This is a genomic window from Desulfovibrio oxyclinae DSM 11498, assembly GCF_000375485.1.
In the GTDB taxonomy this organism is placed as follows: domain Bacteria; phylum Desulfobacterota; class Desulfovibrionia; order Desulfovibrionales; family Desulfovibrionaceae; genus Pseudodesulfovibrio; species Pseudodesulfovibrio oxyclinae.
This window is the reverse complement of record NZ_AQXE01000009.1, coordinates 56,390-113,171: the sequence shown is the minus strand read 5'-3', so window position 1 is coordinate 113,171 and position 56,782 is coordinate 56,390. Positions and strand designations below refer to the sequence as shown.

55 protein-coding genes, 3 tRNA genes, 1 other RNA gene and 1 pseudogene (2 of these 60 cut by a window edge) are annotated in these 56,782 nt (G+C 57.1%); 37 read left to right on the top strand and 23 right to left on the bottom strand.

The genetic code is table 11. The features are described from left to right. The 5 genes and pseudogenes from B149_RS0111130 to B149_RS0111120 all read right to left on the bottom strand — a co-directional run. Window positions 1–1,203, bottom strand: partial view of a site-specific integrase gene (locus B149_RS0111130; RefSeq protein WP_018125236.1) — the 5' portion only. It extends 402 nt beyond the left edge of the window; 1,203 of the gene's 1,605 nt are visible here — the first part of the coding sequence; its start codon is at window positions 1,201–1,203; the stop codon falls past the left edge of the window. Between the two features lie 57 nt (window positions 1,204–1,260). Continuing rightward, window positions 1,261–1,467: pseudogene (locus B149_RS18985) on the bottom strand (DUF6538 domain-containing protein); the annotation flags it as partial. Between the two features lie 128 nt (window positions 1,468–1,595). Beyond that, window positions 1,596–1,979: a transfer-messenger RNA gene (gene ssrA, locus B149_RS18345) on the bottom strand. Between the two features lie 123 nt (window positions 1,980–2,102). Then, window positions 2,103–2,179, bottom strand: a tRNA-Met gene (locus B149_RS0111125). Window positions 2,180–2,261: 82 nt separating this feature from the next. Beyond that, window positions 2,262–3,059 (bottom strand): undecaprenyl-diphosphate phosphatase, encoded by a 798-nt coding sequence (locus tag B149_RS0111120; protein WP_018125235.1) that lies wholly within the window; start codon window positions 3,057–3,059, stop codon window positions 2,262–2,264. 147 nt (window positions 3,060–3,206) lie between these two features. Between B149_RS0111120 and B149_RS0111115 the strand changes: the two genes are divergently transcribed. From B149_RS0111115 to B149_RS0111105, 3 genes are read left to right on the top strand one after another with little or no spacing between them, the layout of a single operon-like run. Beyond that, entirely contained in the window at window positions 3,207–3,386 is a 180-nt protein-coding gene (locus tag B149_RS0111115) for a hypothetical protein (RefSeq protein ID WP_018125234.1), read from the top strand. Window positions 3,387–3,395: 9 nt separating this feature from the next. Then, window positions 3,396–4,559, top strand: coding sequence for an LPS export ABC transporter permease LptF (gene lptF / locus B149_RS0111110; protein ID WP_018125233.1), 1,164 nt, complete (start codon window positions 3,396–3,398; stop codon window positions 4,557–4,559). Then, window positions 4,556–5,692: an LptF/LptG family permease gene (locus tag B149_RS0111105; protein ID WP_018125232.1), complete on the top strand. Its 1,137-nt coding sequence runs from the start codon at window positions 4,556–4,558 to the stop codon at window positions 5,690–5,692. Before lptF ends, B149_RS0111105 begins: the two co-directional genes overlap by 4 nt. Here B149_RS0111105 and yihA read toward each other — a convergent pair. Continuing rightward, a complete protein-coding gene (yihA, locus tag B149_RS0111100; RefSeq protein ID WP_018125231.1) occupies window positions 5,689–6,270 on the bottom strand; it encodes a ribosome biogenesis GTP-binding protein YihA/YsxC in 582 nt (193 codons plus the stop codon). The two genes, B149_RS0111105 and yihA, sit on opposite strands and share 4 nt — an antisense overlap. Window positions 6,271–6,357: 87 nt before the next feature. Here yihA and B149_RS0111095 point away from each other — a divergent pair, with 87 nt between their 5' ends. The 4 genes from B149_RS0111095 to lolA all read left to right on the top strand — a co-directional run bounded on the left by B149_RS0111095 (window position 6,358) and on the right by lolA (window position 10,501). Beyond that, window positions 6,358–6,825, top strand: coding sequence for a type II 3-dehydroquinate dehydratase (locus B149_RS0111095; RefSeq protein ID WP_018125230.1), 468 nt, complete (start codon window positions 6,358–6,360; stop codon window positions 6,823–6,825). Between the two features lie 47 nt (window positions 6,826–6,872). Next, window positions 6,873–7,430: an elongation factor P gene (gene efp, locus B149_RS0111090; protein WP_018125229.1), complete on the top strand. Its 558-nt coding sequence runs from the start codon at window positions 6,873–6,875 to the stop codon at window positions 7,428–7,430. Window positions 7,431–7,523: 93 nt separating this feature from the next. Continuing rightward, window positions 7,524–9,794 carry a DNA translocase FtsK gene (locus tag B149_RS0111085; protein WP_018125228.1) on the top strand — a complete coding sequence of 757 codons (2,271 nt, stop codon included), beginning with the start codon at window positions 7,524–7,526 and terminating at the stop codon, window positions 9,792–9,794. Window positions 9,795–9,805: 11 nt separating this feature from the next. Beyond that, window positions 9,806–10,501 (top strand): outer membrane lipoprotein periplasmic chaperone LolA, encoded by a 696-nt coding sequence (gene lolA, locus B149_RS0111080; RefSeq protein ID WP_040372667.1) that lies wholly within the window; start codon window positions 9,806–9,808, stop codon window positions 10,499–10,501. Between the two features lie 10 nt (window positions 10,502–10,511). Here the strand turns inward: lolA and B149_RS0111075 are convergent, their stop codons facing one another. Further along, window positions 10,512–11,267 (bottom strand): pseudouridine synthase, encoded by a 756-nt coding sequence (locus tag B149_RS0111075; RefSeq protein ID WP_018125226.1) that lies wholly within the window; start codon window positions 11,265–11,267, stop codon window positions 10,512–10,514. Between the two features lie 105 nt (window positions 11,268–11,372). Continuing rightward, window positions 11,373–11,993 (bottom strand): sulfurtransferase-like selenium metabolism protein YedF, encoded by a 621-nt coding sequence (gene yedF, locus B149_RS0111070; protein ID WP_018125225.1) that lies wholly within the window; start codon window positions 11,991–11,993, stop codon window positions 11,373–11,375. Window positions 11,994–12,150: 157 nt separating this feature from the next. Between yedF and B149_RS0111065 the strand changes: the two genes are divergently transcribed. From B149_RS0111065 to B149_RS0111040, 6 genes are all read left to right on the top strand, one after another. Further along, window positions 12,151–12,789 carry a lysophospholipid acyltransferase family protein gene (locus tag B149_RS0111065; protein ID WP_018125224.1) on the top strand — a complete coding sequence of 213 codons (639 nt, stop codon included), beginning with the start codon at window positions 12,151–12,153 and terminating at the stop codon, window positions 12,787–12,789. Between the two features lie 187 nt (window positions 12,790–12,976). Beyond that, on the top strand, window positions 12,977–13,483 hold the full coding sequence (locus B149_RS0111060) for a ferritin (RefSeq protein WP_018125223.1): 507 nt from the start codon (window positions 12,977–12,979) through the stop codon (window positions 13,481–13,483). Window positions 13,484–13,508: 25 nt separating this feature from the next. Continuing rightward, a complete protein-coding gene (locus B149_RS0111055) occupies window positions 13,509–14,018 on the top strand; it encodes a ferritin family protein (protein ID WP_018125222.1) in 510 nt (169 codons plus the stop codon). A 17-nt stretch (window positions 14,019–14,035) separates the two neighbouring features. After that, the gene (locus B149_RS0111050) at window positions 14,036–15,724 is read left to right on the top strand and encodes a 2-oxoacid:acceptor oxidoreductase subunit alpha (RefSeq protein WP_018125221.1); all 1,689 of its coding nucleotides are present in this window, start codon (window positions 14,036–14,038) and stop codon (window positions 15,722–15,724) included. A gap of 15 nt (window positions 15,725–15,739) precedes the next feature. After that, window positions 15,740–16,588: a 2-oxoacid:ferredoxin oxidoreductase subunit beta gene (locus tag B149_RS0111045; protein ID WP_018125220.1), complete on the top strand. Its 849-nt coding sequence runs from the start codon at window positions 15,740–15,742 to the stop codon at window positions 16,586–16,588. Window positions 16,589–16,631: 43 nt separating this feature from the next. After that, window positions 16,632–16,979, top strand: a complete 348-nt coding sequence (locus B149_RS0111040; RefSeq protein ID WP_018125219.1) for a hypothetical protein — start codon at window positions 16,632–16,634, stop codon at window positions 16,977–16,979. Between the two features lie 66 nt (window positions 16,980–17,045). Here the strand turns inward: B149_RS0111040 and B149_RS0111035 are convergent, their stop codons facing one another. The 4 genes from B149_RS0111035 to B149_RS0111015 form a co-directional block, all read right to left on the bottom strand. Next, entirely contained in the window at window positions 17,046–17,726 is a 681-nt protein-coding gene (locus B149_RS0111035) for a DUF6901 family protein (protein WP_018125218.1), read from the bottom strand. A 104-nt stretch (window positions 17,727–17,830) separates the two neighbouring features. Continuing rightward, window positions 17,831–19,510, bottom strand: coding sequence for an energy-dependent translational throttle protein EttA (ettA, locus tag B149_RS0111030; RefSeq protein WP_018125217.1), 1,680 nt, complete (start codon window positions 19,508–19,510; stop codon window positions 17,831–17,833). Between the two features lie 154 nt (window positions 19,511–19,664). Continuing rightward, window positions 19,665–20,750, bottom strand: a complete 1,086-nt coding sequence (gene gcvT, locus B149_RS0111020; protein ID WP_018125215.1) for a glycine cleavage system aminomethyltransferase GcvT — start codon at window positions 20,748–20,750, stop codon at window positions 19,665–19,667. Between the two features lie 24 nt (window positions 20,751–20,774). Next, entirely contained in the window at window positions 20,775–22,523 is a 1,749-nt protein-coding gene (locus B149_RS0111015) for a hypothetical protein (protein WP_018125214.1), read from the bottom strand. Window positions 22,524–22,750: 227 nt separating this feature from the next. Here B149_RS0111015 and B149_RS18720 point away from each other — a divergent pair, with 227 nt between their 5' ends. Beyond that, a complete protein-coding gene (locus B149_RS18720; RefSeq protein WP_083909214.1) occupies window positions 22,751–22,960 on the top strand; it encodes a hypothetical protein in 210 nt (69 codons plus the stop codon). 66 nt (window positions 22,961–23,026) lie between these two features. After that, window positions 23,027–23,806 carry an inositol monophosphatase family protein gene (locus B149_RS0111010; protein WP_018125213.1) on the top strand — a complete coding sequence of 260 codons (780 nt, stop codon included), beginning with the start codon at window positions 23,027–23,029 and terminating at the stop codon, window positions 23,804–23,806. On the opposite strand, the gene B149_RS0111005 is transcribed toward B149_RS0111010, so the two are convergent. Next, window positions 23,803–24,336: an NUDIX hydrolase gene (locus B149_RS0111005; RefSeq protein WP_018125212.1), complete on the bottom strand. Its 534-nt coding sequence runs from the start codon at window positions 24,334–24,336 to the stop codon at window positions 23,803–23,805. The two genes, B149_RS0111010 and B149_RS0111005, sit on opposite strands and share 4 nt — an antisense overlap. Window positions 24,337–24,437: 101 nt before the next feature. On the opposite strand from B149_RS0111005, the gene rimI reads away from it, so the two are divergent. From rimI to B149_RS0110975, 6 genes are all read left to right on the top strand, one after another. Continuing rightward, entirely contained in the window at window positions 24,438–24,914 is a 477-nt protein-coding gene (gene rimI / locus B149_RS0111000; RefSeq protein WP_040372680.1) for a ribosomal protein S18-alanine N-acetyltransferase, read from the top strand. A gap of 2 nt (window positions 24,915–24,916) precedes the next feature. Beyond that, entirely contained in the window at window positions 24,917–26,119 is a 1,203-nt protein-coding gene (locus B149_RS0110995; RefSeq protein WP_018125210.1) for a phosphoglycerate kinase, read from the top strand. Next, complete coding sequence (tpiA, locus tag B149_RS0110990; RefSeq protein WP_018125209.1) at window positions 26,116–26,871, top strand: triose-phosphate isomerase; 756 nt, start codon at window positions 26,116–26,118, stop codon at window positions 26,869–26,871. Before B149_RS0110995 ends, tpiA begins: the two co-directional genes overlap by 4 nt. 42 nt (window positions 26,872–26,913) lie before the next feature. Continuing rightward, window positions 26,914–27,264, top strand: a complete 351-nt coding sequence (gene secG / locus B149_RS0110985; protein WP_018125208.1) for a preprotein translocase subunit SecG — start codon at window positions 26,914–26,916, stop codon at window positions 27,262–27,264. Window positions 27,265–27,279: 15 nt separating this feature from the next. Next, a tRNA-Leu gene (locus B149_RS0110980) sits at window positions 27,280–27,366 on the top strand. A 366-nt stretch (window positions 27,367–27,732) separates the two neighbouring features. After that, window positions 27,733–27,819: transfer RNA gene (locus B149_RS0110975), tRNA-Leu, on the top strand. 44 nt (window positions 27,820–27,863) lie between these two features. Here the strand turns inward: B149_RS0110975 and B149_RS0110970 are convergent. The 6 genes from B149_RS0110970 to B149_RS0110945 all read right to left on the bottom strand — a co-directional run bounded on the left by B149_RS0110970 (window position 27,864) and on the right by B149_RS0110945 (window position 36,377). Beyond that, window positions 27,864–29,645: an SLC13 family permease gene (locus B149_RS0110970; RefSeq protein ID WP_018125207.1), complete on the bottom strand. Its 1,782-nt coding sequence runs from the start codon at window positions 29,643–29,645 to the stop codon at window positions 27,864–27,866. 12 nt (window positions 29,646–29,657) lie between these two features. Beyond that, entirely contained in the window at window positions 29,658–31,187 is a 1,530-nt protein-coding gene (locus B149_RS0110965; protein ID WP_018125206.1) for a bifunctional GNAT family N-acetyltransferase/carbon-nitrogen hydrolase family protein, read from the bottom strand. Window positions 31,188–31,331: 144 nt separating this feature from the next. Further along, window positions 31,332–33,410: a tetratricopeptide repeat protein gene (locus B149_RS0110960; protein ID WP_018125205.1), complete on the bottom strand. Its 2,079-nt coding sequence runs from the start codon at window positions 33,408–33,410 to the stop codon at window positions 31,332–31,334. A 973-nt stretch (window positions 33,411–34,383) separates the two neighbouring features. Then, on the bottom strand, window positions 34,384–34,689 hold the full coding sequence (locus tag B149_RS0110955) for a hypothetical protein (protein WP_018125204.1): 306 nt from the start codon (window positions 34,687–34,689) through the stop codon (window positions 34,384–34,386). Between the two features lie 27 nt (window positions 34,690–34,716). Beyond that, window positions 34,717–35,202, bottom strand: coding sequence for a 2-amino-4-hydroxy-6-hydroxymethyldihydropteridine diphosphokinase (gene folK, locus B149_RS17045; RefSeq protein ID WP_018125203.1), 486 nt, complete (start codon window positions 35,200–35,202; stop codon window positions 34,717–34,719). Between the two features lie 8 nt (window positions 35,203–35,210). Next, the gene (locus B149_RS0110945; protein ID WP_018125202.1) at window positions 35,211–36,377 is read right to left on the bottom strand and encodes an LL-diaminopimelate aminotransferase; all 1,167 of its coding nucleotides are present in this window, start codon (window positions 36,375–36,377) and stop codon (window positions 35,211–35,213) included. 188 nt (window positions 36,378–36,565) lie between these two features. Between B149_RS0110945 and xerD the strand changes: the two genes are divergently transcribed. The 11 genes from xerD to B149_RS0110890 all read left to right on the top strand — a co-directional run bounded on the left by xerD (window position 36,566) and on the right by B149_RS0110890 (window position 49,137). Further along, on the top strand, window positions 36,566–37,483 hold the full coding sequence (gene xerD / locus B149_RS0110940) for a site-specific tyrosine recombinase XerD (protein ID WP_026167574.1): 918 nt from the start codon (window positions 36,566–36,568) through the stop codon (window positions 37,481–37,483). 45 nt (window positions 37,484–37,528) lie between these two features. Continuing rightward, window positions 37,529–40,207, top strand: coding sequence for a CBS domain-containing protein (locus B149_RS0110935; protein ID WP_018125200.1), 2,679 nt, complete (start codon window positions 37,529–37,531; stop codon window positions 40,205–40,207). Between the two features lie 71 nt (window positions 40,208–40,278). Continuing rightward, complete coding sequence (locus B149_RS0110930; RefSeq protein ID WP_018125163.1) at window positions 40,279–40,758, top strand: SLOG cluster 4 domain-containing protein; 480 nt, start codon at window positions 40,279–40,281, stop codon at window positions 40,756–40,758. A gap of 3 nt (window positions 40,759–40,761) precedes the next feature. Next, window positions 40,762–41,250 (top strand): HIT family protein, encoded by a 489-nt coding sequence (locus tag B149_RS0110925; RefSeq protein WP_018125164.1) that lies wholly within the window; start codon window positions 40,762–40,764, stop codon window positions 41,248–41,250. 12 nt (window positions 41,251–41,262) lie between these two features. Next, window positions 41,263–41,616 carry a LapA family protein gene (locus tag B149_RS0110920; RefSeq protein ID WP_018125165.1) on the top strand — a complete coding sequence of 118 codons (354 nt, stop codon included), beginning with the start codon at window positions 41,263–41,265 and terminating at the stop codon, window positions 41,614–41,616. A 10-nt stretch (window positions 41,617–41,626) separates the two neighbouring features. Beyond that, window positions 41,627–42,760, top strand: coding sequence for a tetratricopeptide repeat protein (locus tag B149_RS0110915; RefSeq protein WP_018125166.1), 1,134 nt, complete (start codon window positions 41,627–41,629; stop codon window positions 42,758–42,760). A gap of 39 nt (window positions 42,761–42,799) precedes the next feature. Then, the gene (mutS, locus tag B149_RS0110910) at window positions 42,800–45,397 is read left to right on the top strand and encodes a DNA mismatch repair protein MutS (protein ID WP_083909219.1); all 2,598 of its coding nucleotides are present in this window, start codon (window positions 42,800–42,802) and stop codon (window positions 45,395–45,397) included. 11 nt (window positions 45,398–45,408) lie between these two features. Further along, on the top strand, window positions 45,409–45,864 hold the full coding sequence (locus B149_RS0110905) for a hypothetical protein (RefSeq protein ID WP_018125168.1): 456 nt from the start codon (window positions 45,409–45,411) through the stop codon (window positions 45,862–45,864). Window positions 45,865–45,896: 32 nt separating this feature from the next. Then, the gene (gene lysA / locus B149_RS0110900; RefSeq protein ID WP_018125169.1) at window positions 45,897–47,135 is read left to right on the top strand and encodes a diaminopimelate decarboxylase; all 1,239 of its coding nucleotides are present in this window, start codon (window positions 45,897–45,899) and stop codon (window positions 47,133–47,135) included. 44 nt (window positions 47,136–47,179) lie between these two features. Further along, window positions 47,180–47,911 (top strand): RsmE family RNA methyltransferase, encoded by a 732-nt coding sequence (locus B149_RS0110895; RefSeq protein WP_026167570.1) that lies wholly within the window; start codon window positions 47,180–47,182, stop codon window positions 47,909–47,911. Next, entirely contained in the window at window positions 47,911–49,137 is a 1,227-nt protein-coding gene (locus B149_RS0110890; protein ID WP_026167571.1) for a replication-associated recombination protein A, read from the top strand. Before B149_RS0110895 ends, B149_RS0110890 begins: the two co-directional genes overlap by 1 nt. Here B149_RS0110890 and B149_RS0110885 read toward each other — a convergent pair. The 4 genes from B149_RS0110885 to B149_RS0110870 form a co-directional block, all read right to left on the bottom strand. Continuing rightward, window positions 49,127–49,651, bottom strand: coding sequence for an AAA family ATPase (locus B149_RS0110885; RefSeq protein WP_018125172.1), 525 nt, complete (start codon window positions 49,649–49,651; stop codon window positions 49,127–49,129). The two genes, B149_RS0110890 and B149_RS0110885, sit on opposite strands and share 11 nt — an antisense overlap. Next, window positions 49,648–50,283 (bottom strand): nicotinamide riboside transporter PnuC, encoded by a 636-nt coding sequence (pnuC, locus tag B149_RS17040; RefSeq protein ID WP_018125173.1) that lies wholly within the window; start codon window positions 50,281–50,283, stop codon window positions 49,648–49,650. The genes B149_RS0110885 and pnuC overlap by 4 nt, the downstream gene beginning before the upstream one ends. A 33-nt stretch (window positions 50,284–50,316) precedes the next feature. Further along, window positions 50,317–51,582 carry a CgeB family protein gene (locus B149_RS0110875; protein ID WP_026167572.1) on the bottom strand — a complete coding sequence of 422 codons (1,266 nt, stop codon included), beginning with the start codon at window positions 51,580–51,582 and terminating at the stop codon, window positions 50,317–50,319. A 63-nt stretch (window positions 51,583–51,645) separates the two neighbouring features. Then, window positions 51,646–52,887, bottom strand: coding sequence for a glycosyltransferase family 9 protein (locus B149_RS0110870; RefSeq protein WP_018125175.1), 1,242 nt, complete (start codon window positions 52,885–52,887; stop codon window positions 51,646–51,648). Window positions 52,888–52,992: 105 nt separating this feature from the next. Between B149_RS0110870 and B149_RS0110865 the strand changes: the two genes are divergently transcribed. The 5 genes in view from B149_RS0110865 to tilS are tightly spaced (at most 3 nt apart) and all read left to right on the top strand, a layout consistent with a single transcriptional unit that may run on beyond the window. Further along, window positions 52,993–53,670: a precorrin-2 dehydrogenase/sirohydrochlorin ferrochelatase family protein gene (locus B149_RS0110865; protein WP_018125176.1), complete on the top strand. Its 678-nt coding sequence runs from the start codon at window positions 52,993–52,995 to the stop codon at window positions 53,668–53,670. Beyond that, the gene (gene ccsA, locus B149_RS0110860; RefSeq protein WP_018125177.1) at window positions 53,657–54,469 is read left to right on the top strand and encodes a cytochrome c biogenesis protein CcsA; all 813 of its coding nucleotides are present in this window, start codon (window positions 53,657–53,659) and stop codon (window positions 54,467–54,469) included. The genes B149_RS0110865 and ccsA overlap by 14 nt, the downstream gene beginning before the upstream one ends. 3 nt (window positions 54,470–54,472) lie before the next feature. After that, the gene (hemA, locus tag B149_RS0110855; protein WP_018125178.1) at window positions 54,473–55,852 is read left to right on the top strand and encodes a glutamyl-tRNA reductase; all 1,380 of its coding nucleotides are present in this window, start codon (window positions 54,473–54,475) and stop codon (window positions 55,850–55,852) included. Between the two features lie 2 nt (window positions 55,853–55,854). Further along, entirely contained in the window at window positions 55,855–56,202 is a 348-nt protein-coding gene (locus tag B149_RS0110850; RefSeq protein ID WP_018125179.1) for a hypothetical protein, read from the top strand. Between the two features lie 2 nt (window positions 56,203–56,204). Then, on the top strand, window positions 56,205–56,782 hold the 5' portion of the coding sequence (tilS, locus tag B149_RS0110845) for a tRNA lysidine(34) synthetase TilS (protein WP_018125180.1). Its footprint extends 430 nt past the window's final position; only the first 578 of its 1,008 coding nucleotides appear in the window; it begins with the start codon at window positions 56,205–56,207; its stop codon lies beyond the right edge, outside the window.

The following is a 56,782-nucleotide window of genomic DNA, read 5'->3' as shown; positions in this document are numbered from 1 at the left end:
GTACTCGGGTAGCCGAAGGTCAACAGCGAGGAATGAATGGATAGGTATCAGGCGTTTCGCATTAACCGTTTTCAGCTTCTTGTCTGGTCCATTCGCGTTGATATCGAAGACCCAGATACCATCCTGTTGGCGTATGTCCTCAAGGTGAAGCTGTGCGATCTCGTTCTGCCTCATACCCGTGAATAGAGCTATTAGGGGAGTCCAGAACTGGTATGGGTATTTGTGCTGGTCCTCGGCATACTCTGGTGAATGGAAGAGTCTGTGAAGGTCGCTTTCATCAAAGACTGCTCTCAGTTCATCGTCCCTACGCTTCTGAGGAAGTTCCATACCTTCAGCCGGATTCATGTTCATCCAACCGTTCTTTACGGCGTACTTGAACAGGGTAGCTAGACGATTCAAATACTTGTTGATCGTGTTTGTACTCATGGGCTTTTCAATGTCCATCTGAAGTAGCTCATGAATACCTTTGTCCCTGTACTTTGGGGACTTTTTCATGTTGGCAGGGAGTTTTTGGAGAGCGGTTTTGTACTCCCTGATGCGAGGGTAGGTGATGCGGTCAACGGTTATGTCGTTCCCTGCGAAGTCTAGGAACAGCTGATAGCAGGAGAGGTTTTCAGCTTCGGACTTTGGGGACCATCTTTCAGCTTTGACTTGTTCTTGTCTGAACTCTTCTATGACCTTGGAAAGAGGGGTAGACTTACCTTCGTCTGAGGCGGGAGTAGTGGCGAGAATGCTTTTATCTACTTGCCCTTGTTCATCTTTGGCCGCATGAGCCTGATGGTGGGAGTGGGGTGATGATTGCTGTGGTTGCGTGGTCAGCTCTTGTTCAAGCTCGTCTGCCTGATCGTATCTACCTCTCTCTTTGAGCCTGATTACATCAAGAGCGCGAAGCTGCGTCCTGAGCATTTCACGGCAAAGTAGATTGTAGGTCGCTGAACCTTTCTCAATGTCGGTAATGGAGTGCTCTTCAAGGTAGTAGTCTACGAGTTTGACTGCCCGATCGTACTTCCCTTCTTCAAGCTCACGAATATGAAGCTCGTAAGCCTCAATGATTCCGGGGTTGTCATACTCATAGTTCCCCGTGGCGGGATCGATTGGCCTACGCCTTAAGCCTGAAGCTCTGTCTACCTCGTCCTCCAGAAGTATTTCCTTCAGGTGCGCTTGCATCATCCTCTGAAGGTCGGTGCGAGTGTATTTGCTCATATCCTTTCTATCTCCGTTGCCATTGCCACAGTCGCTACAGCAAGCCCGAAGGCTCTGGAATAGGTGACTGGTTGCTTTGCCCATGCGGGTAGCCAAGCTCCGGGCAGCGTGTCTTTGAGTCGTGCGAAGAGAGTACCTTATTTCCTTCAAGCCAAGTCGTTGGCGAAGGTCTTTGGGCACCATTCTTCTGAAACAATATGAATAAGGATTACGGACAAGATAGGTTCCACCACACTCGGCAGCTGCGACACCGACAGTACCCATAAGACTTGCCCACCTTTAACCACACGTACATGGAGTGTGTAAGAAGTGTGTAAGTGTTGGATACGCGAAAAGAGCAGGATTGCTCCTGCTCTGATAACGCTCTGAAATGGTGGTAGGAAGTGTCCTTCTGGTGGAGGCGGGGGGAGTCGAACCCCCGTCCGAGAATGCTCCACTCAAGGCGTCTACAGGTTTAGGATCGGAATCAGTATTCGCCCGTCGGGTTGCACCGACCCATGCGGCCGACGGACTAGCCTTCCTAAGTGTTTCACATCAAAGGCGAAAGGCGAACGTTTGATGCTAGCCCCATGAATTGACGATTCAGCCTGCTTATGAGGCGTCAGCAAGTGAATCGTGACTGTCTAATGCAGTCAGTTGCAACTCTGCCTAAGCAGCCATTGCGTATTCGTAGTCATTGTTGGCACTTGTGTGCTTGGCCGTTTTTTACGAGGCCACGGCCAACCTCGACCTGCAACCTTGGCTTCAACCATCCCCGTCGAAACCAGAGCGCCCCCATTTCAAAGAACCTTTCGGATTACTCAATGATATAATCACACTTCATCCTTTGGCAAGGGAAGAAGCCAGAAATATCTTGAAATAAAGAAAAAGGCCCGCCTGAGCGGGCCTGAATCTTCATGTGGTAGCGGGGAGAGGACTTGAACCTCCGACTCTGCGGATATGAGCCGCATGCTCTGACCAACTGAGCTACCCCGCCACATCTGTGCGCCGAAGCGGGTGACTGTTTATCGCTTCTACACTGCCTTGGCAAGGGAAAAGTTGAGGTTTTCTCAATTTTTTTATGAACCCAGGTACAAAAGCACCAGTCCGGCAAGCACAAGTCGGTAGATTGCAAAAGGTCTCAATGTCATGCGGCCCAGAAGGAATATGAAGCTCTTGACCGCTAGCCATGCCGAAACGAATGACACCCCGAATCCGATGCTAAGAAAGAGCAGGTCGTCCACGCTGAACAGGTGCATGTTTTTCAGAAAGTCATATCCGGTTGCGGCAAACATGATGGGCACCGCCGCAATGAAGGAGTATTCCGCAGCAGTCTTGCGCTCGGCACCGAGGATCATGCCGCCCATGATGGTTGCCGCGGAACGGGAAAAACCCGGCCAGAGGGCCAGACACTGGAAGAAGCCGATGCCGAGGGCGAGGGTGGGGGTGATGGCGTCCAGCCCCGTGACCTTGTTCCGCTTGGGAAGCTGCTCCACAAGGAAGATCAGAATTGCGCCAACGCCAAGCGCCCACGCCACGGTTTGAGGTCCGAAGAGGTAGGTCTTGATCGCACTGTGTGCCGCCAGTCCCAGCAGTGACGCCGGTATGGATGTAAGGATCAACAACTTGATGCCCCGCATGCCGGAAAACGCGTGTGCCGGGTCGTGCCGGAGCAGGCCCGTGAACTTGGACCAGTAGAGCTGCACCACCGCGAGAATGGCGCCGAGCTGGATCACGATGTCGAACGTCTCGGCCTTGGGGCCGGTGAAGTCGAGCAGGTGACCGGCGATGATCAGGTGGCCGGTGCTGGATACGGGAAGAAATTCCGTAAGACCTTCAACGATGCCGAGAATTACCGCTACATACCATTCTGCCATGAACAGTCCGCTGTTGGATGATTATCAGGAGGGGGCAAAACCAGTCTTTGTGGGACTATACCATGGTGTGGGTTCTTGCAAGCCCATGGCAGGTGGTGTACTCCTTCCTCAAACCGCGTGTGCGGAACACCCGGAGGTGTATTGAACATGTCGACCATCATGCCCAAAAGCGAACTGGCTCGTAAGGCCGTCAAATGGATCTGCGAACAGATGGAGCAGTCTGAAAAGCCTCTGCCTCAGCTGATCGAGGATGCCGCCATGCGCTACAACCTCGGACCGGTCGATGTGGAATTCCTGCTCCGGTTTTTCAAGGATAAAAAGGACTGATCCGAAACGGTGAAGCTCGCCCATCGTCTTATCTTCAAGGAACTCGCGGTCACGTTTACCCTGAGCGTTTCAACGCTTCTGGGAGTCCTGCTCATGGGCAGGATGATCCAGTTGCGTGAACTGCTCATGGGACACGACCTCGGTTTTCTGGACCTCATGAAGCTGTTTTTCTTCATGAGCCCGTACTTCATGCTGCTCATTGCGCCGATCGCCTGTATGCTATCGGTGTTTCTGACGTTTTTACGGATGAGTTCCGATAATGAGCTTACCGCGCTCAAGGCCGGGGGCGTCAGCCTGTACCGCTTGGCGCCGCCTGTGATTTTTTTCTGCATTGCGTGCACCGCCGCCACCTATTTCATCTCGTTTCACGGAATATCCTGGGGCATGAACAACTTCCGCAGCTCTGTTGTGGAGTTTGCGCGCACCAAATCGCGTTTCGCCATTCAGCCGGGCGTATTCAACCGCGACTTCCCCAACCTGACCTTTTACGCCAAGAATACCAACCCGGAAACGGGCGAACTCATGGATCTTTTCGTTCGCGACTCCACTGTCGAGGACGCTCCGGTCATCATCATGGCGCCGTACGGCAAGATCACCACCAAGCCGGATGAGGGCATCATGGAGGTCGCCTTCCGCAACGGCCGGATATTCCGCCGCGGCAAAGGGGAACTCAATGTCCTGAGTTTCCGAAATTATACGGTGCGGGTGCCCATCGCCATGCTCATCGGCGGCAAGTTTTTCGACTCTTCACGCATCAGTGAACAGTCCGTGGCGACGTTGCAGCGGATGAAGAATAATCCGAGCGAAAAACTGCTCCGCGACGAGAACCGCTGGAGAAAGGTTCATAACGAGCTGGCCAAGCGCTACAGTCTGCCGTTCGGGTGCTTCGTGCTCGGCCTCTTTGCCATGCCCGTGGCCTGCGTTTTTCGCGGTTTGAACCAACAGTACGGCCTGTCGCTGTCGTTGGGGCTGTTTCTGGTCTATTACACGCTCTTTTCCATAGGTTCGAGCCTTGGCGAATCCGGCGTTGCGCCACCCACAGTGCTGCAATGGATTCCAAACGTGCTCTTCCTCGTCATCGGTCTTGTTCTGCTGCGCTACACGAATCTGGAGCGCGTGCCGTCGGTGCTTGAACGCATCATGCATATCAAGGCAAGGCGGGCGGAGTCATGAGGCCGCGTTTTGGAGTTCTTGCCGGTTACATGGTCAAGCAGAACCTGTTCCTGCTGTTCATGTGTCTTGCCGTGGGCATCGGCATCTATCTCCTGATCGATACCTTCGACCGGCTTGACGACTTTCTCGAAGCCGGACTGGGTGCGGAGACGATCCTCTATTACTTTGCGGTGAAGCTGCCGGTGATCGTTTCCCAGATTCTGCCTGCGGTGTTCCTGCTGTCTGTCGTGGTGCAGTTGTGCATAATGGCGCGCAATCGGGAGTTGACGGCATTGCGAGCAGGGGGCGTGTCCCCGGCCTGGTTCTTTTGGTTCTTCCTGTTTTATGGAATCCTCTGGAGTATGCTTCAGTTCGGATTCTCGCAGTATATCGGCATGTTCGGCCAGATGGAAGCGCATCGTGTCTGGAAGGAGGACGTGCGCGACAGGCAAATCGACGAACTGAAGGTCGGCAATGTCTGGTTTCGTGACGGGACGTTCATCGTTCATGCTGAAGAGGCGTGGCCTTCACGCAGCAGGGCGTCGGACGTGACGGTATACGAACTGGCTCCGGACACCCAGCGTCTTATTCGGATCATCACGGCATCCAAGGCGCTTGTGGACGAAAACGGTTGGGGGCTTCTGGAGGTGCAGGAGCTCGACGTACGCAATTACGACACCGAACAGCGCAAATCGCAGTTCCTGTCCGTGCGGCAGAACCTGCGATCATTCGTGGTGGCTGACAAGAGCGGCGACAAAAGCCGTCTTCCCATCTGGCAACTCGGCGAGGTCATTCGGGAACTGCAGAACTCCGGTTCCAATGTGGAGAGTTTGCAGACCGCATGGCACGCGCGCTTTTCCTATGCATTCGCTATCATGACCATGGCGCTGCTTGGCCTGGCAGTGACGACGTTCACGGAAAAGCCGCACATCGGCGTCGCCCTGTCGCTGTTGTGCATCTTCATATTTTATGGGGTCTACATGGTGGGGCAGGCAGCCGGTCAGGAAGGGATTCTGCCGCCCGTCATGGGGGCGTGGCTGGCCAACGCAGTCTTCTTTGCCCTGACGACCTTGCGGCTGGCCTGGGTTTCGGACAGACGTGTTCGCCGGTACATTGCCCGAAAAGTTCTGGGCAGGGGCCGCGGCAGGGTTTAGCCCAGCGCGGCCTCGGCCAGCAGGTCGAAGAGTTTTTCGCGGTTCATCCCGGTCTTGCTGGAAAAGAGCAGCGGCTTCCTGTCGGTCTGCATCATGTCCGCCCACTGCTTCTGCACATTGGCCCGGTCGCGCTGCTTGCACTTGTCGGCCTTGGTCATCACGGGGATTACCGGCATTTTGATGCTTCTGAGGTAGCTGATGAGCTCCATGTCGATCTTCTGAGGCGGAAGACGCGAGTCCAGTAGCACCACTACGCCGCGCAGTTGCTTGCAGCCACTGATGTAGGCCTCGATGAGGCGTCCCCATTTGGCACGCTCCGTCTTGGACGTCTTGGCGTAGCCGTACCCCGGCAGATCCACCAGATAGTAGCTTTCCGGGTGGACGAGGTAATAGTTCAGGCTGCGTGTCTTGCCCGGCTTGGAGCTGATCTTGGCAAGGCTCTTGCGTCCGGCGAGGTTGTTGATGAGCGAGGATTTGCCCACGTTGGAGCGTCCGGCGAGCGCGATCTGCGGCTCGTCGAACTCCTCGATCTGGTCGCTTTCATACGCGGTTTTGACTAATTCGATATAACGGTTCATAACGTCCTTGTTGTTTCGGCTGCGATGCGGGTGCTATGTCGCTTTTTCGCAGTCCGGAGTCAAGACCGCATCAGGAGAGGCTCATCCATGGCGAAAAAGAAGATTCTGGTTCTCAACGGCCCCAACCTCGGCCACATAGGAAAACGTCAGCCCGAAGTCTATGGTTCCGAAACCATGGAAGATCTCGGGAAGATCCTTGACGGCCTGATGGGGGAGAAGGCATCCGAAATCGAACTGGAATACTACCAGTCCAACTCGGAAGGCGCACTCATTGATCGTCTGGAAAAGGCGCGCGAGGATAAAGTTTCCGGCGTTGCCTTCAATGCCGGGGCGTATACGCACACAAGCCTTGCCATTGCGGACTGCCTTGCATGGATTGGCGTGCCGTGCGTGGAAGTGCACATCAGCAACATCTGGGCGCGGACCGATCAGCCGCTTCGACAGCAGAGCCTCATGGGGGCCAGCTGTATCGGAGTGATTGCCGGATTCGGCATTATGAGCTATGCCATGGCGGTTCAGGCGCTGCTTGACCATATTTCCAGTCAGGAAGAATAATCGCATCAACATTCCCGGAGGGGAACAAACGTACATCCGGAGAGCGTATGTACTCCACTACCGACTTCAAGAACGGTCTCAAGATCGAGCTGGACGGCAAACCTTACGAAATCATTCAGCATCAGCACCACAAACCCGGCAAGGGCGGTGCGGTGATGCGCACGAAACTGCGTCAGCTCATGACCGGTCAGATCCTTGAAAAGACCTTCCGTTCCGGCGAAAAGGTCAAAAAGCCGGATATGTCTCATCAGGACATGCAGTTCATCTACAAGGACGGCGACGATTTCGTTTTCATGAACCTTGAAGACTACGATCAGTTGCAGGTCCCGGCCGATGCCGTGGGCGACAAGGGCGGATTCATCAAGGAAGGCGATACCATCAAGGTGCTGTTGTACAACGGACAGCTCATCGGCGTCGATCTGCCTGCCTCCGTGGTTCTTGAAGTAGCCGAGACCGACCCGGGCGTGCAGGGTGACCGTGTTTCCGGCGCCACCAAGCCCGCAGTGCTGGAAACCGGCAAGACCGTTCAGGTTCCGCTTTTCATCAACCCCGGCGACAAGGTCAAGATCGATACCCGCAGTAACGATTATCTCGGCCGCGAATAGCCGCCGGGCTTGCGATCATGCGTGATGATCGGCTAAAAGGGCCGTGGAACGTCTTTGTTCCGCGGCCCATCTCATTGAAGAGGAATTCCTTGCATGGCGAAAGCGAAAGCTACCAAAGCGAATAAGCCGGAGGGCAAAGGCCACGGCCGTGAAATGCGCGGGCTGTTCCTTCTGGCCTTTGCCGCGTTTCTCGCGGTCGCTCTGTGGAGCTTCGATCCGTCGGATCCGAGCTTCAACCAGGCCGTCACGCCGCATGGCGTATCAAATATGGCGGGCATCGCCGGAGCTTATGCGGCCGGTCTTCTTGTGGACATCTTCGGTGCCGGGGCATGGTTCTGGCCGCTCCTGACGCTGTATGCCGGACTGTCCCGTTTCATCCGCCGCATACGGATTCGTCCGGTACAGTGGCTGGGTGTGGTCGGCCTGTATGTTTCCTACCTCGGATGGGCATGTCATCCCTGGCTGTTCGACGTGCCCGAGAACGCATACGGCTTCATCGGTGCGGGGTATATCGGTCGAGAGATCATCACCGGCTTCGTCCTTCAGTGGCTCAGTCCTGCGGGAAGCCTCATCTGTTGGTTGTTTCTTTCTCTCGTCTCGCTTCAGTTGGTCATTGGATTCAGCTGGAAAAAACTTTTCCTCATCCTTGCAGCGGGCCTTGCCGGAGTGATCGAGGCCATGCGCGAGCGTGCGGCCATCCAGCGTGAACGCCTTCAGGCAAAGAAACTTGCACGGCAACAGGCCAAGGCCGATGCCGAAGCCGCCCGTGAGGCCGAGGCGGAGACTGCGGACGATGAAGACGATCTTCCACCGTTTCTGCCCGACCCGCTTGAAGAGCCGGTCGAGCCCAAGCCTGTGAAGGAGCCTGCGCCCGAAAAGAAAAAAAAGGCCGCTCCCGCTCCTGCGCCCAAGCCCAAGCCGCGCAAGGACGCAGGGGGCGACGAACTGCCCAGCACGGACCTGCTGACACCGCCGAGCGATACTCGTGTCAGGGTGGACCGTTCCACGCTCGACGCGCTTGCCGAGCGCCTCATGGCCTGTCTTGCCGATTTCAATGTGCAGGGTGAGGTGCAGCAGGTGGTCCCCGGTCCCGTGGTGACCATGTTTGAGTTCAAGCCTGCTCCCGGCATCAAGGTTAGCAAAATCGAAAACCTGACCGATGACATCGCCCTTGCGCTCAAGGCCATGTCCGTGCGCATTGAGGCGCCGATCCCGGGCAAGGATACCGTGGGTATCGAGATTCCCAACGACAATCGGGAAACCGTCTACCTGCGCGAGATTTTCGAGGCTCCCGAGTTTGAGAAGAGCAACTCTCTTCTGACGCTGGCGCTGGGGAAGGACATCCACGGCGAAGTGAAGGTCGCGGATCTGGCCAAGATGCCGCATCTTCTCGTGGCCGGTGCCACCGGCGCGGGCAAGAGCGTGGGAATCAACAGTTTTCTGCTGAGCCTTTTGTACAAGGCCGGCCCGGATCAGGTGAAGCTGCTTCTGGTGGACCCCAAGCGCATCGAACTGGCTCCCTATGCCAAGCTGCCCCATCTGGTGCACCCCGTGGTGACGGAGATGAATCTGGCCAAAAGCGCGCTGGAGTGGGCGGTTCACGAAATGGATTGCCGCTACGAGAGCATGGCGCGCATGGGCTCCCGCAACATCGAAGGGTACAATGCGAAACTCGCGGCGCTTGGTGATGACAGACCGGAAGGCACCGAAGCGCTCAAGCCCATGCCGTACCTCGTCATCATCATCGACGAGCTTGCCGACCTGATGATGACCGCCGCCAAGGACGTCGAGCAGTCCATCGTCCGGCTGGCACAGCTGGCCCGCGCGGCAGGAATCCATATGGTGCTGGCGACCCAGCGGCCGAGCGTGGACGTTGTCACCGGCCTCATCAAAGCAAACTTCCCCACGCGCATCTCCTTTTCGGTCACCTCCAAGTTCGACTCTCGCACCATCCTCGACAACGTGGGTGCGGAAAAGCTCCTTGGCAGGGGCGACATGCTCTTCAAGCCCTCCGGCGCAAAGCTCAAGCGCATGCACGGAGCGTTCGTGGACGAGACGGAAATTGCGCACGTGGTGGATTTCTGGGAGCGTCGGGAATCGCAGGAGTTCGAGCTGGACTTTAACGAATGGGGCAAGGACTCCGGCAATGGCGGCTCTTTCGACGGCGCCGATTCCGGTGATCAGATTTACGACGAGGCGGTACAGTTCGTGCTGGAACAGGGCAAGGCCTCCATCTCCCTGCTACAGCGCAGGTTCCGCATCGGCTTCAATCGTGCGGCGCGTTACATTGAACAGATGGAAATGGACGGACTGCTCGGACCGCAGGAAGGCAGTAGGCCCCGAAAAGTCATCAAGCCGGAATAACGGGAGAAGATATGATCACGATACGACCGAGATTGGCCGTGGTGCTCTTGGCCGCAGTGCTGGCCATCAGCGTTGCCACGCCGGGAATGGCGCAGGACAGCCGGAACATCACCGACCGTATCCAGAAGCGCTACGATACGCTGGAAACCTTTCAGGGACGCTTCGAGCAGGTGCTCACCAACGCGGCGACCCGCCAGTCCGAGACGCGGACCGGGTACATCTGGTATCGCCAGCCGTCGCTGGTTCGCTGGGTCACCATGGAGCCTGAAAAGGAAGTTCTGGTGATCGGCGAGGATGTGGCCTGGGATTACTTCGAGGAAGACCTGACCGCCTTCAAGTACAGCGTGGAAGGACTGCTCGACTCCAAGACCATCCTTCGCTTCATCTCCGGCAAGGCCAACCTTCAGGAAGACTTTCTCGTGAAGACCCAGTGGGTTGGTGAAGAAGAGGTCCGCAAGGAATGGGGCGATGAACTGACCATCCTCCAGCTGACCCCCAAGGAACCCGAGCCGGGGATGGTTCAGGCCTATATCGGTGTCGAGCCGGAAACCGCGCTGTTGCGCCGCATTCTGATTGTGGATTTCATGGGCAACGCCAATGACGTGTCCCTTCTTGACGTGGAAGTGGACCGGGAGATTCCTGAGTCCAAATTCGCGTTCACGCCGCCCGAGAACGTGGTGGTCGAGGACAACACCGCGGGATACTAGGCATCCCGCATCAGCTATTGAGTCCAACGGCGGCGCGGAGCTCCTTGAGTTCTGCGCCGTCGATGTATTTCCACTTGCCGACGGGGAGCCTGCCGATTTCCAGAGGGCCCTGACGCACTCTTTTCAGCCGCAGGATCGTCAGGTCCAGATCGCGGCACATCCTGCGAATCTGACGGTTTATGCCTTGATGCAGCGTCATGATCATCATCTGCTTGCCGTCTTTGGGCGGCTTAACGCTGATCTTGACGGGCGCAAGCTTCTCGCCTTCCTCCAGCGTCATGCCGGATTCCATGGTCTTGATGGCATCGCCCGGTATCAGACCGCGCACCGTTACCGCATAGTCCTTCGGCAGGTGGTAGCGAGGGTGCGTGAGGCGGTGGCAGAGGTCGCCGTCGGTCGTCAGCAGAAGCAGTCCTTCGGAGAAGAAGTCCAGACGGCCAACCGGGAACGGGCGCTTCGCCTTGATGTCATTGGGAAGCAGATCCATCACGGTCTTGCGGCCCTGAGGGTCGCTGGCGGTCGTCACCACGCGGGTGGGCTTGTTGAGCATGATGGTTACGTTGCTTTCGGGTGGTGTGCCTACCGGCTTGCCGTCCACGAGCACTTTATCGCTGCCCGGGGTGACCTTGACGCCCGGAGACTCCGCCACTTCGCCGTTGACGCTCACCCGACCGGAAAAAACCAGATCGTCCGCGCCGCGTCGGGAGGCGATGCCGTTCATTGCAAGATATTTATTCAGCCTGATGGGATCGTTGGATTCGCTCATGCGCGCAAGGTGCACCGGAACCGCGGGAAGGGCAAGCTTTAATGAGAAGAGGCGCTCCGAATCGCTTCGAAACGCCTCGCGGGGATGGCTGACGGGAAAAATGCATCAGGGTCTGATGACCTTCGTGGCGACCTGAAGACTGGTGACTACGTCGAGCATATTCGTGGTCTCACCTGCCTTTTTCTTTTCCATAAGGCCAAAGTGTTCAAGGCAGGTGCCGCACACGAGCACGGTCACGCCGCCAGCTTCAAGGGCCTGAATCTTTTCCAGGCACGGATTGCCGTCGCAGGCAAGCTTTACGCCGCCGTTGACCATGACGATCCGCCACAGTTCGTCTCCCAATTCGGGAAGGGTGGCCAGAAAATTCATCATCAGCTTGGAGCCAAGTTCGTCATCACCGGAGCCTATGGTTTCCGTGCCGACAAAGACGGTTATCTTCTGGGCGGCGGGTTCCGCTGCGCGGGCGATCGCTTCATCCGTCATGGTTTCGCATTCCGTGCAGGATTCACCCTCGCGGTAGCCTTTGAGCGTGAACAGGCCGTCATTTTCCGTGGTGTCCACCGAGTAGCCTTTGGTGGACAGAAAGCGGGTCACGTTTTCCCGAGCAGCGCTGTTGTCCACGACGATGCTCAGGCTTGAAGGGGACTCCGCTTCAATGATGCGTTTGCATTCCAGTACCGGCTGGGGGCATGGCAGCCCTTGGCATTCAACTATGATGTCGGACATTGTTTTCTCCTTGATTGCCCAATGAATCACAGTGCTTGAAAGCGGTCAAATCGATTCAGGCTATCTTGATCGGTAAAGTCTATAGGAGTTGTCTATGATAGTCCGTCCTTGCCTTTTGCCGGAGCGTAAGGATACAAGGACCGCACGAGGCTTATACATGAAGATTTCCTTTGATCCCACAAGGCTGGCACCGGCCATTCATTGTCTGCATCGGCTGTGGTTCTCCACCATGCGTTATGAAAACAGTGAGCGTCTTGAGGTGCTTGATGATTTGTGGCGTGCTGGTAAGCCCGTGGTGTTGGCATTCTGGCATGAGGAAATATTCTCGGCGCTTGGGTGCAGTTATCTGACCGAGGCTCAATATGTTGCCTGCATCAGCCAGAGCAAGGACGGGGAAGTTATTTCACGCGTGGTGGAGCGGATGGGCTTCCAGACGGCCCGTGGGTCCAGCTCACGAGGTGGCGTGCGCGCTCTGTTGCAGGCCAAACGGGTCATGGAGCGCGAAAACAGAGTCGCGGTGTTCACCGTGGACGGTCCTCGCGGCCCTAGGCGACAATCCAAGGAAGGGCCCATTTTTCTTGCCCACAGGGCCGGTGCCGCCATTGTCCCCATTCGGGTGCATTGTTCCGGAAAGTATGTCTTCAGCAAGTCATGGGATCAGTTCCAGATTCCCTATCCGTTTACCCGCTGCCGGATTTCCATGGGAGATCCGTACACCATTGACGTTCCCAAGCTTGATGCGGACGTGATGCATAGCGAGAGGCAAAGGCTCGACCGCATTTTGGAAGCCCTGTAGATTTCGTGGCAATACGTCTTTTAAGGCACCCGTTGTTCGGGTGCTTTTTTTGTATCCAGAAGTCTTGAACAAATTCCGCTTGGCCCCTTGGCAAATCTCTCATTCCGTGTAGAATCCGAACTAACGTCCCGACTGTGTTTTCGGGGTTGTTTCGTAAACAATGTGCTGAAAATAAAGGAGAATGAAAATGCTCGTCAAACGCATGGAAGACGCCATCAACGATCAGATGAACTTTGAAATCTATTCGGCCCACATCTATCTTTCCATGGTTTCATATTTCGAGTCTCAGGGACTGCCCGGATTCGCTAATTGGATGCGCGCCCAGTATCAGGAGGAGATCTTCCACGCCATGAAGATGTTCGATTACCTGAACGAAGCAGGCGGCAGGGCGGTCATTTCCGCTCTCGACGCACCGACCACTGAATGGGAATCCCCTCTGGCGGCCTTCGAGAACGCCCTTGAGCATGAGCAGCTGGTCACCAGCCGCATCAACAACCTCATGGATATCGCACGCGAAGAGAGCGACCACGCCACCTCAATTTTCCTGCAGTGGTTCATTTCCGAGCAGGTGGAGGAAGAGGCCAGCGTGGGCGACATCGTGAACAAGCTCCGTCTGGTGGGTGACGGCGGCGCTCTGTTCATGCTGGATCGCGATCTCTCCACCCGCGTGTTCACCGCTCCCAAGGAGGAGTAACTACACCAAAGAGGGGGGAGGAATCATGAGCGATACGCCATACGACAGACTGTGCACCGCGGTGGAATACGCAGAAAAGAGCGTTGAATTCTACCGTGACGAACTGGACAGCTGCCCGGACGGGTTGGGCAGGGAAGTCTTTGAAACGCTTATGGAGCGCTCCGAGGACAACCTCGATTTCGTCAGCGCCGTTCAGGACTCGGTGGGCGAAGGAACTCCGTGGGATGCCGCTTGTAGCCTTCCGGCTGAACTGGAGGAAAGTCTCAAGGAGACCTTCGTTTCCCTTGCCGCAAAATACGAGGGCGACGCCTGCACCACGGAGAGCGGCACGGCCGAGCTTGGACTCGAAATGGAAAAGAGCGTGCTCGATTTCTATTCGGAGTGGGAAGACGAAGCCGATGACGATGTCGAGCGCCAGTTCGCAAAATACATGGCGGGCGTGCAGCGCGACAGCGTGAACATGCTGTCCGACCTCGTCTATTACTATGAAGATCCCGAGGGCTGGTCCATGTCGGGCAGCCTTGACGGGGCATGACCTCAAAAGGAGAGCGGATGTCGGCAACGAGCATCAACATACTTATCGGCGGTGAGGCCGGACAGGGGTTGGTCACGATTGGCCAGCTCATGGCCAAGGCTCTCGTGCGCGGCGGGTACCATGTTCTCGTGAATCAGGACTACATGTCCCGGGTTCGCGGCGGGCACAACTTCTTTGCCATAAGAACCGGTCCGGAACCCATTCACTGCGCCACGGAGGATGTGGATATTCTCGTGGCCATGAATGAGGAAACCATTGAGAAGCACCGGAAGCAGCTTACCGAGCGAAGCATTGTCGTGGCCGGTGAATCCATGGATACGAGCGACCTGAATAATGTGCTCAAAGTGCCCTTCAAAGAACTTGCCTCCAAGGAATTGTTCCATAATGTGGTGGCGCTTGGAGTGCTCGGTTCCGCCATCTGCTCCGACATTTCCATACTGGAAAACCTCCTGAGCCAGACCTTTGCCAAGAAAGGACAGGAGATCGTAGACGCGAACCTGGACGTGCTGCGCAAGTCCTACGACTGGGTGAAAGAACAGGACTACGACTTTGCCTGCATTCCGCCCGCTTCGGATGACGGCGTGGAACGGGTCATGATGAACGGCAACGAGGCCATCGCCATGGGTGCGCTGGCCGCCGGTGCCAACTTTCTTTCGTTCTATCCCATGACGCCATCGACGTCAGTGGCGCTCACGCTCATCGGCAAAGGCGCACCGCTCGGACTCAGGGCCGAGCAGATGGAGGACGAGATCGCCGCCGTCAATATGGCGCTCGGTGCTTCATGGGCGGGCGCAAGGCCTGTGGTCACCACTTCAGGCGGCGGCTTTGCGCTTATGGTGGAAGGAATCAGCCTTGCCGGCATCACGGAAACACCGTTGGTGATGATCCTCGTGCAGCGTCCGGGGCCCGCCACCGGGTTGCCCACCCGGACCGAACAGGGCGACTTGAATCTGGCCCTCTATGCCGGACACGGTGAGTTTCCGAGAGCTATCTTTGCGCCCGGAAGCGCGGACGACTGCTTTGAGTTGACCCACCGTGCCTTCGATCTCACCGAACGGTATCAGACACCCATGTATGTGCTTTCGGACCAGTATCTGGCCGATGCATACACCGCCATTGAACCGTTCGACCTCAACGGCCTGCCAGAAGTTGCCGGACCGGTTCTTGAGCCGGAGAACGCCAAGGAATACAAGCGGTATGCCCTTGGTGAATCCTGCGTTTCCCCTCGCGCCATCCCTGGCTTTTCCGAAGCGCTTGTGAAGGTGGACTCCGATGAGCACGACGAGCACGGGCACATCGTGGAGGACGCGGAAAACCGCGTGGCCCAGAACAGCAAGCGGCTTTGCAAAGGCTGCGAACTCTGGGAGGAGACGATCCCGCCGTCCTATTATGGCGAGGATGAGCCCGACATGCTCTTCGTCTGCTGGGGCAGCAGCGTCGGCCCCTGCCTTGAAGCCATGGAGGCGTTCGATGGCAAGGCGGCCGTGCTGCATTTCCGGCAGGTGTTCCCGCTCAAGGAGGACCAGTTCATGCCATACCTTGAAAAGGCAGGTACCGTGGTCAGCGTGGAAGGCAATGCAACCGGACAGTTTGCCCGGCTGTTGAGGCAGGAGACCGGCTTTGAAATATCGAGCTTTATTCTTCGCTTCGATGGCAGGCCGCTTACTTCCCGGTACATTCTGGCCGGACTTGAAAGCATCCGATAGGCACGGAGGACGATTATGACGACAGCAGACGATTACGGAAAGTTCGAAACCGCCTGGTGCCCGGGATGCGGCAATGCCGGAATACTCAAGAGCCTCAAGAAGGCTCTTGCGGAAATGGATATCCCCCCGCATAAGCTCGGCATGGTCTCCGGCATCGGGCAGGCAGCCAAGACCCCACAGTACATGAATTGCAATATGTTCAATGGATTGCACGGCAGATCACTCCCGGCAGGACAGGGCGCCAAGCTCGCCAACCCTGAACTGACGGTCATCGTGGAATCCGGTGACGGTTGCAGCTACGGTGAAGGCGGAAACCACTTTCTGGCAGCCGTGCGACGTAACGTGGATATCACGCTGCTGGCGCACGACAACCAGATCTATGGTCTCACCAAGGGCCAGGCCAGCCCCACCACAGCCCAAGGACAGAAGACCAAGGCGCAGCCGTTTGGGGCTCCCAGTGATCCCTTCAATCCGGTAATGGTGGCCACGGCCATGCAGGCTGGATTTGTGGCGCGCGCTTTTTCCGGTGATATGGAGCACCTCACGGAGATGATCAAACTGGCGGTCCAGCATAAGGGATTCTCCATGGTGGACATTCTTCAGCCATGCGTCTCATTCAACAAGGTCAATACATTCAAGTGGTACAAGGATCGTTGCTACCGTCTTGAGGACCATGATCCAACCGATTGGGCGGCGGCCATGGAGAAGGCCTCGGAGTTCGGCGACAGCATTCCCATCGGGGTGATCTGGAAGAGCGACAAGCCGGTTTTCGGCGAAGGCAACCCGGCAATGGACGGGGAACCTCTTGCCACCAGAAAATACGACAAGGCTGATCTCGAAAAGATCATCCAATCATTCGCATGATCATTCAGGGGCTTCGGCCCCTGTTTTTTTGGGGAGGATAATTATGAAAAATGTCGCATTATTCGCCTTTAACGGTGAAATCATGTGCTTTGTCCACGTCCTGCTCAACGGGTTGGACATGAAGGAAAAAGGCTGGAATGCCGGGATCGTTTTCGAGGGTGCATCCGTGCAGTTGGTGGAGCAGCTCTCGGCGAGCAGCAATCCTTTCCACGAGCTTTACGTCTCGGCAAAATCCAAAGGGATCATCCTCGGGGCCTGCAAGGCCTGCTCGGCAAAGCTTGGAGCGCTCAAGGCAGTAGAGGCGGAAGGGCTGCCTCTTCTGGACGACATGAAAGGGCATCCATCCATGCAGGCTTACATGGAGAAGGGATACGAGATAATTACCTTTTAACTTGAAAATCTCACGTAAAAAACAAGGCGGCCTTACTGGTCGCCTTTTTTAATGCTCTGGAATGAATCAGGATTTTAGGTAGGCAGAGAAAGGACTTTTGATTTCTTCAAGTGTTTCTTCAATAACCATCGGGACCGTCTTTGCGAAGAAATCAAGCAGGATGACGGCGTTGACGCTTGAATCCGAACGGGAAGCAAGCCGCAGTCTGCGGGCGAGGGAAATGTTGACCATCTCCATGTCTCTGTAGATGCGGGACAGACCGCTCATATCCTCGTCATAGCTCAGGCCGCCTTGTTGGCGAAAATACTGGGCGAGCATGTACATGGAGGTTGAGCGATAGATGGTTTCTTCTTCGGTGGAGAAGGGCAGGTGGAATTTCGCCATTGGCCGGAACCACGTTGTGTGCGGGCAGCCGCATGTGGGGATGACGAGGCCGAGAAGCGAGCTGAGACCGCGTTGGACCGTCGTGTCAGCCGAAATGGTTCGTTCCGGGGTCGTGACCGTGACGTCCGCACGGTCATGGGATACCACGTCGTGGAATCGTTCGATAATATCGATGATTCGTAGGGCAAGTGGGCAGTATTCCTCGTCGAGATTGCATTTCGGACATTGTTCCGTACTCATGGATGCCCAGTCCGGCGGATCGGCCGGAATGGGGCCCATGTATTCGACTGTTTGCGGGTCGAATTTCAGATCGAAATGCTCGGTCCGCATGGAGTTCAGTTTGAAGGAATACTGAATGCGCATGATAGGAATGTAGCCCGATTGGCGGACCAAAACAAGACGACAGGTCTGCGCATATGTTGATTATAATGAAAATGCCCCGGTCTTGCCGGGGCATTTTTATGAATCTAGCGGGTAAGCTTGCGGAATTTGATGCGATGAGGGCGCGTAGCCTCGTCGCCAAGGCGTTTTTTGCGGTCGGCCTCGTATTCCGTGTAGTTGCCTTCGAAAAACTCCACTTTGGAGTCGCCTTCGAACGCCATGATGTGGGTGGCGATACGGTCGAGGAACCAGCGATCGTGGCTGATGACCAGCACGCAGCCGGCAAAGTTCTCGATCCCTTCTTCAAGGGCGCGCATGGTGTTCACGTCGAGGTCGTTGGTCGGTTCGTCGAGCATGATCACGTTGGCGCCGGACTTGAGCATGGTGGCCAGATGCAGGCGGTTGCGTTCACCGCCGGAGAGTACGCCGACCTTCTTCTGCTGGTCGCCCCCGAGGAAGTTGAAGCGTCCGCAGTAGGCGCGGGCGTTCACTTCGCGGCCGCCGAGCAGGATGGTGTCGCGACCGCCGCTGAGGGTCTCGTACACCGTTTTGTCGGGATCAAGGGATGCACGGTCCTGATCCACGTATGCCAGATCCACCGTTTCCCCCACGTTGAGGGTCCCGGAGTCAGGCTGTTCCTGTCCGGCGATCATCTTGAAAAGAGTGGACTTACCCGCGCCGTTGGGGCCGATGATGCCCACGATGGCATTGGGGGGGATGATGAAGTTCATGTCCTCCACCAGCAGGCGGTCGCCCATGGCCTTGGAAACGTTGTCCGCCTCGACGACCTTCTTGCCCAGGCGGTTCCCCGGCGGAATGTAGATCTCCAGCTCTTTGCCCCTGTCCACGGACTCATGGGAAAGCATGGACTCGTATGCGTTCAGGCGCGCCTTGGATTTCTTCTGGCGGCCCTTGGGGGACATGCGCGCCCATTCCAGTTCGCGTTGGAGAGTGCGGCGGCGTTCGGATTCCTTTTTCTCTTCCAGTTCAAGGCGCTTTTCCTTCTGTTCGAGCCAGGAGGAGTAGTTGCCTTTCCAGGGAATGCCGCGGCCGCGGTCGAGTTCGAGAATCCAACCGGCCACGTTGTCGAGGAAGTAGCGGTCGTGAGTGACGGCGATGACGGTTCCGGGGAAGGTGCTGAGATATTTTTCCAGCCAGCCCACGGATTCTGCGTCGAGGTGGTTGGTCGGTTCGTCAAGCAGCAGGATGTCCGGGTTCTGCAAGAGCAGACGCACGAGGGCCACGCGACGTTTTTCACCGCCGGAAATGTTCGGGACCGGGGTGTCGCCGGGCGGGCAGCGCAGAGCGTCCATGGCCATTTCAAGCTTGGAGTCGATGTCCCAGGCTCCCTTGCTGTCCATGAGTTCCTGAACCTCGGACTGGCGCTGGATCAGCGCGTCCATTTCGTCGGCCTCCATGGGCTCGGCGAATTTGGCATTGATCTCGTTGAATTCGTTGACGAGATCAAGCACTTCCTTGGCGGCTTCTTCGACGACCTCGCGCACGGTGCGGGTTTCATTTTGAAGCGGTTCCTGCTCAAGGTAGCCGAGGGTGTAGCCCGGAGAAACGTGGGTTTCGCCTTCGAAATCCTGATCCTCGCCAGCGAGGATACGCAGCAGAGAACTCTTACCGGAGCCGTTCAGGCCCAGCACGCCGATCTTGGCACCGTAGAAGTAGGACAGGGAGATGTCCTTGAGCACTTCCTTGGTGTTGTGCCGCTTGGACACCTTGTACATGGAATAGATGATCTTTTCAGAATCACTCATTATCAGAATACCTCTCGGTTGGTTTCTTCATCGGGTTGCCGACTGTTTTGCAGACCAGAAGGGTTTTGTCCAGCCAAACCGGACCGCGTCTGCCGGGTATAAAAAAGGAGGACGCCCGCATGAGGCGTCCTCCTTGAGGATGCGTTCGGGGCGGCTAGTCCAGTTTCTTTCTGGCGGTGCCTTCGGTGTAGAAGGGCAGGGAACCGCGCTTGGCTTCCAGTTCCACACGTGCAGTCTTGACAACGTATTTGTCGTGTTCGGCTTCGTCGGCCTTGACGTAGGCGAGCGCGATGCTGTGGCCGAGGCTCGGGCCGAAGGAGCCGCTGGTGACCACGCCGACCTCTTCGCCCGAGGGCAGGCAGACCTTGTCGTGGTGTCGTGCCGTGCGGCGGCCTTCGATGGTCAGCGGGATCAGCTTTTCACGGACAGTGCCGAGCTCGGATTTGCCGATGTAGTCGGATTCCTTTTTCAGGAAGAAGCCGGCTCCGGATTCTTCGGGTGTGTGCTCGGTATCAAGGTCCTGCCCGTAAAGCGGCAGGCCGACTTCGAGACGAAGGGTGTCGCGCGCGCCGAGCCCGACGGGCATGACCCGTTCGTCCGAAATCAGCTTCTTCCAGAGTTTTTCGGCCTTGTCTGCGGGAAGGTAGAGCTCGTAGCCGAGTTCGCCGGTATAGCCGGTACGGCTGACGATCATGGGATCATCGTCCCATTCTATCTGTTCGAAGTTGAAATACTTGAGGTGGTTCCAGCTGCCGCCGAGCGCGCCTTCCAGCACTTCAAGGCTCTGCGGGCCCTGCACGTCGATTTTCGCCATGGTTTCGGAGATGTCGCAGAGATCAAGCCCATCGGGAAGATGCGAGGCGATCCACTCGTAGTCGCTGGCGCGGCAGGCCCCGTTGACCACCAACATGTATACGTCCTCGGCTTGGCAATAGATGATGAGGTCGTCAAGGATGCCGCCCTTTTCGTTGAGCATGAACCCGTAGCGGCACTTGCCCGGTGCAAGGGTGTTCAGGTCGTGAGTGACGATCTTGTTGAGAGCATCCTTGGCGCCGTCGCCGGAAAGACGAAATTCGCCCATGTGGCTTATGTCGAAAATGCCGCACTTCTCGCGGGTGTGCTTGTGCTCGGCCATGATGCCCTTGTATTGCACGGGCATGTCGAACCCGGCAAAGGGAGCCATTTTCGCACCGTTCTCGCGGTGCCAGCCGGAGAGTGGGGTCAGCAAGAGTTCTTCCACGATATCCTCCTTGAAGGGTGGGGCTTAGTAGTATCCGAAAGGTGGAACCTCGGGAGCGGAGGTTCTGGATTTCCGAATGGATCGGAATTCATCTATGAGAGCCACGAGGCGGCCGTAATTCTTTTTTATCTTCTGGCCGTACTCAGAAAGCTCTTCGTCCTTTTTCTCAATGTAGTTTCGTCGCAGGTACCCGTTGTTGATCATGTCATCGCCGATGACCAGCACCTTTGAAACCAGATTGTCGAAGTAGTTGACTATCTCGTATTTCAAGTCGTTCAGGATCTCGGTGGAGAGCTGAAGCATCTCAAGGTAATTGATCGTCCGACCCATGTGCTTCCTGTTGCGGATGTCTTCAAGGCGGCGCACCTTGCGAGCCTGCTGAATCTGGCTGTATTTGGCCCAGACGTCCTGATAGAGTGAGTTGAGTTCATTGAATATTTCGTAGTTATCCGGAGCAAGCAGGTATCCGTCGAGGACGCGAACGACCTTGGAGTAGAATTCATCAGAATAATCAACGATGCGGTGCAGGTGCTTGGAAAGCCATGAGTAGAGAAATTTGAGCCGCTTTTCGTGGGTGTCCGTGTCCTTGACCATTTCGCGACGATAGGTGGCGCTGCCCCTGTATTCGCCGCGTACGATGTCGTTGAGACGCAGGATCATGTTCTGGGCGTCCTGAATGATGTTCAGGTGGTCCAGCACGCGCCCGGTTTCAGGGTGTATGACTTCCTGACGCAGGACGGACAGTGCGCGGTCTTCACGAACGTTTTTGGGGCTGTACCGGTGCTGTTGGTAGATAACCCGCAGGATTACAACCCGCTTTTTCGGATCGACAAAAAAGCCCTGATCCTTGAGCAGTGCTATGGTTTCCTTCTGGTTGGAGCTCACCTGAACCAATGCGATCTTGTCCACCCGCGGAAAGGTCTGGCGTTTGCCGGATTGATCAACTGCGGAGGAAAGCGTGGTGATCGTTCGGTCGCTCTGGCCGAGCACGCGGACAAAGAAATGTTCGCCGAGCCGGTGAAGTCGCCGAGCAAACAGGGATGCCGAGGTTCTGCGTTCCGAAACGATGGGGAATCCATGCAGTTCCATGAGGAACTGATACACGAACAGTCGGTTGCATTCGTACATCAGGTTGTCGCCCGGCTTGAATTTGCCGATATTCAGCCCGAACTGCTTGAGTTCGCTGTCCAGATTGGAGGGCAGGGAGGCATAGATTCCCGAGAGGGAGTAATATCCGGCCGCGTCGCGCGAGATGACGTGCGCGCGTTCAAGTTCAAGCAGGAACGGTAGCATCCGGGCATAGTGGTCCATCCCGCAGATGTCGTCCCCTTCAAATTCCGAAAGGAAATCCTGATGGTTGCGCTTGGGAAGGCGACTCTGGAAAGTGCGCTGGTTTGCGGAATAGACATTGTTTTCCAGCAGGCAGGCCTTATCCACCTCCTGGCTGTCCTGCCAGTCGAAAATGGAGTGAAGCGCATCGTATTGAAACAGTTCGCGAAAGGCGTCAAGGGGCCTGTCCAGCACCACGAGGCTGAATCCCGGAAGTTCTTTGTATTCGTAAAGATCAACCTCGAAAGAGGGGAGCAGTTCGCGGGATTCCACCAGCGGGTAATTCGCGTTTTCGAAATAGGGCTTGATCAGGCAGTATTTGATATGAAGCCAGTCGAGCATCCGACGCAGTTGTCCGAGATCCTCGACAGAGCATGGCTCGTTGCCTGCCTCGTTTTCCGGTCCATAATAACCGGGCGCTTTGGAAAATGCCTTTCGCCACATATCGATTTGCTTGTTTGCCCGTTTTTTGTCAAAAAAGGCGGTGTATTCTGGAAAATTGCATAACCATACCCTTATGAAGGCCAAAACACAATGGCTCGGCTTAAATGCGTGAAAATCGCGTGAGCATTCACGGTTCAAAGTGAGTTGACAATCAGTGCAAACTCGGCATAGTATTCCTTCTGGATTTGCAACTAACTGAAAAAGCAGTAATAATTTCAGGTAGGACCATGAAGAAGAAAGATCAGTGCCCTCGGGTAAAAATAAATGAACAGCACTGTAACTGCTCGTACACTTGTGAAAAGCACGCCCTGTGCTGCGAGTGTCTGCATTACCATCGGCAGCGTAGCGAGCTGCCCGCCTGTTACTTCAGCACTGAAGAGGAGCGGACCTACAATCGTAGTGTCGAGTTCTTCATACAACGCAGGACCGGCAGGTAGACCCCGGTCACAAACCGGATACCAGATCAAGGGCGGCACAAGTCGCCCTTTTTTGTTGGAGGAAGGATGAGCAATTACGCGGAATGGCTCGCAGCGGCCAGATCAATCGTGGAACGGTCCGGAGATATTGTTCGCGGGAACAACCTCAAGCCGCGGAACATACGTCACAAGGGGCGCATCGACCTTGTCACCGATACTGATGTCGCAGTGGAGGAGTTTCTCAAGGAAGAGCTGCTCAAGGCATTTCCCACCTCCCGTTTTCTGGCGGAGGAGAGCGCCGGGGATGCCGGGCTGCAGGATATGACGTGGGTGATCGACCCTGTGGACGGGACCNCAAACTTCGCTCACGGGCTCCCATTCGTGGCTACCTCTGTCGCTTTGTGGCATCAGGGGCAGGTGGTTCTGGGAGTCGTGAACCTGCCGCTCATGAATGAACTGTTTGCCGCTTCCCTGGGTGGCGGCACTACCCTGAATGGCAAGCCTGTCACTGTTTCCAGTACCGAAATGATTGAGGAATCGCTTTTTGCGACCGGTTTTCCGTACGCAATCGGCGAACACCTTGAAGGAATACTTGAACGTTTGCGGCGACTTCTCCCGTTGGTCCGCGGTGTTCGAAGGCCCGGTGCGGCTGCGCTTGATCTGGCCTATGTCGCTTGCGGGCGGTATGACGCTTTTTATGAGGAGGCCTTGAACCCGTGGGATACGGCTGCGGGCATGTTGCTCGTGACCGAAGCGGGCGGAAGGGTGAGCCGTGTCGATACCGAGTCATACAGGCCGGGCGATCCGGACATTCTGGCCACGAACGGTACTATTCACGAAAAGGCGTCGGAGATGCTGGTTCTCTAAAAGGGGAAGGCGAGGCCCGATTCCCAGAGGGTCACCAGTCCCGGCGTGAGCAACTCCCGGAAATCCTTGATGAGGCAGGTGAGTTCTTCCGAGGTGAAAAAGTACCCGTCCTCCACTTCGTCGCCATTGGGAGCGGGCAACTGCGTGATTTTCGGCGTGGTAAAGATGCTCACGAACTCGTAGCCGGTTTCCGGGCATGAGGGGAATTGCCGGATGAGGTTGAGGCGGTCCACTTCCAGCCGCAGTTCACTGGACAGTATTCGTTGCGCGGCGTCGAGGTTGGATTCCTGTGGCAGCGTATGGCCTCGGGCCGAGACATCCCAGCGGCCCGGGTAGAAGCGCTTTCTGGCGCTGCGTTTCTGCAGGAACAGTTTGTTCTGCTGGTCGTAAACGAGAATCTGAACCGAACGGTGCGGCAGCAACTGGCGATGCACTTCGTCACGCGACAGCAGCGCGATGGGCCGATTGGTGTCGTCCATCACTTCCTGCAGTTCATCCTGGGTGGCGTTATTTTTTGATTTTTCGTGCATCTGAGAGGTCCGAGGGCTTTTGTCGCGCAGTGAAAACGTGTATACACAAGAACACGCCGTTTTTCCAGCATGGAATGGAAGGCGGTTTTACCGGGAACATCATGAAGCAGTTGAGAATTTTCACAGCCGGAGCCGAAGAGGTGTCCGGCATTCTCCGTGTCGAACATGCCTGTTTTGAGTGTCGCTGGGCGCGCAGCCAGTATCTGGCGGGCCTTGAACGAGGGAATCTCCGGCTTATGGCCGCCTCGAACGACTCGGAGGTGACCGTGGGGTATGTGGCATATTCCTGCATTGCCGGAGAAATGGAAATTCTCAATATTGCCGTCATGCCGGAGTACAGACGCGGAGGCACGGGAAGGCGTCTCCTGCGGGCCGCTCTGGATGATGGTGCCGCGAGTGGAGCAGAAGCCTGCTTTCTTGACGTTCGTACTTCGAACATCCCGGCCATCAGGCTTTACGAGGAATTTGGTTTTGAAATGACCGGCAGAAGGAAGCGTTATTATCCCGACAACCGGGAAGACGCACTTTTGTTCCGTCTGGATATGGGGGGACTCCCCCGGGATAAAGCTGGAGCGTAATAATGCAATACATCGATCAAATGGACATCAAGGGAAAGAAGCTTCTTTTTCGAGTGGATTTCAACGTACCTCTGGACGGCTCGACCATCACGGACGACAACCGGATCCGTGCTGTCGTGCCGACGTTGCGCTATGCCATGGAGCAGGGCGCAGCGGTTATCGTTTGCGCGCACCTTGGAAAGCCCAAGGGGCAGGTCGTGCCGGAACTCACGCTGGCGCCGATTGCCAAACGGCTTGGCGAACTGCTGGAGACCGACGTGGCCCTTGCTCCCGATTGTGTCGGTCCTGACGTTGAGTCCATGGCGGCCTCGCTTCAGCCCGGACAGGTCATGATGCTCGAAAACCTTCGTTTTCATAAGGAAGAGCAGGGCAAGACAGCCGAGGATCGCGGCGACTTCGGCAAACAGCTTGCTTCACTGGCGGACATTTACGTCAATGACGCTTTTGGCGTGGCCCACAGAGCCAACGCGTCCGTGGTGGACGTTCCCGCTCATGCAAAGGACTGTTGCATCGGATTCCTCATGAAGAAGGAATGGGAGTATCTCGGCACCGCTCTTGCCGATCCGAAGCGCCCGTTCGTGGCGGTTTCCGGAGGCGCCAAGGTATCGTCCAAGTTGGGCATTCTCTACAATCTGCTTGGAAAGGTCGATCACATCATTATAGGTGGCGCAATGGCCAATACCTTCCTTGCCGCTCAGGGGCATGGCGTTGGTAAGTCCCTTGTGGAGAACGATCTTTTCGACGAAGCTCTCAAGATCATGGAGACCGCGCGTCAGAAAGGCTCTCAAATCCATCTCCCTCAGGATTTCGTTTACGCCGACTCTCCCGATGCGGATAAGGCGAACGGTTCTTGCGGTGCTGACTGTATTCCCGAGGACATGATGGTTCTTGATATCGGCCCGGAAAGCATCGAGACTTTCAAGAAAGTGCTGGATGGAGCCGGGACCGTGGTCTGGAACGGGCCCATGGGGCTGTTTGAAACTCCCGCCTTTGCCGAAGGCTCCATGGAGCTCTGCAAGGTTATGGCGGATATGCCCGAAGCCGTGACCATTGTCGGCGGCGGCGACACGGATGCCGTGGTGCACAAGGCCGGGCTGACCGAACGGTTCAGCTTTATTTCCACCGGCGGCGGCTCGTTTCTCGAATTTCTGGAAGGCAAGGAATTGCCTGCCTTTAAAGCTCTCAAGGAGTGTTTTGCCAAATGAAAAAACTGATGGCAGCCAACTGGAAGATGTACAAAAACAGGGCGGATGCCCTGTCCACGGCACAGGAGCTTCGCAAGCTCGTTTCCGACAAGCTCCCCGAAGACCGCGAAGTGTTGATCTTCCCGCCGTTCACCTCCATTGACCGCGTGGCCGAAGCGTTCTCGGGCGCTCAGGGATTTCATGTGGGCGGACAGGATTACTATCTGCATGAGGAAGGGGCCTATACCGGCGAAATATCTCCGTCCATGCTCAAGGACGCAGGGGCGGGCTGGGGGTTGACCGGTCACTCGGAAAGGCGTCATGTGCTGGGTGAGGATGACGAACTGGTCGGTCAGAAAACAGCCTACGGCCTCCAGCAGGGCCTGAACGTCTGCCTGTGCATCGGTGAGACCATCGAACAGCGCAAGGGCGGCAAGGTGCAGGAAGTCATCGACCGTCAGCTTGCAGCGGGCGTGCGCAATGTGGACCGCGATCTGGACCCCGCTCGCCTTGCCGTGGCCTATGAACCTGTCTGGGCAATCGGCACCGGAGAGGTGGCCGGTTCCGAGGAAATCGAAGAGGCCCATGGGCTGACCCGAAAAAAGCTTTTGGAGCTCTTCGGAGATAAGGCTAATGAAATTAGGATATTGTACGGAGGAAGTGTCAAGCCTGCCAACGTGTCCGGGATTATTTCCCTTGACAATGTGGACGGAGTGTTGGTAGGAGGCGCGAGCTTAGCGAGTGACAGTTTCGCCGAGATTGTGCTCGGGTAGTCACATTTAAGCGAACACGTCGAAAATACAAGGGATCTGATTTTGGAAACGATCGTCATCACGATACATGTACTGGCCTGCGTCTTTCTGATCGCCATGATTCTCCTTCAGTCCGGCCAAGAGGGCATGGGAGTCATCTTCGGCGGCGGTAGCACCACCATGTTCGGCAGCTCCGGAGCGGGCGGCCTTCTTGCTCGTGTCACCGCAGGCCTCGCGGCAGTTTTTTTAATTACTTCCTTGACATACAACGTTCTCACTGGCAACAAGGTCGCCGGCGATGAGTCGATCATGCTGGACGGTGAAAACGTTACCGCTCCTGCACCGGAGCAGCAGAAAGCTCCGGGCGTCAAGTTCCTTGATACCGAAAAGAATCCGGACGCCGAGAACGAATAGTTCAAGCGAATATACGCCGAGGTGGTGGAATTGGTAGACACGCTGTCTTGAGGGGGCAGTGGGAGAAATCCCGTGGGGGTTCGAGTCCCCCCTTCGGCACCACGAATTCAAAAGGGTCGCAACACATGTTGCGACCCTTTTTTCGTTTTATTGCAGTGAGCTGAGCGGGCTGAACAGACGGCTTGCCAGTAATTGGGGGTCACAAGCATTAAAGTGACGCTTCAACGATTCTTATCTTTAGAGGAAGGGTGCTGCGCTGTCCGGAATACGGAATGGCTTCGTCTTCTTTTGTGCGGGTATTGGGGAATGAGCCGGCAACCTTTGAGATGTGAGATGTATGGTTGCCATGTTCGGACAGGCATTCCGTGAGAGAGTTTTCGGTTTAGCAGGAATTTGAAAAAACGCTCAAAAAAGGGTTGACTTTTGGAGCGTTACAGGACAAATACATTCCTCGCTTTCACACATCGCGCCGAGGTGGTGGAATTGGTAGACACGCTGTCTTGAGGGGGCAGTGGGAGAAATCCCGTGGGGGTTCGAGTCCCCCCTTCGGCACCACGAAATCGATAAAGGCTGCAACCAAGGTTGCAGCCTTTTTTCGTTTATGGATGAAACGGCCAGAAATACGGGATGAAGAGCGAGGCCGATATCCAGACGAACAGTGCCAGCGGTATCCCGAGTCTGAGGAAGTCGGTGAAGCGATACCCTCCGGGCCCGTAGACGATAAGGTTGGTCTTGTAGCCGATGGGCGTGGCATAGCAGGCAGAAGCCCCGAAGGCGATCCCGATGATGAATGGGCGTGGGTCAACGCCGAGTGCGGCGGCTGTCGCCACCCCGACCGGGACGAGCAGGACCGCGGTGGAGTTGTTGCTGAGAAAGTGGGACAGTAGGCTGGTAAGGAAGATGAATGCGCTCAGAATGACTTCCGGCCCTTGCCCGCGGAAAAGCGACAGAAAGGAGTCGGCATAAAGGGTGTCGGCTCCGGTTTTTTGCAGTGCCGCACCAAGGCTGATGGTGCCGATGATAAGCATGAGCACTTTCACGTCGATGGACTGATATGCTTCTCGGATGGTGAGGCAACCGGTCACGACCATGGCGAATGCAGCGGCAAACGCGCCTTCCAGTATATTGAGCGTGCCGGTGGCCACCAAGGCCACCATAAGGCCGAAAATACCAAGTGCGGCCGGAGCTCTTCTCCAGTTGATGAGATCGAAGGCAACCTTGTCGTTGAGAGTGATGAAGTCCTCTGTCTTGCGAATCCGGTCGAGGGTCTGTTCATTGGTCCTGACAAGGATGATGTCACCGATACGCAAGGTCATGTTGCAGGCCGAATCCCATGCGTAATGGTGCCTTCTGCGTTTTATCCCGACAAGCTGTGCGGCTCCCAGTACGGATGTGACCGCTTCGCCGGCTTTTGCTCCCTGAACGTTGGAGCCGGCGGGGATCAGCAGTTCCGCCATGGCAGATCCTTTTGGAAGTTCAATTTCCTGTGTCGCCGAACAGACCGGCTGAAGCGCATGGCCTTTTTCCACTATACGCGTCAGGTCATTGGCAGAAGCCTTGACCAGCACAAGGTCGCCGGGGGCGAGGGTGATGGGGGCCTTGTTGTGGAATATCTTCTGACCGCGATATATCTCATGCAGTTCCATGGCTTCATATTCCGGCGCAAACCCGCTCTCAGGGCTTCGCCCGACAAATGGACTGCCTTCGGGAATCTGGAGTTCGGACAGGTATTGGTTGACCTCTCCGTCTCCAGCACCGTGTGGGCTGTCATGTTCCGGCATCAGGCGATGCGAGAAAAGGTAGATGATGAGCCCGCCTACGAGTGCGATGGGGACGCCGAGTTTCGAGAGCTCGAACATCCCGATGGGGGCGTTGCCCATACCCGCTGCAACATCGCTGACCAAAATGTTGGTGGAGGTGCCGATGAGTGTGCAGGTCCCTGCCAGTATCGAAATGTATGAAAGCGGAATGAGGAACTTGGATGGGGCAAAGCCGTAGCGGACGCAGACGGTCATGATGATGGAGATGAACAGCACCACGACCGGAGCGTTGTTCAGGAAAGCTGAGAGCGTGCCTACAAGGATGAGGCTCAGAAGCATCAGCCGTGAGGCGTTGCCTTGCGTGTAGTGAACCGCCAGGCGGGTGATCATGTTCAGCGACCCTGTTCTGACGAGGCCCTTGCTGACCACGAAGAGCGCCCCGACCGCAAGCGGCGCGGGATTGGCAAACCCCGCAACCGCTTCTTTGGGCGTGAGCAGCCCGGAAACCATCAGCACCGCGATGATGCCCAGCCCCGTTACGTCCACCGGCAGTCTCTCCGTGACCAGCAAAATCACGGAGGCCGCCAGAATGACTGTGACGAGAATGATTTCCGGTGTCATATCAGCTCCTTATTAGTTTCCTTTCCAGCGTAACTGGTAGAGATCCGTCCGTCTGCTTTCCGCGTTCCGGACGCTTCCCTTGGCTCTCAAACTCTTGATCAGGTCCATGTCCAGATCGGTGATCAGCACGGTCTCGTTTCCCGGTGTGGCTTCGGCCGCGATGCCGTTTCTGGGGAACGAGAAGTCCGACGGCGTGAAGACCGCGGACTGCGAATACTGGATTCCCATGGTCTCAACTTTAGGAATGTTGCCGACGCTGCCAGAGATGGCGACATAGCATTCGTTCTCGATGGCGCGTGCCTGCGCGCAGGTCCGCACTCGCATGTAGCCGTTGTCGGTGTCCGTCCAGAAGGGGACCAGCAGCAGGCGCATGCCCCGTTCGGTCTGGATGCGGGCCAGTTCGGGAAACTCGACATCGTAGCAGATCAGGATGCCGACTCGACCGACATCGGTATCGAAGACCTTGATGGAGCTTCCGCCGCTGAGTGCCCAGCTGGAATCCTCGTCGGGGGTGATGTGCAGTTTGTACTGTGAATCCCATGTTCCGTCGCGGCGGCAAAGATAGCTCACATTGTAGAGCAGGCCGTCCTCGCATATTTCGGGAACGCTTCCGGCGATGATGTTGATGTTATAAGAGATGGCCATATCCAGCATCTCCTGGCGCATGCGTTCGGTGAAACCGGCCAGCGAGCGCATGGCCTGTGCCGGGTGTTCGTCTGAGAACATGTGAATCAGCGGGGCATTGAGCAGTTCGGGAAAGACCACGAGGTCCGACTTGTAGTCGGCAACGGTGTCCACAAAGAACTCGGCCTGTTGCATGAAGTCTTCAAAGTTTTCGAAACGCCTCATCTGCCATTGGACTACGCCGACCCGGGCGACGGATTTGGTGCCGCCGATGAGTTTGGTGGTCTTTTCGTAGCCGATGTTGACCCACTCCGACAGAACCGCGTAGCCGCAGGAGGGCTCGTCTTCATCCCAATAGTGCTTGAGCAGTCGCTTGACCTGAAATCCATTTGCGAGCTGGAAAGAGAGGACCGGGTCGTAGAGTTCCTGGCGCTGCACGCGCTCAATGTATTCCTTGGGGCTCATTTCGGCCTGATGTTTGGAGTAACCCGGAATGCGACCGCCAATGATGATGCCCTTGAGGTTCAGTTGCTCGCACAGTTGTTTGCGGGCATCGTACAGGCGGCGACCAAGCCGCATACCGCGATATTCGGGATCCACGAAAATCTCGATTCCATAAAGGAAGTCGCCATCCGGTGAATGGCGGCGCATCATCCCGTCACCGGCTACGTCGTCATAGGAGTGATTGAGACCCACCACGGCCATGTCCACAATCATGGTCAGCGCGACGGCTACGGGTTTTCCGTTGTCGTCGATGCATATCTGGCCTTCGGGAAATTTATCCAGCATGGCCGCAAACTGTTCGCGGGTCCATGGCTCGGTCATGGTCCGGTATATGCGAAGCTGCATGTCTCGGACGTGTTCATAGTCCTCCATGCGCAGGTAACGCGGGCTAAGCTTGTGGTCGTCGGGAAGCATGTCTTCTCCATTCTGGGGTTTATTCAATTCAAAGCATTTTATCCATTTGCCGCGCCGAATGTCATCCCTTTTGTTCGCGGACGCATGTAAAAAGGAACCCCGTCCTGCATCAAGACGGGGTTCCCGGAGTCTGGTCCAGCGAAGCTAGAAGGGGTACTGCAGGGCGTCGTCGGAGCTTTTGCCCCCGTCCTTCTTGTCGATGGCGCTCAGTCTTGCCTTTGCGGCCTCACGCTGTTCCTTGCGGTCGGCGTTCTTGGCCACGGTCTTGAGCAGCTTTCTGGCGGTGTCGTAGTTGCCACGGCTTTCGTAGATCATCGCAGCCCTGTACATGGCCGTCAGCGACCAGATGCTCTGTTCCGGGTACTGCCACGCAAGTCTGAGGTAATAGTCGAGCGCCTTGCTCTTGTCGCGCATGGCCTGACGGCCTTCACCCAGCCAAAAGAGGATTTCAGCCTGAAACTCGCGGGGGTACGCGTCCTTTTCAGCCCACAGTCCGGCCAGCTGGGTTTCGGCTTCCTGGAATCTGCGCTGCTGTTGGAGCATGAGGGAAACGCGCAGTCTCGTGATGGGTTGGATCGGTTCACCGGTCTTGATCAGTTTGCGGAAGGTTTCCCACGCCTGTTCCTGCTTGCCAGCCTCCAGCTCAAGACGGGTGCGCGCATCAAGGCGTTTGGCACGGAATTCGGAGGAAAGCGACTCGGTATTCATCCGGTTCAGGTAGAAGGCGGCCAGCTGCAGGTCCTTGGCGTCAATGGCGCGGTCCGCAAGGTAGAGCAGGGCGCTTCTGCCGAAGTCGGTCCCGTTGAAGAGGGTGGCCGCACGGCGGGCCAGCGACTCCTGTGGCTCCTTATTCAGTTCCATCTGCCAGGCGGCCAGAACGATCAATCTGTCCAGTGGCCAGTCGCTCTCCGCTGCATCTTCAAGGGAATTCGGGCTAAGCGAAATCCAGAAGGGCGCTTCGCCATTGGCGGGAGAGCGTTCGGATCCGGCCGCAACAAGCCCCGTGATGACGGGATATTCCGCAGCGGCTCGGGGCGGGTTGTCGGAAACGGTTTTTGCTATGGGGGTATGGAAGGCCAGCATCCCAGCCGCTTTGAGGCTGACCGGAAGCTTTTGTCTGTCAACGGAGTTCCAGAGCGCTTCGGCCAGCTTCATGTCGCCATTGGCCAGAGCAAGGGCGAGGGAAAGGTTGTCGATCAGCGCGGCCATCTGCTCCGAGATGAGCAGGGATCCCTTTTCCTGATCAAGAGCTTTCTGGGCGCGGGCATAGTCCATATCGAGAATCTTGTCGCGAAACTTGAGCCACGGTGCGGACCGCGGATCGCCCACCATCCAGATGGATTTTTCTCCTCCCAGCTGGGAGGGCACGTTCCCGCTCCAGAAGGCCCGTGCCTTGAGGAAACCGCCTTCCTTAAGCGGCCCCACATTCTGAGGGGCCGTGCCGCTTTGAATGTATTCTACGAAAGCCTGCCAAAAGGTTTTCAGTGCTGGCCGGTCCAATTCATTAATAGATGAAAGGGCGTTGTCAAAACGTGCAAGACTCGTGTCGGCAAGCGTGGTTATTACTGCTCGGGTCGCATTAGCGCTTACGAACGGAACGTAATCCTCCTTTTCCGAAACGCGGTCGACGGGTAGGGCGGCTTTTCCTGTTTCCACTTGCCACGCGCTGCGGGCATCTTTCCAGAACGAGTCGGAATCCATGGCATCGCCGTGTTCCAAAAGCATTCCCAGAACATCCAGCGATGATTGGCGGGAAAGGGAAAAGTTTGATCTGGCGGTCCAGAAAAGCTTACGCCAGACGTCCCGCCACAGCGGTTTGAGGCCCGGCTCGGCCCGGAAGCGGTCTTTCGCCTCACCCTTATCCGGCTCCACGTCCATGGAGCGACTGAACCAGAGAACGGCCTTGTCCGCTTGTCCGAGCGCGCGATGCGCTTTTCCGCCATACCAGAGCCTCTCGGCTTCAGTGGAGTTGTCCTCGGAGGAGGGGAGCATTTCGACAATTTGAAGGGCTTGCGAGGGGGAACCGGTCTTGAGGTACACGCGGGCTCTGTCGAGTTGGTCTTTGGGCGTATCGCCCTCACGCGCGGAGAGTGTTTCCTCGACCTTGTCCCAAGCGCCGTAGTCTTCCAGCCATTCGTTAAAACTGTCCTTTGGTGCGGGATGGGCCGTTGTCGCGGTCAAACCTACCAGAAGGGATGCGAACAGAAGTTTCTTCAGTTTCATGTATCCGCCATTTGCGTTTGAGGCCGCAGTAGCGACCATTGGAGTCAGTGACCGGAAGATAACCGGAACACGGTTGCATTTCAAATTCATTGGTGAGGAGGCATTAATGGGGACAAGCTGAACCGTTGACTAATTCGGTGCCGCTGAAAGTTTGATGCGGGGTGACCGGCGAAAGCCGTGATAATTCGCGTGTGTAATGAGATTGCTCATATCTTGGCCAGGTTCAATTTTAAGGGAAATGGTAGGAGGAACGTCGACTTGACCTCGGAGCGAATGTTAGAGGGAAAAAAAGAGGAAAGAGTAGATCGGTAACCCATCGTCACCCCGCACCGGAATGAAAGTTAACATAATTTACATTATGAGACAAAGAGAATAAATCAAGATAGCCGGGAAGTTGTGTGCGGCGAGCTGCTAGGACCTGTTTTGCAGTGCGTAGCTTTGTGAGGCCTGAACAACTGTACGGCACTTATCGGTCCTGGGGTTGGTTGCCCGTTCTTTTTTGCTCTGTGTGGTGTCGAACGAAGGTCCCTGGCTAATCTTGGTGTGTGTCTGAATAGCCCTGCCCGAAAGGCGTACCTGTTGCTGTTTGTGCGCAGCCCGGGCGGGATGCTTGGCGAGTTTGCGGGGTTGAAGGTTTGTTTTTGTTGTGTTGTATCCACTTGTTGACAGCGGCTTAGGTGTTAGCTTGCTCTTCTTGAAGTCTGCGTGCGTCGATTTGGTAGATCCGCCTGCCTAGCTGCCTTTCGTGTATGTGGTTGAGGCTGTGCTCTTTTGCGAGCGCCTTTGTTAATTGACACAATTCTTGAATAGTATGGGCAATTGAACGTGTTTTGTCAACTGACAAAGGCAAGACCCTGTCTCTCGTGTTAGTCAGTTGACGACTGTGATTAACAGGCCCATACCCTTCTTTTTTGGACAAAAAAATGTCCCGCCCTACGGGCGGGACATTCGCTAGTCAAAGGCTATCGGAGTGTTACTGCTCTTTCTCTTCCTCTTTAGCGGGTTTTTCTTCCGCTTCGGTGTCTATGGCTTCTATCTGCTTGAGGTATTTATCGCGGCATTCGTAGGAGCAGAAGTGATGAAGCTGCTCCCCTTCCCTGACGCGAATGGTGCCCTCGGTGCTGACGAAGGTTCCGCAGACCGGGTCCTTGACCATGCTGCCGGTCTTGACCTGCTCTTTGAACTCTTTTTTCTTATCCATTTCCTTTTTCTTCTTGTCGCCCATGAAGAGCTTGTAAATCAGAAAAAGGGCGATACCGATCACGAGGAACTTCAGCACAGCGCCCTCCGAAAGTGTTGCGGCAGATCAGTCCTGCCAGATCCTGTTGCCTTCCATCCTGAATTCGACCTTGTCCAGAGCTTCGGCAACGCCGGTTCCGTCCGGAAAGACGAAATCCGGCGCGATTTCGTTGAGCGGCACGAGCACAAAGGCCCTCTGCTGCGCTCTGGGGTGCGGCAGGTCGAGGTAGCCGGTCTCCTGTTCCAGATCGCCCCATGCGATCATGTCCATGTCGAGCACTCTCGGGCCGTTGGGCTCCTGCCGGGTGCGCCCCAACTGCCCTTCAATGGCCTGCAGGCAGGACAGAAAGCCTTCGGGGGACCATATCTCCGGATCCACCGCCAGTTCGATCACCTGATTGGTGAACCAGGACTGATCCTTCTTTTCCTGCGGCTCGGTCTCGTAAAGGCCGGACATCTTTTTCAGGGTGATGTCGTCGCCGTATGCTTCGAGCCTCGAAAGGGCGTCGTTGAGGTTGTCCTCCGTGTCTCCCACGTTGGACCCCAGCCCCACGAGAACTCTTACAGTTTGGATATCCGTGATACCGCCTCCTTGAGCAGATCATTATTCACGGTGAGCGAGATGCGGAAATAGCCCTCGCCCGGAGTCCCGAAGCCGTTGCCGGGGGTGAGGACGACGCCTGTCTGTTTCAGGACGTTGGTCACGAAGTCGGCGGAGGTGTTACCTTCGGGGACCTTTGCCCACACATAGAAGGACGCCTCGGGAACGCGGTGCTGGATGCCGATGTCGGAAAGGGCCTTGCAGACCACGTCGCGGCGTTCTTTGTAGATGGCGCGGAACTTCTCGGCATGCGGTTCGCCGTGACGCAGCGCGGCGATACCCGCTTCCTGCACGGCCTGGAATATGCCGGAGTCCACGTTTTCCTTGATTTTCCCGAGACCCGCGATGAGCTGCTCGTTGCCCACAGCCATGGCGACGCGCCAGCCGGTCATATTGTAGGTCTTCGAGAGCGAATGGAATTCGATGGCCACGTCCTTGCCGCCTTCCACTTCAAGAATGGACAGGGGTTTGTTGGACGGATCGTAGTAGATCTCGGAATATGCGAGGTCGGAAACGACGATTACATTGAATTCCTTGGCCTTCTGGACGAGGCGCTCATAGAATTCCTTGGTGGCGGTGGCCGCGGTCGGGTTGTTCGGGTAGCAGACAAAGATCATCTTGGCGCGGGCCCAGGTATCGTCGTCCACTGCATCGAGATCCACGAGGAAGTCGTTTTCCTCAAGAAGCGGCAGGAACTGAACTTCGCCGCCGGCAAAGCCGGTTGCGGCCGGATAGACCGGATAGTTCGGGGTCGCGACAAGAACCAGATCGCCCGGGTTGACGTATGCCAGCGGGAAGTGCGCGATGCCTTCCTTGGAGCCGATAAGGCTGACCACTTCGGACTCGGGGTCGAGTTCGACATTGAAGCGCTGCCGGTACCAGTCGGCAACGGCGGTGCGGTATTCCAGCATTCCCACGTAGGAAGGGTACTGATGGTTCACCGGCTTCTTTGCCCCTTCGTGAAGGGCGTCGATGATGAATTCGGGAGTCGGCAGATCCGGGTCGCCGATGCCGAGGCTGATGATGTCTATACCCTGTGCTGCGACTTCGGCCTTGGCCTTGTCGATTGCTGCAAAGAGATAAGGCGGCAGCGTGGCGAGACGGTCCGCAAGCTTGAATTCAGGCATTGATTTACTCTCCTTCCTAACCTGATTATTTGAACAAGGAGTTTACATAAATGGACCGATGGCGGCTGTCAACCGACAGCCGTCGGGCTTGCCCATGTCCGTATGGCGGTGTATATCATTAATTGATCAGTCTCCGGGTGAGCTGAATCCCTTCTCGCCTTATTTCAAACTATTACCGTGATAATACCGTGAGCAAGAAAGAAACCGATACAATTTTGCACTCCCACCCGTGGATGGACCGCTATCTGGAGAACCTTCTGGTGGAAAAAGGGCTCTCGGAAAACAGCCTTGAGAGCTATTCCGGTGATATGGATGCTCTGCTGGCCTACCTGTACGAGCGGTCCATTCCGCTCGATGCCGTGGATGCCGACCTGCTCTTTCTGTATCTGACCCAGCTTAAGTCCCGCGGTTTGAAGGGTAAATCCGTTGCCCGGCACCTCTCTACCCTGCGCGGCTTCTTTGCCTTCTGCACCGATGAGGGCTTTTGCCGCGAAAACCCGGCCGCCCTGCTCGATAACCCCAAGCTCACGCGGGATCTGCCTGAAGTGTTGTCGCGCAAGGAGGTCGAGGCCATGCTTATCCTTCCCGATCCGAACACCAAGCTCGGCGCGCGGGACAGGGCCATGCTTGAGCTTATGTATGCCGCGGGATTACGCGTCTCGGAGGTTGTGGACCTGCGCGTGCTGGATTTCGATCCGCAGACGGGTGTTTTGCGCATATTCGGCAAAGGTGCCAAGGAGCGGCTCGTGCCGGTGCATGATACGGCGCAGGAGATCCTTTCCGATTACATCGATACCGTTCGCCCCACCTACCGCCCTGCCACCGATCACATGTTTCTGAACCGTTCGGGACGGGGGCTGACGAGGCAGGCGGTCTGGAAGCTCGTCAAACGGTTCGCTGAAAAAGCTGGAGTCGAGCGCGCTGTCTCACCGCACACTTTCCGTCACTCCTTTGCCACTCACCTGCTCGACGGCGGCGCAGACCTGCGCACGGTGCAGATTCTGCTCGGCCATGCCGATATTTCGGCCACCGAGATCTATACCCACGTTCAGGACGGCAGGCTCAAGGACCTGCACCGCTCGTTTCACCCCCGTTCCGAAGGCTGATCTCTTTGACGTGCCCCGTGGACTGCGGTACTTCCGGATATCCCTATGAATAAAAAAGCATCCAAGATACAGGCACGCACGGTCATCACTGCGCACGCCAACGCCGACTTCGACGCTCTGGCGGGAATCATCGCGGCCAGCAAGCTTTATCCCGACGCTGTGCTCATCTTTCCTGGCAGTCAGGAAAAGAACCTGCGCAATTTCTACATCCAGAGCACCACCTATCTCTTCAACTTCAAGGCATTCAAGGACATTGATCCCGACTCGGTCGAACTGCTTGTGGTGGTGGACACCCGGCAGCGCTCCCGTCTTGCGCACGTGAAGCCGTTGCTGGAAAAGCCTGACATCAAGATTCACACCTTTGATCATCATCCCGACTCCGACGAAGACCTAAAGGCGGACCAGGAGGTGCTGCTGCCGTGGGGATCTTCGGCAGCCATCCTTGTTTCGGAGATGAAGAAACGAGGCGTGGAGGTTGGCCCGGAAGAGGCGACCATCATAGGGCTGGGCATCTATGAGGATACCGGCGGCTTTTCCTTTTCCACCACCACGCCGCACGATTTCGAGGCCGGTGCCTGGCTGTGCGAGCGGGGTATGGACCTTCAGGTCATCTCGGACATCCTGAGCCGCGAGCTTTCCGCCGAGCAGATATCCATTCTGGGCGATCTGCTCAACCACGCCACAACGCACGATATTCACGGCGTCGAGGTTGTGGTCACGGAGGTCAGCACGGATACGTTCGTGCCCGACTTCGCGTTTCTCATCNACAAGATGATGGATGTCGAGGACATTCAGGTGCTCTTTGCGCTCGGCCGTATGGGCGACCGAATCCATCTGGTGGCGCGGTCCCGCACCCCCGAGGTCAATGTGGGCCTCATCTGCTCTTCCCTTGGCGGCGGCGGACATGCGCAGGCGGCTTCGGCGACCATCAAGGACAAGACGCTGGCCGAAGTGCGCGACGACCTGTTTGCCCTCTTCTATTCCCAGATCGACCCGCGCGTAGTCATAGGAAACATCATTTCCGCTCCGCCCGTGGTTATCGAGGACGACAAGAACATCGACAAGGCCGTGGAGCTGATGATCCGTTTCGGGCTCAAGGGCGTGCCGGTGGTCAAGGCCGGAACCATGGAGTGCGTCGGCCTCATCGAGCAGAAGATCATGGACAAGGCGTCCTCGCACAAGCTGGGGCACCTCTCCGTGCGGGAATACATGGCTTCGCGTTTCGAAACCGTTTCGCAGGACGTGGACCTGTATACCGTCATGGAGATCATCCTCGGCAAGCGGCAGCGCATGCTGCCGGTGGTGGAAGACGGCAGTCTCGTCGGCGTCATCACCCGTACCGACCTTGTGAACCTGCTGGTGGAAGAGCCGGCCAGAATTCCCGAATCGCTTCATCCGGAACGCAGTCGCGAGCGCAACATCTCTTCCTACATGCGGCACAGACTCGACAAGTCCATGATCCAGCTGCTCACGCAGGCCGGAGAGCTCGCCGCGGCCGAAGGCTACGAAGTCTATGCCGTAGGCGGGTTCGTGCGCGATATCCTGCTGGAACGCACCAATCAGGATCTCGACCTTGTGGTGGAGGGCGACGGCATCGCCTACGCGAGAAGTCTCGCCAGGGAGCTCGGCGGGCGCGTCAAGTCGCACAAGAAATTCAAGACCGCAGTTGTCCTGCTTGAATATGACAAGCGCATCGACGTGGCCACGGCCCGTCTGGAGTATTACCAATACCCCGCCGCCCTGCCCACGGTGGAGCTTTCTTCCATCAAGATGGACCTGTTTCGGCGCGACTTCACCATCAATGCCCTTGCCCTGCGGTTGAATCCGGACCGGTTCGGCAATATCGTGGACTTTTTCGGTGCGGAAAGGGACATTCGCAACCGTCGGGTGCGCGTGCTGCACTCGCTCAGTTTCGTGGAGGATCCCACACGCATTTTGCGCGCCGTACGGTTCGAGCGCCGCTACGACTTCGAGATCGGCGGGCAGACCATGCGTCTGATCAAGAACGCCCTGCAGCTGGAGCTGTTCGACCGTCTCTCCGGAAGCCGCATCTGCCACGAATTGCAACTTATCTCGCAGGAGCAGAATCCCACGGCGTGCTTCGAGCGTCTGGAGGAACTGAACATTCTCGAAGCCATTCACCCCCTGCTCAAGCTGAATCAGGAGCGTCAGCGCGTGCTTGAAGAGCTTGAACGGGTTCACGTCTGGTACAGCCTGCTGTATCTTGATCAGCCTGCCGATGCATGGACGCTGTTTTTCCTTGGTCTCACACAGGGGACCAAGAAGGAAGAAGCCCGCGAAATCTGCGAACGGCTCTTTTTTTCCCCAAGGGAGATGCGCGATGTCCTCGGACTTCGAGACATGATCGGGTCCGCGTTCATGACCCTCATGGGTTGGAAGGAAGGCAAGTCCGCGTTGAGCGAGCTGTTTGCCGTGCTCGATCCCATGCCGGTCGAAGGCATCCTTTTTCTCATGGCCAAGAGCAGGAAGGAATACATACGCCGCAACATCTCTCAGTACCTTGCGCGGCTGCGTAACCTTGAGACCGACATCAGCGGTCAGGATCTGCTGGATATGGGGCTTCCGTCCGGGCCTGCCATGGGCAAAATACTGGAGAGAGTCCGCAACGCCAAGATCGACGGCGAGGTCGAAACGAGGCAGGAGCAACTTGCGTTGGCCAGCCAAATCAAGGACGAACTGGGGGAAGAGGCTTACGAGCGATGAGGCCCTGCTTGCTCTTGTGCTTCAATCCGTGTAAATACGGACTGTTGGCCGTACCCGGAAGGAGTTGAGCCATGCGAGTTCGCAGGATTTCCGTAATTGGCGCGGGCAGCTTTGGGGCCGGTGGAGAAGATCGCTGGCTGGAGACCGAAGCTGAATCCCTCGGCAAGCTCATAGCGGATAAAGGTTGGGAGCTGGTCTGCGGCGGACTTGGCGGTGTCATGGAGGCCGCCTGTCGCGGAGCCTTTCTGGCTGGTGGGTCCACGCTCGGACTGTTGCCCGGGCAGGATGTCGATTCCGCCAACAGGTGGGTCAGCATTCCGGTTGCCACCGGACTGGGGCAGATGCGCAACCATCTGGTTGTTCTCAACGGTGTCGCTGCCGTCGCCTGCGGCGGCGGGGCTGGAACTCTTTCCGAAATTGGTCACGCCCTCAAGAGCGGCCGCAAGGTCGTGGCGATTGGTAAATGGAGTGAACTCGACGGCGTCATTCCGGCAACAGGCGCTGTCGAGGCTGTATCGAAACTCAAGATAATACTTGATGGAGAGCGGTAAATAATGGACGTTTTATGGGCACCGTGGCGACTAGACTACATTCTCGGCCCGAAGCCCGACGAGTGCGTGTTCTGCATTCCGCAGCACACTGAGGAGGATGAGGAAAGGCTGATTTTGGTCCGGGGCGAACACTGTTTCGTCATCATGAACAAATTCCCGTATAACAACGGGCATCTCATGGTCACCCCGTACCGTCATGTCAGCTGCCTCACCGAACTGACCGACGAAGAGCGCAACGACTGCATGCTCTGGATCAATCGGGCCGTAGACGTTATGAACCGGGCCTTTTCTCCGCAGGGAGTCAACATGGGGCTGAACATCGGCGAGGCCGCCGGTGCGGGGATAGCGGCTCACATGCATTTCCAGATCGTGCCGCGATGGAACGGGGACTCCTCGTTCATGGCGGTTTTTGGCGAAACGTCAGTCATACCGGAGCATCTGCTGTCCACCTACAGGCGGCTTAAACCCCTGTTCGAAGAATACCAAGCCTAAGGAGAAAACTTCATGCGTTACTTGAAAGTATTGGCCCTGATCCTGCTGTTTGTCGTATCCATCCTGTTCTTCAGCCAGAACAACGAGATTCTCGCTCAGTCTCTGGTGCTGAGGCTGGATGTTCCGTATATCGCCGAGCTCCGCTCCGTTCCCCTGCCCTTCTATTTTCTCGTGCTCGGCGGATTCGTTGTCGGTGCCGTGCTGACCATGCTGTATTTCCTGAGCGAAAAGCTCAAGGCCGCCAAGAAGCTGCGCGAATGCAACAGCCGTATGGCCAGCCTTGAGCAGGAGCTCAACTCCCTGCGCAACATGCCGCTGAACGAAGAACCGGTTGGCGCTTCTTCCGATAGCGACAGCCAAAGCTAGGAAGGTCCCCTTGGGCTGGAATCTTTTCGGACGCAAGAAAAAAAGGCTGCCCGGCGAAGACGTCCGGGCAGCCAATAACGCCGTTTCGGGGGCCGCGCCGGTACAGGATACCCGCGCGGCCATCGAGGAGCTGAGCCGTGTCGTCAAGAACGACCCGGAAGCCGTCGAGATTTATCTCGCGCTCGGCAACCTCTACCGCTCGCAGGGCGAGATCGAGCGTGCCATTCAGATTCGCAACAGCCTGATCGTCCGTCCCGGGCTGGACTCCCGATTCAAGGCGCGTGCGCTGTTTGAGCTGGGACGGGACTTCCGGCGTGGCGGTTTTCTGGACCGTGCCCGCGACGCTTTCCGTCAGGCGCAGGAGGCCGGCACCGACGAGGGAGAGATTCTTCTGGAAAAGGCCAAGCTCAATGCGGAACGCGGCGCGTATGGTGAAGCGGCCGCCAATTACGGTCATCTCGGCCTTCCCCTTCCGCAGGCCCATTACCTTTATCGCCATGCTCTGGATTTGTTCGCGGACGCCGAAAACACCCGTTGTGTCAAGGCGCTGCGGCAGGCGGTGAAGGTTTACCCCGGCGCATTCGAGGCATGGTCGCTGCTGGTGGTGCAGGAATTTCGCAGTGGACACACGTCGCGTATGGCGTCGCTGCTTGAAGATTCGATGCACTCCATTGAACCGGGGCTGCGTTTCGTGGTGCTGGACGAGCTGCTTGCCGACATTCGGCGTGCCGCGACCAATGCGGATGAGGCGAAGTACGAAAAGGCCGTACCCACCATGGAAGCCGTGGATGCCGTGATACCGGTTCTTGAAGAGCTGGATCCGGATGTCCTGATTTTCTATTACGGCGCGTTGTTCCTGAATCTGCGCCACGAGCCCGACGAGGCGCGCAGATGGCTTGAAAAAGCGCTTGTGCTGACACCGGATTTCTGGCTGGCCCGGCTTGAGCTGTTCGACATGTCCCGCTCCCGCCAGAGCCTGACGCCGTTTTTCAAGGAACAATTGGAATTTTTCATGGGACGCGCGAGAAATGTGCGGCGTTTCTTCTGCAGCCGTTGCGGACTCAAGCGCGATACGATATTCCACATCTGCCCTCGTTGCGGCAGCTGGCATTCCATTACGTTCAGAACGGAGTTTTCCAATTAAGTTCAAGGGATAGGTGTGGCAAAACCCAAAATGACCCCCATGCTGGAGCAGTACCTCCGGTTCAAGGAAGAAAACCCGGATGCTCTGCTCTTCTTCCGCATGGGCGACTTCTACGAGCTGTTTTTCGAAGATGCGGAAACGGCCGCCCGCGAGATGCAGGTGGCGCTGACCAGCCGCAACCCCAAGGATGACAACCCCATCCCCATGTGCGGCGTGCCGCATCATGCGGTACAGACGTATCTTTCCCAGCTGCTGGACAAGGGGCACAAGGTCGCCATCTGCGACCAGATTGAGGACCCCAAGCAGGCGAAAGGTCTTGTCCAGCGAGCGGTGACCCGCGTTCTCACGCCCGGCACCGTGGTCGAGGACTCCAACCTTACCGCCAAGACCAGCAACCATCTTGCCGCCATTTACTGGGATTCACAGTCCGGTTCCGGCGGCCTTGCATGGGTCGATTATTCCACTGGCCAGTGGTCCGGGCTTCATTCCAAAAAGGAGCCGGAACTCTGGCAGTGGGCCGTGAAAATCAACCCGAGCGAACTGCTTGTCGTTCAGGGCCGCAACGTGCCGCCTCAGTACTCGGACCTTTCGGCCACCGTCACCCAGCTTCCTGCGGGTGCATTCTTCGACCGCACATCTGCCGAGGAGCGTGTGCTCAAGGCTCAGGAAGCGGCCAGCCTCGACCTGCTGGATCTGGACGGCAAGCCCGAATTGGTGCGCTGCTGCGGCGCTCTGCTCGCCTATCTGGACCAGACACAGAAGGGAAATTTCAAGCATCTCGGTGAATTCAAGCCACTCAACCTCGGCAAGCACCTGCTTATCGACGAAGTGACGGAGCGCAACCTTGAATTGTTCCGCCGACTTGACGGCAGAACGGGCAAGGGAACACTCTGGAAGGTGTTGGATCGCACCATGACCCCCATGGGCGGTCGTCTTCTGGAGCGCTGTCTGCGTCAGCCGTGGCGCGAACTCGGCCCGGTAGTCAAGACGCAGGAAACCGTTGCGTTTCTGCACGGCGACGACGGGCTACGCGGTGAACTCCGCTCCGCACTCGACAGCGTCTACGACATGGAGCGCCTCTCCACCCGTGTGACGCTGGGACGGGCCACTCCCAAGGACTTCACTGCCCTGCGTCGCAGTCTTTCCGTGCTGCCGAACATCCGGTCCATGCTGGAGCGGGTCACTGAAGCCCCGCAGTTGCTTGCAAAGCTGCTCAAGGGCTGGGACGATATGGAGGACATCCACCTGCTGCTCGAATCCGCGTTGGTGGACAGCCCTCCGGTGGTCATCACCGAAGGCGGACTCTTCCGGCAAGGATACGACGGTAAACTGGATGAACTCATAGAGCTCACCGACCATGGCGAGGCCAAGCTTCAGGAGCTGCACAAATCCGAGACCGAAAACAGCGGGATTCCGAAGCTCAAGCTCGGCTTCAACAAGGTTTTCGGCTATTATTTCGAAATTTCCAAGGCGCATCGCGGCGATATTCCGGAATATTTCATCCGCCGCCAGACGCTGGTGAACTCCGAGCGCTACATTACTCCGGAGTTGAAGGAACTGGAGGAAAAGCTCCTTTCCGCCTCGGATGAAAGGCGCAATCTGGAGTATCAGCTTTTCCAGAATCTTCGCGACAAACTGGCCGATGCGCGCACGCGTTTTCTCTACATGGCGGATGCCCTTGCCTCTCTTGACTACTGGCAGGGGCTTGCCGAGACCGCGCGCGTCAATGACTGGACCCGGCCGGAACTGCACGACGGCATGGAAGTCGAAATTGAAGCCGGACGACATCCGGTGGTCGAGGACGCCATGGGGGCGGCCAACTATATCCCCAACAGCGTCAGCATCAGTCCGGAAAAGCGTATTCTGCTCATCACCGGGCCGAACATGGCCGGTAAGTCCACGGTTCTGCGCATGGTGGCGATTTTCAGTGTCATGTCCCAGATCGGTTCCTTCGTCCCTGCCCGTGGCGCGAAGCTCGGTATGGCGGACCGCGTCTTTTCGCGGGTCGGCGCCTCCGACAATCTTTCGCAGGGCCAGTCCACTTTCATGGTGGAAATGATGGAGACCGCGCGCATCCTGAGGCAGGCGACCATGCGCAGCCTCGTCATTCTCGATGAGATAGGGCGCGGCACCAGCACGTACGACGGCCTTTCGCTTGCTTGGGCCGTTGTCGAAGAACTCGCCACACGCGCCCGGGGCGGTATCCGCACGCTCTTTGCCACCCATTACCATGAACTGACCACGCTGGAAGGCAAGATTCCCGGCCTGCGGAATCTGAACATTGCGGTTAAGGAGTGGAAGGGGGACATTGTCTTTCTGCGGCGGCTCGTTCCCGGTCCCGCCGATCGTTCCTACGGCATCGAAGTGGCCCGTCTGGCGGGGGTTCCGAGAACCGTTGTCCAACGTGCCCGCGACGTCCTTGCGGAACTTGAGAAAAAATCGCAGGATGAGCGCGTCGGTGGCAAAGTGGAGAATGCAACCCAGACGCTGCTTCCCGGTCTTGGCTCCCCTGCCCCTGCGAATTGCCCGGAACCGGAGGAACACCCGGTCGTCCGTCAGCTGTCGGAGCTTGACGTGGACGGACTGACGCCCATCGAGGCGCTGACCATCCTCAACCAGTGGAAGAAATCCCTTTAGGGAGAAAATTTATGCGGTTATGGATCAACGGTATTGCCGTATCGCTTGTTGTCATGCTGCTCGGCGGCTGCGCCATTGGCGTCAAGAAGTGGCCCGAGGCGGTCAAGGAGGAAGACCGCTTTGAACTCAAGCTGCTTGAAGGAAGTCGCAACGGGCAGTGCATGACCCTCAGGCTCGCCGTGGAAGGAGCGGCGAACAGGCTTGAGAGCGTGCTCGTGCAGTATGAAGTCGTTGGCGAAAAGTCTGACGAAGGCTGCATTGGCTGCCCTTTCATCCCGCGCGAGGCTGAACTGCTTCAACCCGGCGACGAAGGCTTCGAGCTTTCCGGCAATGATCTGACCCTGTCCTTCTGCACGTTTGAGCCGGACAGGGAATACCGCTTTCGCGTGGCGGGAGTGAATGCGCTCTCATCGCTTCCGTCGGCCAGCACCGCAGTGTACGTGGCCGACCCGTCACCAAGTCAGTAACGGTCATCAAAAACGGTTAAGGAGACCTGAAAATGCATCATTTCGAATTTCGCGACGGCACGCTTTTCGCCGAGGAAATCGCGGTCAACGAGCTTGCCGACACATACGGCACCCCCCTTTACGTTTACTCCGCCGCCACGTTCAAGCGGCATTTCGAGGCTTTCGACTCCGCCTTTGACGGGCTGGAGCATATGACCTGTTATTCGGTCAAAGCCAACTCCAACCTCTCGGTGCTCAAGCTGCTCGCCTCCATGGGCGCAGGCATGGACATCGTTTCCGGCGGTGAACTGTACCGTGCTCTCAAGGCGGGCGTTTCCCCGGAAAAGATCGTCTACTCCGGCGTTGGCAAGAGCGCGAACGAGATTCGCGAAGCCCTCGCGGCGGACATACTCATGTTCAACGTGGAGTCCCTTGCCGAGCTTGAAAAGATCAACGACATAGCCGAGCAGGAAGGCAAGGTGGCCCGGGTCAGCTTTCGTATCAACCCGGACGTGGACCCCAAGACCCACCCCTACATCTCCACCGGCATGAAGAAGAACAAGTTCGGGCTGGACATGGAGCATTCGCTCAAGGCCTACTCCCGCGCCGTTGAACTGCCCGCCATCGAGCCCATCGGCATGGACTGCCACATCGGGTCGCAGCTCACCAGCATCGAACCGTTTCTTGAAGCGCTGGACAAGCTCTTGAACTTCAACGAAAAGCTCAAGGGCATGGGTATCGAGATCAAGTACCTCGACCTCGGCGGCGGCCTGGGCATCACCTATGACGAGGAAGAACCGCCGCACCCCAAGGCGTTCGGCGAGGCGCTCACCGAAAAGCTCAAGGACCTGCCCATGACCGTGATCCTCGAACCCGGCCGCGTCATTGCCGGCAACGCTGGCATCATGGTCACCGAGGTGCTCTACACCAAAGAGACCCCGAGCAAGTCCTTCGTCATCGTGGACGGCGCCATGAACGATCTGGTCCGCCCATCTCTCTATGACTCCTTCCACCGCATCGGCGAAGCCGAACAGCATGGGCGCGACGAGCGTGATGTGGACGTTGTCGGGCCGATCTGCGAATCCGGCGACTTTCTCGCCCGTGATCGTCAGCTGCCTTGGGTGCATCAGGGCGAACGCCTTGTTTGCTATTCCGCAGGCGCATACGGCTTTACCATGTCCTCCAACTACAACTCCCGCCGCAGGGCATGCGAACTCATCGTGGACGGGGACAAGGTGACGGTGGCGCGCAAGCGCGAATCGTACGAGGACCTCATAGCCAACGAGCTGTAATTCCAACGGGCCGGAATCGCAGCGATTCCGGCCCTTTTTATTTCATGGCGAGACTCAATACTTTCTATCTTTCTCCGGACTCGTGGCCCGATGGAGCCTTGCAGGGATGCGAGGTCGTTCTGCGTGGCCCGGAGGCCCGGCACATGATGACCGTCCTTCGAACGCCGCTCGGCGCTTCGGTGCGACTCATTGATGGTTGCGGCCGCAGCGGTTTGTTCACCCTTCGCGAGGGAAGCAAGAACAAGGCTCTCCTGCTGGCGGATGAGGTCGGCAGGTCCGAACCTCCTAAATCCGGGGTAACGCTCGCCCTCGGCTGGAACAAGTCGAAGCGGCGGGACTGGGTTCTGGAAAAGGCCGTGGAGTTCGGCGCTTCCGGGCTGATTTTCTGGCCAGCGGCTCGAAGCGTTGGCAAGGTGCCGTCCGAGCCGAAAGATAGTTGGTACGATAAAATGGTTCAGGCCGCCAAGCAGTGCGAGGCTGTGCATCTGCCGGAACTCACCACTCTTTCCTCCCTGGACGCCCTGCTCGACCTTGAAGGTTTCGATCGCCGCGTGCTGGCATGGGAAAACGCCGAGGGCGCGATACTTGGGCCGGAGCATTTTGACGGCTCCACACTTGTGGTAGTCGGTCCCGAGGGCGGTTTGAGCGATCAGGAGGCTGAGCGGTTCATGGCGACAGCATTTGAGCCTTTGAGTCTTGGCAGGAGTGTGCTTCGCTGGGAGACGGCGGCCATGCACGCCATGAGCCTTGCGCACTACGCACGGGAGAGAACATGATGAAGCTCGAAATCACGGAAAAGCAGCCGCTGGCGGAAAAGATTCGTCCGAAGTCGATGGATGAGTTTATCGGCCAGAGCCATATAATGGACCGCATCACGGCCATCATGGAAGCCAAACGTTTGCCGAGCCTTTTGCTGTTCGGCCCTCCGGGATGCGGCAAGTCAACGCTTGCCCTGCTGCTCGCGCGCGCCTCAGGGCGCTCGTTTTTGCGTGTGAGCGCGCCGGAGGCCGGGTTGAGCGCGCTTCGCAAGAAGCTGCCGGGCTACGATGTACTCATCCTCGACGAACTGCACCGCTTTTCCAAGGCGCAGCAGGATTTCTTTCTCCCCATTCTTGAAAGCGGCGAAATCACTCTGCTCGCCACCACCACCGAGAATCCTTCCTTCAGCGTGACCCGCCAGCTTCTTTCCCGGTTGCATGTGCTTCGGCTCCGGTCGCTCTCCCGCGAGGATCTGGAGCAGGTGGTGCATCGCGGTTGCGCGGAGCTAAAGCTGGAGCTTGAAGAGGATGCGGTGAAAATGCTGGCCGCACTGGCGTCCGGGGACGGGCGTACCCTGCTGAATCTTTTGGAATACACAGCCCAGCTTCCCGAGAGTCAGCGCTCTTCGGAGGAACTCAGAAAGTCGCTCCCCGAAGTGGTCATGCGCGGCGACCGGGACGGTGATTCGCACTACGAGCTGGCCTCGGCCCTTATCAAATCCATTCGCGGCAGCGATCCTGACGCGGCGCTCTACTACCTGACTGCGTTGCTGGAGACTGGGGAGGATCCGCGTTTCGTGTCCCGGCGGCTGATGATCTCGGCCTCAGAGGATGTCGGGCTGGGTGATCCTCAGGCGCTTTCCATGGCGGTGGCCTGTCATCAGGCTGTCGAAGCGGTGGGAATGCCCGAAGGCGGTATCATCATGGCGGAGACCGCAGTGTATCTGGCTTTGGCTCCCAAGAGCAACTCCACGTATTTCGCGTACCGCAACATGCAAAAGGAGATGCGCGAGCACGGGGTGAAGCCGGTTCCGCTGCATCTCAGAAATGCTTCCACCGCCTTGCAGCGCGAATGGGGATACGGGCGCGGTTACCAGTATCCGCACAATTTCCCGAAAGCTTGGGTGGCGCAGGAATATCTTCCTGCTGAGTTGGAAGGCCGCACTTTTTACCACCCGAAGGATCAGGGCGCCGAGCCCAAACTGAATGCGTGGCTCCAGCAGTTCAGAAAGCTCAGGAAGTAGCTTCCAGTAATTCCTGAACGACTTCGGCAGCGGTTTCAAGACGTTGCTCCACATCCCCTTTCAGCTCCGTGAAGGGAACCTTTCGGCGCAGGAGTTCTTCGCGGAAGTGGTTCTGCAATTCGGCTCTCTGCTCCGGTCGGTCGCGCTGCCCGTCGGCCTGCCATGGGACATCGGTCCCGCAGAGAAAGTAATGATGATAATGTCTTGCGGTCAGTTGCTGTTCTATCCATTCGGGACATTTGCCGTAATAGTGACGGTTGTATATTACAGATGAAAGCAGGTTGGTGTCGCAGACGAGCGGATTGATTCCGGCGGTCTCGGCCTGTTTTTCGGCTTTCAATTGCCCTTTTGCGATGGGAATGGCGTCTTCAAGCGTCAGCACGCCTCCAACCGCCTCGAAGTATTTCCTGAGAAACTCCGGCACCGGCTTTACGCCGAATCGCTCGGCCAGAGCACGGGCGAGCGTCGTCTTTCCCGTGCACTCCGAGCCGGTCACGACTATGCGCACGCTCACGCGCTTTTCTCCCTGAAGTCGGGTACCTGCATGGTTTTTCGCCACTGCACGTAGCCCACTACCGCCATTGTGGTGTAGATCGCCATCAACACCGCGTATCCGTTCCAACCCTTCAAGTAGTAGATGAAGATGTAGATGATGTCGGCAATGACCCAAAGTACCCAGTTTTCGAGATATTTCTTGGCTAGCAGGTACTGGGCGATGAGACTGACAACCGTGGTCAGCGCATCCCAGAAAGGAAATGCCGCATCCAGAACACGACTCATGATGAGCCATGTGGGCACTGTGGCCGCAACGCCGATCAGGCCGAGCCGTACCCCGAGTTTTCGACCCACGTGCCTCACCAGAAGCGGCGTGTGATCCTCTCCACCCCGCAGCCATTGGTACCAGCCGTAAAAGCCCAGTACTACGTACACCAACTGCAAAAAGGCATCGGAATACAGTTTGCCGGTGAAGACCACCACCATCCAGATTCCCACGCTGAGAATGCCGAACGGCCAGCATAACGGGTTCTGCCTGACACTAAGAAAAATGTAGATGAGGCCGGTAAGCGTTGAGATGCGCTCCGGCCAGCCCATGGCCGCTACGAAAGAGCCGACAAAGCTGCCGGCCTCGGCAAATATTTCAAGCATTGCTACCTGTTGTGTCTTGTTGGAGTCTTGTCGTTATTTGTAGAGCTTGCGCCACTCTTCAAGAAAGAGGATGGCGGTATCGAGGCCGGATAGCTCGCCCTGTCGGGAGCGGATTGCCCAGCAAAGATCCTCGAACGTGGCATCCTCGGGTAATGACAGCTCGGCGAGAAGCCCCTTGAGTTCGCCCTTGAGTTCCTCGGGGAAGCCTTCCGGATACAGGTCGCTTCTTTCGCGCTCGGGAGGCCAGTTGTCAAGGCGTTGCTCTACGAAATCGAGCAGGGTCCGCATCCGGTTGGCGTAGGTATGATCTGCAAGAACGCGTGCCCTGCCCCGCTGTGCTATGGCCTGACGCTCATCGGGATGGGCAAGATAGTATTCAATTTTATCCTTCAATTCGCCCATGGAGTCGAAGACGGCCAGTTCATCCTCGGCAAAGGCCCCCGGCATGAGCGTGCGACGATCCACAAGCTGAAACGAACCGCAGGCCGCCACTTCGAAGGTACGCGGATTGATGAAGTCGCCGTGAGTTACCAGCGTCTTGGCCTGCACGGATGAATGCAGGTTCAGGTTGATGGCCGAACCGTTGAATATCTTGACGCATTCCTCTGGTGTCACGCGTCGTCCTTCCATTTGGAGATACGGTTCCAGAACGTGATCGCCGTCCCATTCCGTTCCCCAGAGCTTGAAGCCGGGGCGGATCAGCTCGCGAAAAGCCATGCGGCGATTCGGATACCCTGCCCCCATGAATGAAATCTCGGCACCGAATTTCCGTCTGTCCACGTCGGACATATCGAGCGGTTGGTGGAAGTCCGGCTGTGCGGCCAGAGGAAGATAAACCCCGTTTTGCTGGCCGATTTCCTGCAATCCCTCCATGATGCCCTCGCGCTGGATCACCGCAAAAACGTCATAGTACGGCGCATAGGCCTTCCAGTAGGTGAAGAGCCGATAGTCTTCTACGAACCACATGGCAGTTGCCACCTTGTCCCGACGAAGCCGCTTGAGGGCCTGAATGGACATGGGTGCCTGCGCCATGCACAGAACCAGATCAGGCTCGAAGGTCTCCACCTTGGCGAGTATCGCCTGCGAAACAACCTGGAGATAGGAGTTCTGAAGATAGTCCAGCCGGTCCGTGGTCACTTTGAGGTCTTCAAGCGCCTTGTAGGAAGGGTGGAAATCCGGGGCCTCGAACACCTCCACGAGGTGCCCGCATTCACGCAGACCCTGTGCGCAAAACCGGCCCACCGGCAGTGAACCGCCGTACATGGGAAGAACCACCAGAACTCGTAACCGCTTGTCCATATTGCCCTCTAGAATTGGCCAGCAAATGGCCCATTGTCATGCTAGAAATTTTCTAGAAAAATTTTAATATACTGTTTTATTTGGCTTTATAGTCCAGTCTTTGGGCTGGTGCAGTTGCTCGGCCAACGTGGTGTCAAAGGGGTGGATTGCAGCGTCCCAGACTCCGAGATGACTGCCGAGGAAGCGTCGGAAGGCTCCTCTTGCTTCCTGCTCCATGTCGATTCCGTGCGTTGGCCGGAAGGTCAGCCCAAGGGGGTCGAAGGCCGTTTCAAAAACCGTGACGCCCTGCGGTAGTGTCTCCGGTTTGCCCGTGGCGATGAAGCGGGGAAAGGCAGAATCCGAGAATGGGGCCAGACATTTGATCCGGTACGGACACGGTGCGGTTTCCAGACACGGCAGGCAGTCCTGTACGGCCTGATAGACCGTATGCCCTTCCCCATAGGGGCCGGTCTCGAAACACCATGCCGAGGAAAGGAAAAAGGCCTGCACCGGAGTGCCCAGATGCGCGGCGAGGTGCATGGTCCCGGTGTCCGGCGTAACCAGCACGTCAAGGCTGTCCACAATCTCGATAAGCTCTTTCCAGTCTGTTTTGCCCGCAAGATTTCGCGTGCGTTCGCGTAGTGCGGTGGGCATGCAGTTCATGACTTCCCTGCCCGTGGAAGCCTCGGAGGCACTGCCGAGAAGCAGCACGGGGCCGGGATGGCGTGCGGCAAGGACTGCTGTCACAGCCGCGAGTTCCTGCGGCGGAAGGGAGCGGCGTGACTCGCGCCCGGCCAGAACGATGCCCGGGCCACCACCTTTGGGGTGAGCTGGCGGATTTACCTGCGGGCCGGGAAGCATGGGGTTGGTGTAAGCGGCCCAGAAATCCGCGATGTTGATGCCGAGCCTGCGGTTGCCTGTCCACCGCATGGCCATGGCTGCCCATTCCGGGATGATTTCCTGTCCGTTTTTCCAGCGGTGGCCGTGCACGGTCTCCGGGTCGAAAAGTGCGGCGATGCGAAAGCCCAGCGGGGAAAAATTGAGATTGTAGACCTCGTCAAAACCAATGGAGGCGAGATCGTCAAAGGCTTTCCTGTTGTCAATGAGGATCGCGCGCATGGCCGATTTGGCGTCCAGTGCGGTAGCGTGAGCCGTTATTCCATGGATGATGGCCTGCGGGTAAACGGATTCGGCAAGCGATTTGAGTGAGTTGTCCACCAATACGTGGACATTCCCATCGCCTCTGGCGGTCAGGGATGCGATCAGGCGCTTTGTCTGCACAAGGTCGCCGAAACGTGCGACCTGTATGACGAGGTACTGCTTCATTCTTCAGGGCTCCAGACTCGTGTTGTACCCGCAACCTGCGGTCATGGCAAGAAATCGCCCTTCGGGACATTTTACAGAGCCCTTTACATGATGTAATGTTCCGCGATGCATGATTACCCGGTCTTTCTTTCCCTCGAAAACAGACGTTGCCTCGTGGTCGGCGCAGGTGGTGTGGGACGCCGCAAGGCCGCATCCCTGCTTGATGCCGGAGTCGGCGAAGTGCTGGTGCTCGACACGGGTGACCCGGCTCCGGAAGTGTTGAAGCTGGCCGATTGCGGCAATGCGGTTTTCGAGCAGCGTTCTTTCGACGAGAGCGATCTGGAAGGCCGTTTTCTTGTCTTTGCCTGTACCAGTAACGGCGAGCTGAACTCGAGGATTGCCGACTTGTGTGAAGAAAGGGGAATCCTCTGCAATATTGCCGATTGTCCGGAGCGGGCCGATTTCATCGTGCCCGCCGCGTTCCGGCGAGGCGATCTGACGCTGGCCATTTCAACGGGGGGCGCCAGTCCGGCGGTGTGTCGTATGATACGCTGCGAGCTTGATGACATGTTCGGCGAAGAGTATGCCGCGCTCTTGAAGCTCATGGCGCGGCTGAGGCCGCTCGTGCTCGAACTCGGAATGGAAACCGGCCATAACACCGCTCTCTTCCGCGAGCTTGCCCGGTCCGGGCTGCTTGAAGCTTTTGAGCGGCAGGACCTTGACAAGGCCGGACAAATCCTTGAGGAATTTCTGCCCGCACCGATGCGGGACAACATACCGGAGTTGCTTGATGGGCTTGTTTGAAGTGCTGCAACTGGCCATTATCGGCCTGTATCTGCTGGCGAGCGTTCTGCAAATAGTTGGCATCGCCGCGGGTAATTCGCGTCTCAAAGGCATAGCCGGTCTCGTGACCATGGTCGGCTTCGTCATCCACTCGCTTGATATCGGTCTGCTGACCGTCAATCAGGCCGAAATGGTCGTGCTGAGCGAAGGAAGTTTCTACATGAGCATCCTCGCGTGGGGCGTGATGGTGGTCTATTTCCTGCTTTGGTGGCGGTATAAGCTCGACTTTCTGGCAACCACCGCGCTGCCGCTGGCGCTGATACTGTTCATTACCTCTCTTGCCCTTGGCGGTGTGGCCGTCAAGCTGCCGCCGCAGTTCACCATGCTTTTCTTCTGGCTGCACATCGGTACCCTCGTGCTCGCCCTCGGCCTTTGCGCAATGGGATTCGGCGCAGGGCTGGCTTTTTTGCATTACAACAGAAAAATCAAGACCAAGGCCGGACTGGCGAGTCTGGGCAAGGACACCCCTTCGCTGACCATCTTCGACAGGGTTAACGGCATGGCCGTGGGGAGCGGGTTCCCTCTGTATACGCTGGGAATAGTGTCTTCCTACATCTGGTACTGGATCAATCCCGACAAATTGTTCGTCTGGGATATCGTCAAGATTTCCTCGCTGGCCGTCTGGGTCGCGTTCGCGTACGTGTTCCACCAGCGCATCATACTCAAATGGCGCGGCAGGAAGCCGGCCGTCGGGATGGTCGTCGTATTCTCCCTGATGGTCGTTTCCCTGATTCATCACGCCCTGACGTTCAAGCCGTAAATTATGGAAAACAGAATTTATCTCATAGGGCTCAATCACCGTACCGCCGGGGTGGAGGTGCGTGAGAAGTACGCCCTCACCAATACCGAGAATTTCGAGCAGGCCACCCTAGCCAATTGTCCTGTGAAAGAATGTATGGCGCTCTCCACCTGCAACCGCGTGGAAATCACCGTGGTGGCGGCGGAGGGCGTACCCGAACATGAAGTCACGGATGCCCTGCTTTCACACTGGTCGGCGGCCTGCGGCGGTTCTCCTGCAGAACTGGCTGAGCACGTCTACCGGCATCGCGGACTTGAAGCGGTGAACCACCTGTTTGTCGTCGCATGCAGCCTTGACTCCATGGTCATGGGCGAACCGCAGATCCTGGGGCAGCTCAAGGACGCCTATCGCGCATCCGTGGAAAGCGGAACAGCCGGAGTCGTGGTCAACCGGTTGTTGCACAAGGCCTTCTCCGTGGCCAAGCGCGTGCGTACCGAGACGGCCATCGCTTCCAGCGCGGTTTCCATCAGTTATGCTGCCGTAGAGCTTGCCAAGCACATTTTCGGCGACCTCTCCAAGACCCGAGCCATGCTCGTAGGGGCGGGCGAAATGGCCGAGCTGGCCTCCACTCATCTGCTCAATCAGGGAGTGAAGGACATCATCATCGCCAACCGTACGTTATCGCGCGCACAGGAGCTTTCCGAGCGCATGGGCGGCGAGCCCATCCCCATGGAGCGGATGTTCGACCGTCTGCACGATGTGGATATCATCATCAGCTCCACCGGCTCCCCTACCACCGTGATCCGGGCCAAGGACATCAAGGGCGTGCTGAAGAAGCGGCGCAACAGCCCCATGTTTTTCATCGACATTGCGGTCCCGCGCGACATCGACCCCGACCTGAACAGTCTCGACAACGTCTATTTGTATGACATTGATGACCTGAAGGAAGTGGTCGAAGAGAACACTTCCAAGCGTCAGGAAGAAGCGGTGAAGGCTCGCGGAGTCGTGGACGGGGAAACGGATGCGTTCGGGACATGGCTGCAGTCTCTGGCGCTCAATCCAACCATTGTCGATCTGGTGGATCGCAGCGAAGATATTGCCCGCACCGAACTCATGAAGACCCTCAAGCGCATCGGTCCCGTGGACAGGGAGACCGAAAAGGCGCTCGAAACCCTCGTACTCTCTGTGGGGCGCAAGGTCCTGCATGAGCCCATCTGTTTTCTCAAGCGACGCACCCGCGAGGAAGGGGTTGCGGATCGGTTCATCGACATGGCGCGGCGCATGTTCAACCTCGACGACGAGGCCGTCCCGCCGGATGCGCATATGGATCGTCGCCGGAGTCCCGACAGCTGTGCCCCCGAAGACATTGAAACATTCATAGAATCCACACGTAAGGATCAGTAACTATGCGTAACTATTATATTGAAGATATTTCCGACGAAAACATCGACCTGTTCGAGGAAAAGCTCGGCGCAATGGAGATGAACGGCCCCATCAAGGGTATCTACTATCTCCCCATTCCCGAAGATATGCTCTCCGATGAACAGGAAGAGCACAAGAGCGAATGCGGTCCCTATTTTCTGGCCCTTGAAGTCATCCGCAACGTGGCCGGGAATATCGTCAAAATGGAACTGCTCGTTCGCGCCCATGGAAAAATCCGTTGCTCATGCGTGGCGTACTGCACTCAGGAGCAACGCAATCGTATGATCGATTACCTCGACGACCTCTTCGAGGATTTCGGCATCAAGGTCTAGGTATGGAGATGACGTTCCCGGCCAGTTTCAGGGATCTGCCTCCCAAGTGGGCCCATTTCTGTCTGGGAATCGAACGCTTCATGCGTAAGGAGCTCGGGGTTGCCCCCGAGGATCTGCAAGTTCTCTGCGCCTTTTCCGGCGGGGCGGATTCCACCGCCCTGCTTCTGGCGTTACACTGCCTCTCCCTTAAAAACGGCGGTCGCGTCTGCGCCGCGCACCTCGACCACGGACTTCGTCCGAAATCAGACGAAGATGTGTTGTGGTGCCGCCAGTTGTGCGGGCAGCTGAATATTCCATTTCAAACCGAACGTACGGATGTGGCGGCTGAGGCCGATGCTTCCGGGCGTGGCATCGAAGAAACCGCGCGCGTAGTTCGTTACAAATTTCTCAAACAGGCTCGTTCGGCGGAAAAACTCGACTGGATTGCCACCGGCCATCATCTGGGCGACCTGAGCGAAGACGTCGTGATGCGGCTTGTGCGCGGCACAGGCTGGCCGGGGCTTTCCGGAATGCCTGGCGTGGATCGTGAGAGAAGCCTGATGCGCCCCCTGCTGCTGACGGAAAAAAAGACACTTTGTGC

Coding starts and splice junctions, on each gene's coding strand:
- B149_RS0111120 (WP_018125235.1), bottom strand. CDS start 3,059: ATGGCAGAATGGTATGTAGCGGTAATTCTCGGCATCGTTGAAGGTCTT.
- B149_RS0111115 (WP_018125234.1), top strand. CDS start 3,207: ATGTCGACCATCATGCCCAAAAGCGAACTGGCTCGTAAGGCCGTCAAA.
- B149_RS0111105 (WP_018125232.1), top strand. CDS start 4,556: ATGAGGCCGCGTTTTGGAGTTCTTGCCGGTTACATGGTCAAGCAGAAC.
- yihA (WP_018125231.1), bottom strand. CDS start 6,270: ATGAACCGTTATATCGAATTAGTCAAAACCGCGTATGAAAGCGACCAG.
- B149_RS0111095 (WP_018125230.1), top strand. CDS start 6,358: ATGGCGAAAAAGAAGATTCTGGTTCTCAACGGCCCCAACCTCGGCCAC.
- efp (WP_018125229.1), top strand. CDS start 6,873: ATGTACTCCACTACCGACTTCAAGAACGGTCTCAAGATCGAGCTGGAC.
- B149_RS0111085 (WP_018125228.1), top strand. CDS start 7,524: ATGGCGAAAGCGAAAGCTACCAAAGCGAATAAGCCGGAGGGCAAAGGC.
- lolA (WP_040372667.1), top strand. CDS start 9,806: ATGATCACGATACGACCGAGATTGGCCGTGGTGCTCTTGGCCGCAGTG.
- B149_RS0111075 (WP_018125226.1), bottom strand. CDS start 11,267: ATGAGCGAATCCAACGATCCCATCAGGCTGAATAAATATCTTGCAATG.
- yedF (WP_018125225.1), bottom strand. CDS start 11,993: ATGTCCGACATCATAGTTGAATGCCAAGGGCTGCCATGCCCCCAGCCG.
- B149_RS0111065 (WP_018125224.1), top strand. CDS start 12,151: ATGAAGATTTCCTTTGATCCCACAAGGCTGGCACCGGCCATTCATTGT.
- B149_RS0111060 (WP_018125223.1), top strand. CDS start 12,977: ATGCTCGTCAAACGCATGGAAGACGCCATCAACGATCAGATGAACTTT.
- B149_RS0111055 (WP_018125222.1), top strand. CDS start 13,509: ATGAGCGATACGCCATACGACAGACTGTGCACCGCGGTGGAATACGCA.
- B149_RS0111050 (WP_018125221.1), top strand. CDS start 14,036: ATGTCGGCAACGAGCATCAACATACTTATCGGCGGTGAGGCCGGACAG.
- B149_RS0111045 (WP_018125220.1), top strand. CDS start 15,740: ATGACGACAGCAGACGATTACGGAAAGTTCGAAACCGCCTGGTGCCCG.
- B149_RS0111040 (WP_018125219.1), top strand. CDS start 16,632: ATGAAAAATGTCGCATTATTCGCCTTTAACGGTGAAATCATGTGCTTT.
- B149_RS0111035 (WP_018125218.1), bottom strand. CDS start 17,726: ATGCGCATTCAGTATTCCTTCAAACTGAACTCCATGCGGACCGAGCAT.
- ettA (WP_018125217.1), bottom strand. CDS start 19,510: ATGAGTGATTCTGAAAAGATCATCTATTCCATGTACAAGGTGTCCAAG.
- B149_RS0111015 (WP_018125214.1), bottom strand. CDS start 22,523: ATGTGGCGAAAGGCATTTTCCAAAGCGCCCGGTTATTATGGACCGGAA.
- B149_RS18720 (WP_083909214.1), top strand. CDS start 22,751: ATGAAGAAGAAAGATCAGTGCCCTCGGGTAAAAATAAATGAACAGCAC.
- B149_RS0111005 (WP_018125212.1), bottom strand. CDS start 24,336: ATGCACGAAAAATCAAAAAATAACGCCACCCAGGATGAACTGCAGGAA.
- rimI (WP_040372680.1), top strand. CDS start 24,438: ATGAAGCAGTTGAGAATTTTCACAGCCGGAGCCGAAGAGGTGTCCGGC.
- B149_RS0110995 (WP_018125210.1), top strand. CDS start 24,917: ATGCAATACATCGATCAAATGGACATCAAGGGAAAGAAGCTTCTTTTT.
- tpiA (WP_018125209.1), top strand. CDS start 26,116: ATGAAAAAACTGATGGCAGCCAACTGGAAGATGTACAAAAACAGGGCG.
- B149_RS0110970 (WP_018125207.1), bottom strand. CDS start 29,645: ATGACACCGGAAATCATTCTCGTCACAGTCATTCTGGCGGCCTCCGTG.
- B149_RS0110965 (WP_018125206.1), bottom strand. CDS start 31,187: ATGCTTCCCGACGACCACAAGCTTAGCCCGCGTTACCTGCGCATGGAG.
- B149_RS0110960 (WP_018125205.1), bottom strand. CDS start 33,410: ATGAAACTGAAGAAACTTCTGTTCGCATCCCTTCTGGTAGGTTTGACC.
- B149_RS0110945 (WP_018125202.1), bottom strand. CDS start 36,377: ATGCCTGAATTCAAGCTTGCGGACCGTCTCGCCACGCTGCCGCCTTAT.
- B149_RS0110930 (WP_018125163.1), top strand. CDS start 40,279: ATGCGAGTTCGCAGGATTTCCGTAATTGGCGCGGGCAGCTTTGGGGCC.
- B149_RS0110925 (WP_018125164.1), top strand. CDS start 40,762: ATGGACGTTTTATGGGCACCGTGGCGACTAGACTACATTCTCGGCCCG.
- B149_RS0110920 (WP_018125165.1), top strand. CDS start 41,263: ATGCGTTACTTGAAAGTATTGGCCCTGATCCTGCTGTTTGTCGTATCC.
- mutS (WP_083909219.1), top strand. CDS start 42,800: ATGCTGGAGCAGTACCTCCGGTTCAAGGAAGAAAACCCGGATGCTCTG.
- B149_RS0110905 (WP_018125168.1), top strand. CDS start 45,409: ATGCGGTTATGGATCAACGGTATTGCCGTATCGCTTGTTGTCATGCTG.
- lysA (WP_018125169.1), top strand. CDS start 45,897: ATGCATCATTTCGAATTTCGCGACGGCACGCTTTTCGCCGAGGAAATC.
- B149_RS0110895 (WP_026167570.1), top strand. CDS start 47,180: ATGGCGAGACTCAATACTTTCTATCTTTCTCCGGACTCGTGGCCCGAT.
- B149_RS0110890 (WP_026167571.1), top strand. CDS start 47,911: ATGAAGCTCGAAATCACGGAAAAGCAGCCGCTGGCGGAAAAGATTCGT.
- pnuC (WP_018125173.1), bottom strand. CDS start 50,283: ATGCTTGAAATATTTGCCGAGGCCGGCAGCTTTGTCGGCTCTTTCGTA.
- B149_RS0110875 (WP_026167572.1), bottom strand. CDS start 51,582: ATGGACAAGCGGTTACGAGTTCTGGTGGTTCTTCCCATGTACGGCGGT.
- B149_RS0110870 (WP_018125175.1), bottom strand. CDS start 52,887: ATGAAGCAGTACCTCGTCATACAGGTCGCACGTTTCGGCGACCTTGTG.
- B149_RS0110865 (WP_018125176.1), top strand. CDS start 52,993: ATGCATGATTACCCGGTCTTTCTTTCCCTCGAAAACAGACGTTGCCTC.
- ccsA (WP_018125177.1), top strand. CDS start 53,657: ATGGGCTTGTTTGAAGTGCTGCAACTGGCCATTATCGGCCTGTATCTG.
- hemA (WP_018125178.1), top strand. CDS start 54,473: ATGGAAAACAGAATTTATCTCATAGGGCTCAATCACCGTACCGCCGGG.
- B149_RS0110850 (WP_018125179.1), top strand. CDS start 55,855: ATGCGTAACTATTATATTGAAGATATTTCCGACGAAAACATCGACCTG.